The sequence below is a fragment of the Paenibacillus herberti genome (assembly GCF_002233675.1).
In the GTDB taxonomy this organism is placed as follows: Bacteria; Bacillota; Bacilli; order Paenibacillales; family Paenibacillaceae; genus Paenibacillus_O; species Paenibacillus_O herberti.
On sequence record NZ_NMUQ01000002.1, the window covers coordinates 1,327,135 to 1,382,971 of the forward strand.

General features: G+C 52.3%; 62 protein-coding genes and 3 riboswitches (1 of these 65 cut by a window edge). Of the genes, 36 read left to right on the forward strand and 26 right to left on the reverse strand.

The genetic code is table 11. From position 1 onward, the window contains the following. The 5 genes from CGZ75_RS18425 to CGZ75_RS18445 all read left to right on the forward strand — a co-directional run. A protein-coding gene (locus CGZ75_RS18425; RefSeq protein WP_089525662.1) for a sensor histidine kinase crosses the window boundary here: on the forward strand, positions 1–590 show its 3' portion. The gene continues 838 nt to the left of window position 1, outside the view; the window shows 590 of its 1,428 coding nt (coding positions 839–1,428); the start codon falls outside the window, past its left edge; it ends in the stop codon at positions 588–590. Positions 591–662: 72 nt separating this feature from the next. Further along, positions 663–1,607, forward strand: a complete 945-nt coding sequence (locus tag CGZ75_RS18430) for an ABC transporter ATP-binding protein (RefSeq protein ID WP_245850914.1) — start codon at positions 663–665, stop codon at positions 1,605–1,607. Then, a complete protein-coding gene (locus CGZ75_RS18435) occupies positions 1,607–2,323 on the forward strand; it encodes an ABC transporter permease (protein WP_089525664.1) in 717 nt (238 codons plus the stop codon). Before CGZ75_RS18430 ends, CGZ75_RS18435 begins: the two co-directional genes overlap by 1 nt. Position 2,324: 1 nt before the next feature. After that, the gene (locus tag CGZ75_RS18440) at positions 2,325–3,059 is read left to right on the forward strand and encodes an ABC transporter permease (RefSeq protein WP_245850915.1); all 735 of its coding nucleotides are present in this window, start codon (positions 2,325–2,327) and stop codon (positions 3,057–3,059) included. A gap of 227 nt (positions 3,060–3,286) precedes the next feature. Continuing rightward, a complete protein-coding gene (locus tag CGZ75_RS18445) occupies positions 3,287–3,901 on the forward strand; it encodes a hypothetical protein (protein WP_089525666.1) in 615 nt (204 codons plus the stop codon). Positions 3,902–3,919: 18 nt separating this feature from the next. Here CGZ75_RS18445 and CGZ75_RS24710 read toward each other — a convergent pair whose 3' ends face one another. Beyond that, on the reverse strand, positions 3,920–4,114 hold the full coding sequence (locus CGZ75_RS24710) for a hypothetical protein (protein ID WP_141136812.1): 195 nt from the start codon (positions 4,112–4,114) through the stop codon (positions 3,920–3,922). A 213-nt stretch (positions 4,115–4,327) separates the two neighbouring features. Here CGZ75_RS24710 and CGZ75_RS18450 point away from each other — a divergent pair, with 213 nt between their 5' ends. After that, a complete protein-coding gene (locus CGZ75_RS18450) occupies positions 4,328–5,257 on the forward strand; it encodes an aromatic acid exporter family protein (RefSeq protein ID WP_089525667.1) in 930 nt (309 codons plus the stop codon). A 121-nt stretch (positions 5,258–5,378) separates the two neighbouring features. Here the strand turns inward: CGZ75_RS18450 and CGZ75_RS18455 are convergent, their stop codons facing one another. Then, entirely contained in the window at positions 5,379–6,275 is an 897-nt protein-coding gene (locus CGZ75_RS18455) for a LysR family transcriptional regulator (protein ID WP_089525668.1), read from the reverse strand. Between the two features lie 168 nt (positions 6,276–6,443). Between CGZ75_RS18455 and CGZ75_RS18460 the strand changes: the two genes are divergently transcribed. From CGZ75_RS18460 to hflX, 7 genes are all read left to right on the forward strand, one after another. Beyond that, positions 6,444–7,538: a branched-chain amino acid aminotransferase gene (locus CGZ75_RS18460; protein ID WP_245850916.1), complete on the forward strand. Its 1,095-nt coding sequence runs from the start codon at positions 6,444–6,446 to the stop codon at positions 7,536–7,538. Positions 7,539–7,743: 205 nt separating this feature from the next. Continuing rightward, on the forward strand, positions 7,744–8,646 hold the full coding sequence (locus tag CGZ75_RS18465; RefSeq protein ID WP_089525670.1) for a cupin domain-containing protein: 903 nt from the start codon (positions 7,744–7,746) through the stop codon (positions 8,644–8,646). Between the two features lie 228 nt (positions 8,647–8,874). Continuing rightward, positions 8,875–9,405, forward strand: coding sequence for a hypothetical protein (locus tag CGZ75_RS26030; RefSeq protein ID WP_089525671.1), 531 nt, complete (start codon positions 8,875–8,877; stop codon positions 9,403–9,405). A gap of 386 nt (positions 9,406–9,791) precedes the next feature. Beyond that, positions 9,792–10,283 (forward strand): RNA polymerase sigma factor, encoded by a 492-nt coding sequence (locus CGZ75_RS18475; protein ID WP_245850917.1) that lies wholly within the window; start codon positions 9,792–9,794, stop codon positions 10,281–10,283. A 175-nt stretch (positions 10,284–10,458) separates the two neighbouring features. Next, positions 10,459–10,959: a hypothetical protein gene (locus CGZ75_RS18480; protein ID WP_089525672.1), complete on the forward strand. Its 501-nt coding sequence runs from the start codon at positions 10,459–10,461 to the stop codon at positions 10,957–10,959. A gap of 54 nt (positions 10,960–11,013) precedes the next feature. Continuing rightward, complete coding sequence (locus tag CGZ75_RS18485) at positions 11,014–11,238, forward strand: hypothetical protein (RefSeq protein WP_089525673.1); 225 nt, start codon at positions 11,014–11,016, stop codon at positions 11,236–11,238. Between the two features lie 530 nt (positions 11,239–11,768). After that, entirely contained in the window at positions 11,769–13,046 is a 1,278-nt protein-coding gene (gene hflX / locus CGZ75_RS18490; RefSeq protein WP_089525674.1) for a GTPase HflX, read from the forward strand. 50 nt (positions 13,047–13,096) lie between these two features. Here the strand turns inward: hflX and CGZ75_RS18495 are convergent, their stop codons facing one another. Then, positions 13,097–13,411: a DMT family transporter gene (locus tag CGZ75_RS18495; RefSeq protein WP_089525675.1), complete on the reverse strand. Its 315-nt coding sequence runs from the start codon at positions 13,409–13,411 to the stop codon at positions 13,097–13,099. A 1-nt stretch (position 13,412) separates the two neighbouring features. After that, a complete protein-coding gene (locus tag CGZ75_RS18500) occupies positions 13,413–13,757 on the reverse strand; it encodes a DMT family transporter (protein ID WP_089525676.1) in 345 nt (114 codons plus the stop codon). Between the two features lie 133 nt (positions 13,758–13,890). After that, a riboswitch (guanidine-I (ykkC/yxkD leader) is annotated at positions 13,891–14,001 on the reverse strand. A gap of 335 nt (positions 14,002–14,336) precedes the next feature. Between CGZ75_RS18500 and CGZ75_RS18510 the strand changes: the two genes are divergently transcribed. Then, positions 14,337–14,867 (forward strand): hypothetical protein, encoded by a 531-nt coding sequence (locus CGZ75_RS18510; RefSeq protein WP_141136813.1) that lies wholly within the window; start codon positions 14,337–14,339, stop codon positions 14,865–14,867. 90 nt (positions 14,868–14,957) lie between these two features. On the opposite strand, the gene CGZ75_RS18515 is transcribed toward CGZ75_RS18510, so the two are convergent. Both CGZ75_RS18515 and clpP read right to left on the reverse strand, forming a co-directional pair. Next, on the reverse strand, positions 14,958–15,161 hold the full coding sequence (locus tag CGZ75_RS18515; RefSeq protein ID WP_089525679.1) for a hypothetical protein: 204 nt from the start codon (positions 15,159–15,161) through the stop codon (positions 14,958–14,960). 217 nt (positions 15,162–15,378) lie between these two features. Next, entirely contained in the window at positions 15,379–15,954 is a 576-nt protein-coding gene (clpP, locus tag CGZ75_RS18520) for an ATP-dependent Clp endopeptidase proteolytic subunit ClpP (protein ID WP_089525680.1), read from the reverse strand. A gap of 190 nt (positions 15,955–16,144) precedes the next feature. Between clpP and CGZ75_RS18525 the strand changes: the two genes are divergently transcribed. Both CGZ75_RS18525 and CGZ75_RS18530 read left to right on the forward strand, forming a co-directional pair. Further along, a complete protein-coding gene (locus CGZ75_RS18525; protein ID WP_089525681.1) occupies positions 16,145–17,005 on the forward strand; it encodes an RNA polymerase sigma factor in 861 nt (286 codons plus the stop codon). Positions 17,006–17,101: 96 nt separating this feature from the next. Beyond that, positions 17,102–17,689, forward strand: coding sequence for a hypothetical protein (locus CGZ75_RS18530; protein WP_089525682.1), 588 nt, complete (start codon positions 17,102–17,104; stop codon positions 17,687–17,689). Here CGZ75_RS18530 and CGZ75_RS18535 read toward each other — a convergent pair. After that, on the reverse strand, positions 17,678–18,457 hold the full coding sequence (locus CGZ75_RS18535) for an SDR family oxidoreductase (protein WP_089525683.1): 780 nt from the start codon (positions 18,455–18,457) through the stop codon (positions 17,678–17,680). The two genes, CGZ75_RS18530 and CGZ75_RS18535, sit on opposite strands and share 12 nt — an antisense overlap. Before the next feature lie 381 nt (positions 18,458–18,838). Next, positions 18,839–18,938, forward strand: a riboswitch (glycine riboswitch). Then, a riboswitch (glycine riboswitch) is annotated at positions 18,939–19,043 on the forward strand. A gap of 121 nt (positions 19,044–19,164) precedes the next feature. Between CGZ75_RS18535 and sdaAB the strand changes: the two genes are divergently transcribed. Beyond that, complete coding sequence (gene sdaAB / locus CGZ75_RS18540; protein WP_089525684.1) at positions 19,165–19,881, forward strand: L-serine ammonia-lyase, iron-sulfur-dependent subunit beta; 717 nt, start codon at positions 19,165–19,167, stop codon at positions 19,879–19,881. Continuing rightward, positions 19,850–20,731 carry an L-serine ammonia-lyase, iron-sulfur-dependent, subunit alpha gene (gene sdaAA, locus CGZ75_RS18545; RefSeq protein ID WP_089525685.1) on the forward strand — a complete coding sequence of 294 codons (882 nt, stop codon included), beginning with the start codon at positions 19,850–19,852 and terminating at the stop codon, positions 20,729–20,731. The genes sdaAB and sdaAA overlap by 32 nt, the downstream gene beginning before the upstream one ends. Before the next feature lie 116 nt (positions 20,732–20,847). On the opposite strand, the gene CGZ75_RS18550 is transcribed toward sdaAA, so the two are convergent. Beyond that, positions 20,848–21,363, reverse strand: coding sequence for a hypothetical protein (locus CGZ75_RS18550; protein ID WP_089525686.1), 516 nt, complete (start codon positions 21,361–21,363; stop codon positions 20,848–20,850). A gap of 202 nt (positions 21,364–21,565) precedes the next feature. Here CGZ75_RS18550 and CGZ75_RS18555 point away from each other — a divergent pair, with 202 nt between their 5' ends. Then, positions 21,566–23,368 carry an ABC transporter ATP-binding protein gene (locus CGZ75_RS18555; RefSeq protein ID WP_089525687.1) on the forward strand — a complete coding sequence of 601 codons (1,803 nt, stop codon included), beginning with the start codon at positions 21,566–21,568 and terminating at the stop codon, positions 23,366–23,368. 70 nt (positions 23,369–23,438) lie between these two features. Here CGZ75_RS18555 and CGZ75_RS18560 read toward each other — a convergent pair whose 3' ends face one another. Both CGZ75_RS18560 and CGZ75_RS18565 read right to left on the reverse strand, forming a co-directional pair. Then, positions 23,439–23,657 (reverse strand): hypothetical protein, encoded by a 219-nt coding sequence (locus CGZ75_RS18560; protein WP_089525688.1) that lies wholly within the window; start codon positions 23,655–23,657, stop codon positions 23,439–23,441. A gap of 63 nt (positions 23,658–23,720) precedes the next feature. Next, positions 23,721–24,209, reverse strand: coding sequence for a hypothetical protein (locus CGZ75_RS18565; RefSeq protein WP_089525689.1), 489 nt, complete (start codon positions 24,207–24,209; stop codon positions 23,721–23,723). A gap of 184 nt (positions 24,210–24,393) precedes the next feature. On the opposite strand from CGZ75_RS18565, the gene CGZ75_RS25420 reads away from it, so the two are divergent. Next, on the forward strand, positions 24,394–24,570 hold the full coding sequence (locus tag CGZ75_RS25420) for a hypothetical protein (RefSeq protein WP_176444911.1): 177 nt from the start codon (positions 24,394–24,396) through the stop codon (positions 24,568–24,570). Positions 24,571–24,698: 128 nt separating this feature from the next. Here the strand turns inward: CGZ75_RS25420 and CGZ75_RS18570 are convergent, their stop codons facing one another. From CGZ75_RS18570 to CGZ75_RS18610, 9 genes are all read right to left on the reverse strand, one after another. Beyond that, positions 24,699–25,142, reverse strand: coding sequence for a hypothetical protein (locus CGZ75_RS18570; RefSeq protein ID WP_089525690.1), 444 nt, complete (start codon positions 25,140–25,142; stop codon positions 24,699–24,701). Between the two features lie 38 nt (positions 25,143–25,180). Next, the gene (locus tag CGZ75_RS18575) at positions 25,181–25,624 is read right to left on the reverse strand and encodes a hypothetical protein (protein ID WP_089525691.1); all 444 of its coding nucleotides are present in this window, start codon (positions 25,622–25,624) and stop codon (positions 25,181–25,183) included. Positions 25,625–25,683: 59 nt separating this feature from the next. Further along, entirely contained in the window at positions 25,684–26,130 is a 447-nt protein-coding gene (locus CGZ75_RS18580; protein WP_089525692.1) for a hypothetical protein, read from the reverse strand. A gap of 147 nt (positions 26,131–26,277) precedes the next feature. Continuing rightward, entirely contained in the window at positions 26,278–27,363 is a 1,086-nt protein-coding gene (locus tag CGZ75_RS18585) for a cation diffusion facilitator family transporter (protein ID WP_089525693.1), read from the reverse strand. Positions 27,364–27,567: 204 nt separating this feature from the next. Next, entirely contained in the window at positions 27,568–28,488 is a 921-nt protein-coding gene (locus tag CGZ75_RS18590) for a 1,4-dihydroxy-6-naphtoate synthase (protein WP_089525694.1), read from the reverse strand. After that, positions 28,485–29,210, reverse strand: coding sequence for a futalosine hydrolase (locus tag CGZ75_RS18595; RefSeq protein ID WP_245850918.1), 726 nt, complete (start codon positions 29,208–29,210; stop codon positions 28,485–28,487). Before CGZ75_RS18595 ends, CGZ75_RS18590 begins: the two co-directional genes overlap by 4 nt. 257 nt (positions 29,211–29,467) lie before the next feature. Beyond that, entirely contained in the window at positions 29,468–30,373 is a 906-nt protein-coding gene (locus CGZ75_RS18600) for a DUF4097 family beta strand repeat-containing protein (RefSeq protein ID WP_089525696.1), read from the reverse strand. Then, positions 30,373–30,930 carry an HAAS signaling domain-containing protein gene (locus CGZ75_RS18605; RefSeq protein ID WP_089525697.1) on the reverse strand — a complete coding sequence of 186 codons (558 nt, stop codon included), beginning with the start codon at positions 30,928–30,930 and terminating at the stop codon, positions 30,373–30,375. The genes CGZ75_RS18600 and CGZ75_RS18605 overlap by 1 nt, the downstream gene beginning before the upstream one ends. Then, complete coding sequence (locus CGZ75_RS18610; RefSeq protein ID WP_089525698.1) at positions 30,927–31,247, reverse strand: PadR family transcriptional regulator; 321 nt, start codon at positions 31,245–31,247, stop codon at positions 30,927–30,929. The genes CGZ75_RS18605 and CGZ75_RS18610 overlap by 4 nt, the downstream gene beginning before the upstream one ends. A 468-nt stretch (positions 31,248–31,715) precedes the next feature. Here CGZ75_RS18610 and CGZ75_RS18615 point away from each other — a divergent pair, with 468 nt between their 5' ends. From CGZ75_RS18615 to CGZ75_RS18660, 10 genes are all read left to right on the forward strand, one after another. Further along, positions 31,716–33,062 carry a sugar ABC transporter substrate-binding protein gene (locus CGZ75_RS18615; RefSeq protein WP_176444926.1) on the forward strand — a complete coding sequence of 449 codons (1,347 nt, stop codon included), beginning with the start codon at positions 31,716–31,718 and terminating at the stop codon, positions 33,060–33,062. A 137-nt stretch (positions 33,063–33,199) separates the two neighbouring features. Next, the gene (locus CGZ75_RS18620) at positions 33,200–34,093 is read left to right on the forward strand and encodes a carbohydrate ABC transporter permease (RefSeq protein ID WP_089525699.1); all 894 of its coding nucleotides are present in this window, start codon (positions 33,200–33,202) and stop codon (positions 34,091–34,093) included. Between the two features lie 20 nt (positions 34,094–34,113). Continuing rightward, positions 34,114–34,938, forward strand: coding sequence for a carbohydrate ABC transporter permease (locus CGZ75_RS18625; protein ID WP_089525700.1), 825 nt, complete (start codon positions 34,114–34,116; stop codon positions 34,936–34,938). A 118-nt stretch (positions 34,939–35,056) separates the two neighbouring features. After that, on the forward strand, positions 35,057–37,129 hold the full coding sequence (locus CGZ75_RS18630) for a sensor histidine kinase (protein WP_089525701.1): 2,073 nt from the start codon (positions 35,057–35,059) through the stop codon (positions 37,127–37,129). 24 nt (positions 37,130–37,153) lie between these two features. Next, a complete protein-coding gene (locus tag CGZ75_RS18635; protein WP_089525702.1) occupies positions 37,154–38,374 on the forward strand; it encodes a response regulator transcription factor in 1,221 nt (406 codons plus the stop codon). Between the two features lie 582 nt (positions 38,375–38,956). Beyond that, positions 38,957–40,672, forward strand: coding sequence for a peptide ABC transporter substrate-binding protein (locus tag CGZ75_RS18640; RefSeq protein ID WP_245850919.1), 1,716 nt, complete (start codon positions 38,957–38,959; stop codon positions 40,670–40,672). 134 nt (positions 40,673–40,806) lie between these two features. Continuing rightward, entirely contained in the window at positions 40,807–41,733 is a 927-nt protein-coding gene (locus CGZ75_RS18645) for an ABC transporter permease (RefSeq protein ID WP_089525703.1), read from the forward strand. 6 nt (positions 41,734–41,739) lie between these two features. Further along, complete coding sequence (locus tag CGZ75_RS18650) at positions 41,740–42,681, forward strand: ABC transporter permease (RefSeq protein WP_089525704.1); 942 nt, start codon at positions 41,740–41,742, stop codon at positions 42,679–42,681. 189 nt (positions 42,682–42,870) lie between these two features. After that, the gene (locus CGZ75_RS18655; RefSeq protein WP_089525705.1) at positions 42,871–43,848 is read left to right on the forward strand and encodes an ABC transporter ATP-binding protein; all 978 of its coding nucleotides are present in this window, start codon (positions 42,871–42,873) and stop codon (positions 43,846–43,848) included. A gap of 12 nt (positions 43,849–43,860) precedes the next feature. After that, positions 43,861–44,832, forward strand: coding sequence for an ABC transporter ATP-binding protein (locus CGZ75_RS18660; RefSeq protein ID WP_089525706.1), 972 nt, complete (start codon positions 43,861–43,863; stop codon positions 44,830–44,832). Positions 44,833–44,957: 125 nt separating this feature from the next. Here the strand turns inward: CGZ75_RS18660 and CGZ75_RS18665 are convergent, their stop codons facing one another. From CGZ75_RS18665 to CGZ75_RS24730, 4 genes are all read right to left on the reverse strand, one after another. Then, positions 44,958–45,158 (reverse strand): hypothetical protein, encoded by a 201-nt coding sequence (locus tag CGZ75_RS18665; RefSeq protein WP_089525707.1) that lies wholly within the window; start codon positions 45,156–45,158, stop codon positions 44,958–44,960. A 213-nt stretch (positions 45,159–45,371) separates the two neighbouring features. Beyond that, entirely contained in the window at positions 45,372–45,641 is a 270-nt protein-coding gene (locus tag CGZ75_RS24725; RefSeq protein WP_141136817.1) for a hypothetical protein, read from the reverse strand. A 10-nt stretch (positions 45,642–45,651) separates the two neighbouring features. Further along, a complete protein-coding gene (locus tag CGZ75_RS26270) occupies positions 45,652–45,774 on the reverse strand; it encodes a hypothetical protein (RefSeq protein WP_281255122.1) in 123 nt (40 codons plus the stop codon). A 10-nt stretch (positions 45,775–45,784) separates the two neighbouring features. After that, entirely contained in the window at positions 45,785–46,060 is a 276-nt protein-coding gene (locus CGZ75_RS24730) for a hypothetical protein (RefSeq protein ID WP_141136818.1), read from the reverse strand. Positions 46,061–46,790: 730 nt separating this feature from the next. Between CGZ75_RS24730 and CGZ75_RS18670 the strand changes: the two genes are divergently transcribed. Together CGZ75_RS18670 and CGZ75_RS18675 are read left to right on the forward strand one after the other, a co-directional pair. After that, on the forward strand, positions 46,791–47,816 hold the full coding sequence (locus tag CGZ75_RS18670) for an acetylxylan esterase (RefSeq protein ID WP_245850920.1): 1,026 nt from the start codon (positions 46,791–46,793) through the stop codon (positions 47,814–47,816). A 273-nt stretch (positions 47,817–48,089) separates the two neighbouring features. Next, positions 48,090–49,085, forward strand: coding sequence for a Gfo/Idh/MocA family protein (locus CGZ75_RS18675; RefSeq protein WP_089525708.1), 996 nt, complete (start codon positions 48,090–48,092; stop codon positions 49,083–49,085). A 114-nt stretch (positions 49,086–49,199) separates the two neighbouring features. Here the strand turns inward: CGZ75_RS18675 and CGZ75_RS18680 are convergent, their stop codons facing one another. Together CGZ75_RS18680 and CGZ75_RS18685 are read right to left on the reverse strand one after the other, a co-directional pair. After that, positions 49,200–49,925 (reverse strand): PspA/IM30 family protein, encoded by a 726-nt coding sequence (locus CGZ75_RS18680; protein ID WP_089525709.1) that lies wholly within the window; start codon positions 49,923–49,925, stop codon positions 49,200–49,202. 77 nt (positions 49,926–50,002) lie between these two features. After that, on the reverse strand, positions 50,003–50,227 hold the full coding sequence (locus CGZ75_RS18685) for a PspC domain-containing protein (RefSeq protein WP_089525710.1): 225 nt from the start codon (positions 50,225–50,227) through the stop codon (positions 50,003–50,005). A 327-nt stretch (positions 50,228–50,554) separates the two neighbouring features. On the opposite strand from CGZ75_RS18685, the gene CGZ75_RS18690 reads away from it, so the two are divergent. Further along, positions 50,555–50,749, forward strand: coding sequence for a hypothetical protein (locus CGZ75_RS18690; protein ID WP_089525711.1), 195 nt, complete (start codon positions 50,555–50,557; stop codon positions 50,747–50,749). Positions 50,750–50,850: 101 nt separating this feature from the next. Here the strand turns inward: CGZ75_RS18690 and CGZ75_RS18695 are convergent, their stop codons facing one another. Then, positions 50,851–53,397: an ATP-dependent helicase gene (locus tag CGZ75_RS18695; RefSeq protein WP_089525712.1), complete on the reverse strand. Its 2,547-nt coding sequence runs from the start codon at positions 53,395–53,397 to the stop codon at positions 50,851–50,853. A gap of 204 nt (positions 53,398–53,601) precedes the next feature. Here CGZ75_RS18695 and CGZ75_RS18700 point away from each other — a divergent pair, with 204 nt between their 5' ends. From CGZ75_RS18700 to CGZ75_RS18710, 3 genes are all read left to right on the forward strand, one after another. After that, positions 53,602–54,060 (forward strand): MarR family winged helix-turn-helix transcriptional regulator, encoded by a 459-nt coding sequence (locus CGZ75_RS18700; protein WP_089525713.1) that lies wholly within the window; start codon positions 53,602–53,604, stop codon positions 54,058–54,060. Between the two features lie 40 nt (positions 54,061–54,100). After that, positions 54,101–54,787: a nitroreductase family protein gene (locus CGZ75_RS18705; protein ID WP_089525714.1), complete on the forward strand. Its 687-nt coding sequence runs from the start codon at positions 54,101–54,103 to the stop codon at positions 54,785–54,787. Positions 54,788–55,097: 310 nt separating this feature from the next. Continuing rightward, complete coding sequence (locus tag CGZ75_RS18710; RefSeq protein WP_245850921.1) at positions 55,098–55,718, forward strand: hypothetical protein; 621 nt, start codon at positions 55,098–55,100, stop codon at positions 55,716–55,718. Positions 55,719–55,837 lie beyond the last annotated feature (119 nt).

A 55,837-nucleotide genomic window follows, 5' to 3' on the forward strand; every position in this document is an offset into this window, starting at 1 on the left:
TTACGCTGGGGCGAGAGGCTTTGAGCGCACAGGGCAAGGAGTCCTTGCAGCTCATGACCGGCAAGCTTGACTATACATCCGAGCTGATGGAAAATCTTTTTTCTTACAATCTGCTCGTCGCTGGCAAATACCCTTACCGTCCCCAACGCACCGATGTGACTAGGTTATTGCGTACCCAGTTGGCTGCTTGGTATCCCGTGCTTGAGCAGGCTGAGATAGAGCTTGACTCGGATTTGCCGGAGGAGTCTATTTGGTGGCAAGCTGATCCGCAGTGGCTGGAGCGAGTGGTAGACAATTTGCTGCAAAATGTACTGCGCCATGCCGCATCCGGCTGTTATGTCGCTGTTCGTTTGTTGACGGAAAACGGCGGAACGTTAGTGGTTGAGGACCGTGGCCCCGGCATGGATGCGGAATCCACCTTCAAAGGCACGGGCCTAGGCCTCGCCATTGTCGATCTTATGCTTGTTGAGCAGGACCTCTGCAAGCAGGTCCGATCCGGACCGGATGGCACGATCATTACGATCTGGCCGGACCCCGAACGAGCCAAGTCGAATTGCCAGTCGACTGATGAGCTTTCCACCGATTTTTAAACGTTATTTAACCTTCGTCCTGACCGGCTTTTAACCTTTACTCGCTACGATAGAGGAAGAGGTGAGGAGAGGATGAATCATATGGGGAACAACAACTTAGGCCAAGGCAAGTGGCTGTTGGAAACGAATGGCCTGACTAAAAAGCTTGGTGGAAAAGCTGTTGTAAACGGGGTTGATCTGCAGCTTGGTGAAGGAGATATATACGGTTTTTTAGGGCCGAACGGCGCGGGTAAAACGACGACAATTCGCATGCTGCTAGGGTTGGCGCGTCCGACGCGAGGAACGGTTAAGGTGTTCGGCCAGAATTTGGCGGAGCATCGTCTGAACATTTTGCGCCAAGTGGGCTCACTGGTAGAATACCCTTCCTATTATGGCCATCTGACGGGCCGGGAGAACCTGGAGATCATCCGCCGTCTTCTCGATGTACCGAAGGAACGAATTGCGGAGGTGCTGAGCATTGTCCGGTTGGAAAAGGACGCGAATCGCGCAGCGAGGGGCTACTCGCTCGGCATGAAACAGCGGCTTGGCATCGCGGCAGCTCTGCTGGGACATCCGCGCCTGCTCATCCTTGATGAGCCGACCAATGGGCTAGACCCCGCTGGCATCCAAGAGATTCGCGAGCTGATCAAAAGCCTACCCACTGAGCGCGGCGTGACGATTATGCTATCGAGCCATCTACTGTCGGAGGTAGAGCAGATGGCGACTCGTGTTGGCATCATTACGGCGGGCAAGCTTGTGTATCAGGATAGTATCGAACGCCTCAAACAGCGCACCGCAGGACGCATTCGGTTGAACGTGAGTGAGCCTGAAGCCGCCTGGAAGCGGCTGTTGGAGCAGGGTTATGAGGCGCAGCGGGATGAGCGAGGTGTCACGATTTCGGGCGAGAATGACCGCGAAGTCGCGGCGATTGTCACAGAGCTTGTGCGTGAGCGGCATCTAGTTTACCGCGTTGAGGAGGAGAGCTCCTCCCTGGAAAGTGTGTTCCTGGAAATGACCGGCACGGGAGGGAGCCTCTAATGTTCTCTCGTATTCTGTTAGCGGAGCTGCTGAAAATTCGCCGTAAATGGATCGTCGCGCTAGCCATCATCGGGCCGCTAGGTGTTGTGCTGCTGCAAGCCGTCAATTATGGGCTTCGCTATGATTATTTGATGGATCAGTATGCTGGCGATCCTTGGGAAGGTCTGCTGGGACAAGTATTCTGGCTGAAAATGCCCGCGCTGTTCATCGGGCTGGCGCTTGTCGCTTCAATGTCAGCAGGTGTAGAGCATTCGGCGGGAGGCTGGAAGCAACTGCTCGCACTGCCGGTGACACGGTTGCAAGTCTTCGCAGGCAAGGTGGCGGTGACGCTTCTGCTGCTTCTTTTCTCCTGTACGCTGCTGCTTGTTTTCACCTTCATTTTTGGACTTGTACTGGGGCTGGAGGTTTCCTCAACACCTTGGGCGGAGCTGTTTAAGCAATCGTATTTAGCGTATTTGGCGCTGTTGCCTTTCATCGCTCTGCAGAGCTGGTTGTCGCTCACTATGAGTAATCAGGCGGTGCCGATGACGGTTGGTATTCTCGGTATGGTGCTGAGCTTGATCAGCATTGCTTTGCCCGACTGGACGCCCTGGGCTTGGGCGTATCAGGTGGTGGAGCCCGGAATGGGCTTAACCATAGCCGGAGCGGGTACGGCAACGGGTCTTCTGGTGATTTTGATCGGTTATGCCCATTTTGCCCGGAAGGATGCCAGCTGATATGAACAAGCTACTCCCTACGGAATGGATCAAGCTGCGGCGCTCCATCATCTGGCTGCTGCTGCCGATCAGCCCACTTTTGGCTGCTCTTAGCGGCTGGAGCCCATTGGATATAGGAAAAGAGCCGCTCCAGGCATGGCAGGAAGCGCTGGCCGTCGGTGCGACGGTGCATGGCTTGTTTTTCCTGCCGCTGTTGACCGGAATTTGTGCCGCCCTGATCTGTCGCTATGAACATGCCGCAGGTGGTTGGAAGCAGCTGGCGGCGCTGCCGGTGCGGCGCTCCTCGGTGTACCTCGCTAAGATGACGGTCCTTGCGGCGTTGTTAGCGTTGTTGCAACTGCTTTATGGAGCGGCAATGCTCGTTGGAGGAATGTTAAAAGGAGCACCGATCGACGCTATACCTTGGGAAATGATTGGTATGCTTGTAGGGTACGGCTGGCTTGCTTCTCTTCCGCTCGCGGCGCTTCAGCTGTGGGTGTCGACAGCTTGGCAGAGTTTTGCCGCTCCGCTTGCGGTAAACGTCGTGTTTACGCTGCCGAATATGCTAGTGACCAACTCGGAGGATATTGCTCCTTGGTATCCATGGGCTCAGCCGCTGCTCGCCATGATGCCGCAGGACCGCTACGACGTAGGTGCATTCACTGTCTCGGTTGAAACGCTATTTATTGTGGTCGCGGGCAGCTTTGTCGTTTTCCTCGGGGCTGGCTGGACTAGCTTCCTGCGGCGTGCCGTGTAACATTATATTGGGAACCAGCCGAGCAGGCATGACTGCTCGGCTGGTTTTTTTGCGGCTGCGCCATGATATGCCCCTGGTGATGTGCCCCCAAAGACAAGGCAATCGGACAATTGCTCCTGAGTAACAAGGAATAATTTGTATATTTTATAAAAAATAGAGAAACTTTCTTCTTTGATAGGAGTATGATTTTTAAGAGAGTTGATCGGAGAATGGGGAGAGTGATTCTATTGAAATCGGGATTAAAGAAGTTCATAGTAGTCATCTTTATCGTCAATCTTTTGGCTGTAACTACCGTGAATGCTGCCCCCGCACTGCGTCAGATCGGCGTGTGGATCAATAATGTGGAAGTGAATTCACCTAAGGATGGAAATTCCACACTTTTGCTGGATAACAACTTATATTTCTCATCCCAGTTTGTTAAAGATGCGTTTAACAGCATTATATTATGGGACAAGAATAAGCAGGATGCGAAAATAATTAAGCCTAATGTCCACATGTTAACGACGGACGGAAAGAATGTTTTTGGAGCTGTTTACAACGATGAAAAAATCAAGTTCCGTGTGTTTGCACAGGTCGACAGCCTTGAAGCTGAGCTGGCAGCTTTCAAGTTTATTCTCATCAATCCCGATGGGAAGGAGACGTTAATTGAAGAACGACGCAAAGGCGATAAATACTTCCCTGAACAAGGGAAAAATAATTTCTGGATTAATAGCGAAGAGATTACTTATGAATTTGACGATGAAGGTGACTATAAAATTGTTTTTTTCATACAGCTTGAAGAAGAAACGGGCATGCATATTGTTTCAGAGAAGGTCATTTACTCTACCGCCAAGTCTTCCTGAGATAGCAAGTAGTCAAAGTTACTTGAGCGCGCTATGAAGCGGCCCCGACGAGCAAAGGAAGTAGTCGAAGTTACTTGAGCGCGCCGGAAGGGTCCCCAACGGGCGAAGCAAGTAGTCAAAGTTACTTGAACGCGCCGGAAGCGGCCCCAACGAGCCAAGCAAGTAGTCCCAGTTACTTGAACGCGCCGTAAGCGGCCCCGACGAGCAAAGCAAGTAGTCAAAGTTACTTGAAACGCTCGATTGCGGCCTCGACGGTCAAAGCAAGTAGTCAAAGTTACTTGAGCGCACCGAAAACGGCCCCAATGAGCCAAGCAAGTAGTCAAAGTTACTTGAGCGCGCCGTAAGCGGCCCCGACGGGTAGATTAGTCAGGCAAAGCCTTGAATGATATAATTCGGGTCAAAGCCAGAGATAACAAGGAGTTAGTTATGAGGATTGGATTCCGAACTTTAAAAACCGCGATCGGTGTCAGCCTATCCGTGCTGATTGCTGGGCAGCTGGGGCTGCTGAACTTTGCCTCGGCGGGCATCCTCACTCTGCTCTGCATTCAAAAAACGAGGCGCCAGTCGTTCAACGCCATTTGGGAAAGACTGCTGGCCTGTCTCGTAGCGATCGCAGTATCAGGCCTGCTGTTTGAGCTGGTCGGCTACCATGCGCTGCTGTTCGTGCTGATTTTCCTTATCCTGATTCCGCTTTGCGTCAAGCTACGCTGTACCGGCGGCATCGCCAGCAGCTCGGTCATAATGATGCATATATATGTCCAAAAAGGATTGACGCTTTCTTTTATCGGTAATGAGCTGATGATCATTTTGATTGGACTCGGCATGTCGCTCGTTGTCAATCTGTACATGCCTGGCGTTGAACGCCAGATTCAGGAGCTGAGGCGGCGGATCGAGACCCGGATCGAGAACATCCTGCGGGAACTTGCCGTTTATTTGAAGGATGGGACTAGTCTATGGGACGGGCGTGAACTGCTGGAGCTGACGGCACTGTTGGAGCAGGCTCGGGCGCTTGGCATTCAGACGACGGAGAATGATTTTAGCGGGCGGAGAAGCGTGTTTTATACGTATTATGAGACGCGGCGCAAACAGGTCGACATTTTGAAAACGATGATGCCGCTCGTCTCGCAGGTAGATGCAAGAGTGGAGCAGGGACAGCGGATCGGAGAGTTTCTGGATGATCTGGCGGATCACTGGAACACGATTCCCGGCGGACGCGACTATCATGAGCGGCTGCGCGCGATCCGTGAGTACCATAGGGAGCTGCCATTGCCAGAAACGCGCGAAGAATTTGAAACGAGGGCCAGCCTGTATGCCATGGCCAACGAATTGGAACGGTTCATCCTGACCTTGGCGTAAGACTGGGTGGCAGGGTGGCCGTTTTTTAAATGAGCTGTACGTTTAAAATTAGATCCTATCGCGCGAGCAGAGAGGTGCAGTTGCATCCCAATACTTGCCGTAAATGCTGGCCGAAAATGGCTCACAAACGCCTCGCCAACAAAGTGGCGATGAATCGCTGGGCGCTCTTGGACAGGTAGCGGTCCCGCCGCCAAACGATGCCGACCTCGGAGTGGAAGCTTTCGCCTTCCAACTCACGGGACTCCATATCTGACATCTGGAACGAGTTCAGAACGGACCGTGGCAGCACGGTCGCCCCGATACCGGCGGAGACGAGTGAGAGGATGACGGCGACGCTCGAGCATTCGCAGAGAATGTGCGGTTCGCAATCCACGCGGCGGAACTCCTGGAGTACCTTTTCGTGCATGGCGGTTGTGCGTTCGGTTTTCAGTGTGAGAAAAGGATGCCGAGCCAGCTCGGTGAATGTAATAGGCCCTTCCCGCTCCGGCGCCCAGCCGATCGGCAGAATCGCTGCGAAGGGATCGGACGGCAGTACAGCCGTCTCGAAGGCGGATGGGCCCGAATCGAATTCGAACGGCAGCCGCGTGATGATCAGCTCGATGCCCCCACCGTCCAGCTCTTCTCCAAGTGAAAAATGATCCCCTTCATGCACCTTGAAGGTGACCTCAGGATAAAGGCTGTGAAACTGCCGGATCGGCTCCGGCAGCAGCGAGATGCAGGAGACGACGGCGCCAACAGACAGCACGCCGCGAATACCTTCGTCCAGCTCCCGCACCTGCTGGAGCGTATCCGAGAAGTCGCGCATGAGCCGCTCTGCCCGCTCCAAAAGGAGCTTGCCAGCGGCAGTCAGCCGCAAGCTGCGGCCCACGCGGTCGAATAGCACGACGCCGAGTTCTTCTTCAATCTGCTTCAGCTGGCGGCTGAGCGGAGGCTGCTCCATATGAAGCACGCGGGCTGCTCGCGTGATCTGCCCTTCGCGTGCAATGGTCACAAAATAATTGAGCTGCCGCATATCCATTTTTGGAAGTCTCCTTTTGGGCAAGAATGGGAATGGATTGGAGAAGGAAGAGTTTGTATCCATACCTTAAGGGTATGGAGAACTTGGTAAAACCTGTCCTTTAACTATAGCGAATGTGTTGGTATGATGACTAGTAAAAGAATGAACGATCGCCTGACGAGGCGTACGATGAGAGAGGAAGTAATGCAGATGGCTTACGAGTTTAAAATTGAGCGCACGGCTTCCCCAAAGGCGAAGGAATCGCTGCAGGGCTCGGTATTCGGCACCCGCTTCACGGATCATATGTTTATTTTGGATTACGATAAGGGCCAAGGCTGGCATGACGGGCGGATCGTACCGTACCAACCAATTATGTTGGACCCGGCTGCTAAAGTATTTCATTACGGCCAGACGATTTTCGAGGGACTCAAAGCTTATCTGACGGCCGATGGCCGTGTGCTTTTGTTCCGTCCGCGCAGCAATATTAAACGGATGAACCTGTCTAATATCCGCATGAGCATCCCGACGCTTGACGAGGAGCTTTTCCTTGAAGCGCTGCGCCAACTGCTCGTTGTGGAGCGCGACTGGGTGCCTTCGGAGGAAGGGACCTCGCTGTATGTGCGTCCTTTTGTCATCGCAACTCAGGCGACGCTCGGCGTATCTCCTTCCCATCAATACAAGTTCATGATCATCCTGTCGCCGGTGGGCGCTTACTATTCCGAAGGTGTGAATCCAGTCTCGATCTATGTGGAGTCGGGTTATGTACGTGCTGTTCCAGGTGGCGTAGGCGAAGCCAAGACGGCGGGCAACTACGCTGCGGGCTTGCAAGCACAGGAAGAAGCGACGGCTAAAGGTTACTCTCAGGTGCTGTGGCTGGACGGCGTAGAGCGCAAGTACATCGAGGAAGTCGGCAGTATGAACGTGTTTTTTGTAATCGGGGACAAAGTAGTTACACCGGTGCTTAACGGCAGCATTCTGCATGGCATTACGCGTGATTCCGTACTTCAGATGCTGAAGCATTGGGGTTATGAGGTCGAGGAGCGCCAGCTATCGATGCAAGAAGTGGCCGATGCGCACCGGAGCGGCGAGCTTAAGGAAGCGTTCGGTACGGGCACGGCCGCGGTCATTTCGCCAATCGGCGAGCTGTACTGGCAGGAAAAGGCGATGACGCTGAACGGCGGTCGCACCGGCGAGCTGTCGCAGCGGCTTTATGATGAGTTGACCGGCCTTCAGCGCGGCGAGAAAGAAGATCCATTCGGTTGGACGGTTGAGCTGAAAGGGTAAGGCGAGTTCATTTGCAAATCCCCCAAAATGGGGAGCGCTAAACAATAGAAAGAGATGAGCAATGAAGCGAGGCCAACCGGGCCTCGCTTTTTTACTATATGCAAATAGGACCAAGCCCTCAGCACTTTAATGCGTATCAGCGGCCGATGTGGCACATATCCTCATTCTATATGCAACTAGACCATCATGGGGAAGGATGGGGACAATGACGATATCCTATATGGACTACACCAATCCCAATCTTACGTTTACGTATGATATGAGAAACAACCTCGTCTCCAAGACCAATGACCAGAACTACTTTAATCTGCTCGGTTACAAGCAGTTGCCAACCCTGGGATCTGCATCGCTGTTGGACATCTTCATGAGTAAGGGCCATTTTGTGGAGCCACATTATCATCAAAATGCATCAGAGCTAGTCTACCTCGTCTCGGGAACGGTTACGGTATCGATGATCAATCCGTTTACGAGCAAGCTGATCAGTATCCCGATTACGCCGCAGCAGGTCGTCATCGTGCCTCAGGGCTGGTGGCACTTTGAGGAAGCGACATCGGACAACACGCATATGCTGGCGGTATTCGACGCTCCGACGCCGCAGGTTATTCTGGGTTCGGATATTTTGCGTCTCACACCCACGAATGTGATGGCTGAGACATACTGTCTGGATGAGGCTAAATACAAGGCAGCTATCTCGCCGATTACACAGACGGTTGGCATTGGGCCGCTGGATAACTGCCAGAAAAATCGCGAACTAGACGAATTCCGTTCAGCCGAACAGGAAGAAGCTCCTCCCGTCGGCATTTCTGCCTACGGGACCGCACCTCATTGGGCAGGAACGAGTGTTTCGGGGCAGCCGGCCTTCCTTTACAGCCAGGCGCCTTACCGCACGCAAGCTCCAAGCTATTATCCGCAACCTTATTTCCCACAGCCGACCTATGGGCAGATGCAGGGCTACACACAACCTTATGCCCAGCAGCCCACCGCGTACGCGCAGACGTACTTCCCGGCGTATGGCCAGCAGCCATATCCGCAGCAGAGTGCTGCACAGGCGGCCTATACCAGTCCATATCAGTACCAAGCGCAGCAAGCTCCGACGGGCTACCGCTAAACAAAGCTGAGAAACATAGAGCATCTAAGTTTGTATTTTTCAATAAAAGAAGGTACAGTTCCTCAAGCAAGTTGAGGAGGCTGTACCTTTTTTTGATTGAGTAGTTCTACTGGACAGATGCCAGAATCCATATAACTACTGTTCACATACTATATTGATATAAAGTTCAATAAGCTTCAGGAGAAAACGAAGAAAATAGAAATAAGCCTATCACGGGAGGAATGCAATTTGAACGACAAGTCGGAAATTGCAGCTATCAGCAACTATAAGAGTGGTCTTGGAGCTAGCGTAGGCGTCATTTTAGTTTTGTTTATTCTACTTGTTATCGTTTCACGTACCTTTAGCACGGACAGAACCGGTTCCACTAACGATCCTTCAAGTGGCATTAACACTGCCCCCAACGAATTCACGAAAAGATTCTATTTTTACAGTGATACTTTTCCACGTTCTCTTATTCAGACCTTTCGTAGTGGAAGAGTAATTGTCCCCAATTCAGCATACATTCTTGATCCAGGTGAACTGGATTATGTAGACGTGGTGAATGGGGACTACGCTGAATCAACTGCTATAATCCGTTATGATGCCTTCCCTCCCCCTCCGGGCGGCCAGTCAATAGGTCATGTAGATGCTACGCTGGTAAATAGAAGTGGGATAGGTCAACTTAGCTACTTCAAAATAAGAAGTGTGTCAGGGGTGCTCGGTGCATCGGAGAGGACTTACAATGGGGCGCCCATTTTAACTATCTCCTACGAATTCTAATGCGCGGCGCTTCAACTATTTCAACCTAATAATTATGGGGCTGGCCCAAAAGTCATCTTTAGATGATTTAGGAGCAGCCCCTTGGTTATTTAGGCTTCCAGTTCAATATAGGCTGATGGCGCTGCCTCATTTTCGAATCGAGGCGTAACGAATCTGAGAGACGCTATTGAGGAGATTTCGCGGTACTATCATCATTTCCCACTCAAATAACGCTTCTCAGTTCCGTTACATAATTTGTAGCCTGTTTTGAGGGGAAATAAGCTCTCTCAGGTTCGCTAGTATGTGCGTGGACAAGCAGAGGAGCTACCTGAGTGGCATTTCTAGTGTTGAAGCGAAGCGATAGGGACTTTCACAAAGACTTGGCTGAAGGCTACGACCGTGGAGCGGTGCTGGAGGATTTAATGAAACGGTTTGGAGCCGATGTGTGGAACTTCGCCTACTTCCTGACCCGGAGCAGCGATACCGCTGATGATTTGGCGCAAGAAGTGTTTTTAGCTGCATATCGATCGCTGTATAACTTTCGCGGTGGGGATGAATCACTGAAAAGCTGGCTTTTAAAAATAACGAGAAATAAAACCCTTCACCATTTGCAGAGCGCCTTTATGCGCAGGGTCAAGCTTCCAGGGCGTTTGCCCTTTATTGATGCTGCTCCAGCAGCGGAGCAGATTTATTTTGAGAAGCATGCCCGGAATTTGTTATGGGAAGCCGTACTTGATCTGCCTTTGAAATACAGGGAAGTTCTGATTCTTGATTATCATTATGGATTGAGTAATCAGGAAATTGCGCAGCTCTCCGGCATTGCAGAAGGAACGGTTAAGTCAAGAATTCATCGTGCCAAAAAAAAGCTTGCAGCACATTTGGGGAGGGATGAACGATGAAGGAAAGTAGTCTAAAGTCGCAGTTGAAAGAGCCGCCATCCTTTCAGCAGCGCGGTTTTCGTCCTGAGCTGATGCAGCAAATTAAGCTTCAGGCTTTGCAGGTTGAAGGGAGTGAGAAGCCTCCCAAAAAGCGGCTATCGATTTACAATGGATTTGCCGCATTAGCGGCAGCGCTATGTCTGTTTGTCCTTTCCTTTTGGTCGACCGGCTGGATTGGAGAACAGGAGAAGGAATCGCCGCCCCCGTCGTTGCGGAGCGCACGATATATGAACGCAATGGCAAGGTTATTCTGGAAGTTTACCCTCAGCCTGAACTGGTCGCAGGGCAGTACGCCGGGTTTATTTTCAGCTTCAAGGAGCCGTTATCTACGTTCAAGGACAAATCGCTTATCATTCAAGCCATCCATGCCAAGACCGGTGCGATAGAGAGTCTATCCGCCAAAGTCATTCACACCCCTAGCCCTGGCTATGAGGGTCTTGAGCGCTACAATCTGGGCATCGTCCTTCCTATCGGCGGCCCATGGAGGTTGGAAGTTACACTGGACGGCTCGTTTTATGCAGATGCCATCGTTCAGTTCCATGAACCGGATTGGACGGAGAGTGGGCGGTTCTTCTCGGGCTCCTATGAGTTGGTGGGGACGGAAAGCCGGACAGGAATCATTGATGTTCCGTTTTAGACTGGGAAACGGCAAAAGGTCATGTGGCATTTTTGGGAGGGATCTTTCTACAGTTTGAAAGATAGCTTCGAAATCAAGGCTATCAAGAAAGGCAGCAAGGAAATGGTGACTGTACTTTCCACGATTGACCAGGGAATAAAAAATCCGTTTGCTGGTCCCATTAATGGTGCTGACAAACATGTGAGTACTTCCGTCCGATTACCGGAACCGGGAATTTGGCGGCTGATGCCCTACGTAGACGGGAAGCTAATCGATTCGATTGTAATAAAGGTAACCTGATTCACACCTCATGGCATAGCCTGGGAGCAACGGGACCAGAATAGGGTAAAGATCGATTATAGGCGTTGCGCCCGGTTGCATGGCTGGAAGAGACTGTGTTACACTCGAACCAATTACTGCGGAACGATGCTATTTCTGCCATTCGGTAGATGGATCGTTCACGCTCGAACGGAGGGTTACGTGTGATTCATTACATCCGGATCCGCACGGTGCGTGGCTAATTGAATAGCGCCCATGTTCTGCCTTGTGCAGGGATCTCGAGATGTGGATGAATCCACGTTCATAGCCCAATTGCGCCTTCTTCCGCCTATATACGGACTGTCATTTGTCTGTCCGTGCCAGGGGAATTGAGGGCGGCTTTCCTCCACGCTATGGAGGGATTCGAGATGCGAAGCGGCGCGGCATTGCCGCCCGCCTTCATCCGGCTTCCCCTCGGAGTCTTCTTTGCTGCATAGGATGAACACGGGCGATGAGCGCCCGTGTTTTTTTGTTCCCATTTTACCCCAGAACCCCGAGAGGATGATCTATAGATGCAAGAACCCCGTGAAAAAGCAATACTCGTCGGCGTGCACGAGCAGAACAACCATCAATTCGCCTACTCCATGGAGGAGCTGTACAATCTAGCCGATGCCTGTAATATCGAAGTTGTCGCGGAGCTGACCCAGAAGGCGGAGCGCATCCACAAAAGCCATTACCTCGGTTCTGGCAAGCTGGAGGAGCTCACCCATCTGATGGAGGCACACGATAACCCGACTGTCATCTGCAATAACGAGCTGTCACCTTCGCAGATTCGCAATCTGGAGGCGACGTTGAAAACGAAGGTCATAGACCGTACAATCGTCATTCTGGACATCTTTGCCGAGCGCGCTCAGACAAAAGAAGCCCAGCTGCAAGTTGAGGTAGCGCGGCTGAACTATATGCTGCCAAGATTGGTAGGTCTGCGTGAGTCCTTGGGCCGCCAGGGCGGTGGCTCGGGCCTGAAAAACCGCGGCGCAGGGGAAACAAAGCTGGAGCTCGACCGCAGGCGGATCGAGGAACGCATCCACATGCTGGAGACGGAGCTTGAGAAGCTGGTCGCCCAGCGCCAAATTCAGCGCAAACGCCGTAAAAAGAACGAGATTCCAGTCATCTGTCTCGTCGGTTATACTAATGCCGGCAAGTCAACGCTGCTGAACTCGATTGTGGATACTTTCCATCCAGACTCCGGCAAAAATGTGCTGGCCAAGGATATGCTTTTTGCCACATTGGAAACATCAGTGCGCAGCATCGAGCTGCCGGACCGCAAGTCGTTCCTGCTGACCGACACGGTTGGCTTCGTAAGTGGCCTGCCGCATCATCTCATCAAGGCATTCCGCTCCACGTTGGAAGAGGTGTCGGAAGCAGATTTGCTCATTCATGTGGTTGATTCCTCCAATCCGGAGTTCAATCAGCAGATTCAAGTAACGGAGGAAACGCTCAAGTCGCTTGGAGCGGAAGGCATTGGGATGCTGTATGCCTTCAACAAGTCAGATCTAGCAGGGACTTCTTATCCTCGGGTCGAAAATGACCGGATCTACCTGTCGGCTTCCCGGCACGAAGGTGTGGAGGAGCTTATAGGTGCCATTCGCAAGCAGATTTTCCATGATTATGTGCAAGCCGAGATCGTCGTCCCGTATGAAAAAGGAGCCTGGGTATCTTATTTCAACGAGCATGCCCAGGTAATGGAAACCGAATACGAAGAAGGCGGCACCCGCATGAAGCTGGAATGCCGCGAAGCCGATCTTAACCGTTTCAACCAAGAGGTTGGAGCGGCGCAGACGGTGGAATAAGATAAAGGCCTTTCCCCGGATTATAACTCGGAGAAAGGCCTTTTTTAATCCTATTCGAGAACTTTAAGTCCAACTGCCGCTCCTAGCACAAGTGTAATACACAGGATACGCTTCGCGCTGCGGGACTCACCGTAGAACAGCATACCCATCAAAGCGCCTCCCGAAGCTCCGATGCCGGTCCATACTGCATAAGCAGTTCCCATCGGCAAATCACGCATTCCGAGGCTGAGCAGCAGGAAGCTGGATATGAAAGCAAACGCCATTAGCAAGTAGTTCGTGATGCTCCGGCGCTCATTAATCTTGTTTATCATCGTGACGCCGAACACCTCAAAAAGTCCGGCTCCAATAAGGTAGATCCAGGCCATGTCAGTTCCCCTCCTTCTTAGTCTGAGCGGGCTCATGACCAAGCAGTTTGAGCCCAATGACGCCGATAAGCAGCACGGCAATTAACACCAGCTTCATTGGGTCTACAGGATCGCCGAAGAAAATCATATCTGCTACTACGGTTCCTGCTGTACCTAACCCGACGAATACCGCATAAACGGTACCGACCGGCAAGTGGCGGGCTGCATCCAGCAGCACATAGAAGCTAACCAGAATGCCGATGGCAGTCAACACCCATTCTACTGGTGTGTCGGAATGTTTCAGTCCGATGACCCAGCCGACCTCGAACACTCCAGCGCCTAAAATTTTGAGCCAATGTTTATTCATACCGATAATACCCCTCTCTCCGACTGCAGCTTTTTAAGATCCGTTCCAGTGGTTGCCGTTCCAAGTATTCCCCATATCGCGGCTAAAATGCCCGCAAAAAAAGCCCGGAGACAAGTCGCTTGTAACAGCGGTCATCTCCCGGGCTTTTATCCCTCCGTGTAAACGCGGCCTGTCGGCCGTGCCGTTCCCTCTCGGACCAGACCGGCGAAAAATATCGCGCCGCGGAACCCTAGGCAACTTGAGCGTATGATCTTTAGCTGCAAGACTTTTGAATATCAGGCTATTATAGCAACCTCGAATGCGGGAAACAAGGGGTGTGGCAACATTTTTTTGCGGATTTGTAAGGGAAAATTAGCTTTTCGTGGGCACGAGGAGGAAGATGAGAGGACTGGAACTTTTTTGCAGTTAGAAGCGTCTGCATGGAAAAAGGGTAAGAAGTAGAAGGGGAGTCTACATACAAAGCGAAAAGCCTGAGGAATGGAGAGCGATCCATAACCTGCCAGACGAAGGAATGCAGAGCTCGGCAGCAGGGGAGCGGGAAACAGTAAATCGGGAACGAAACACGAAAGGAGTAGGACAATGATGGATGCTGAACATTCAGGCAAGCTTTTGGACAGGGATGAAACCGGAAAAGCAAGCCGATTGGAGCCAGGGAAAAGGGGAGGCAATCGTGCCGTGAATGGAGCAGCTGTTATAAAGTACGTGATTCTTTGTGTTGTTTACATCATTATTTTTATGGGCGCGCTGCTTATGGTGGAGTTGATCGAAGGCCGAAAAATCACGACCACAGAGTATATGGGCCTGACGAATATGGGAGGGGGATATGTCATACTGGCATTTTTCTTTACCGTTATCCTCTATGTTCTCGCTGTTTTACCGCTCACGCTGGTAGTTAACCGGTGGTTGCGGCATCCGCTTTTGCAGGGGGTGCTGTTCACCGGATTGGCGATTTGGGCGGGTCAGTTCCAGTACCGGAGCTACGAGTTTTTCATTGAGGGGTATGGAGTGCAGCCTTGGACGTCATGGTGGGTGTTCGGAACAGCTGGTATCTTGTATACAGCGGCGAATGTGTGGCTGACGCGGCTGGCAGATCGGCAGAGAGATGTATGACACGGGGGGGACGATTGACGATAGTCGTGGATAAAAAAACAGAGACAAGGGATCTGTGTCTCATCCCCTTGTCTCTGTTCTTAGGAGAGCTTAAGCAAAGCCGACCTTAGCCTTTTCCCGTTCTTTCAGATTGAGGCTGATGGCGCGAATGGATGTGACCGGGATATACAGTTCCTGATAGGCCGTCGTGTATTTAACATACTGCTTGTCAGCCTCCTCCAGCACACCGTCATCGGCTAACGTTCCGTCGATAAAATGAATCATAACCTTCTGTCCCTTAAGCTTCTCCAGCATTAGGCTCACCTCTTCTGAGTTAATGGGGGCTTCCCCCTTATTGTAGCCGAATGGAACATCCGCGGTCGCGCTAAGTTTGTATGCGATCAATACTCATGAATGGAACATTCGTGCTTGCGCTAAGTTTGTATGCGATCAATGCTCATGAATGGAACATTCGTGCTTGCGCTAAGTTTGTATGCGATCAATGCTCATGAATGGAACATTCGTGCTTGCGCTAAGTTTGTATGCGATCAATTATTCCATACTCAATCGCTTCTTCGGCAGACAGGAAGTAGTCGCGATCCATGTCCCGCTCGATTTTCTCAAGAGGTTGGCCGGTCCGTTCGGCGGCGATGCGGTTGAGCGTCTCGCGTGTTTTCAGAATTCGTTTAGCGGAAATGGCAATATCGCTTGCCTGGCCCTGTGCGCCGCCATGAGGTTGGTGGATCATAATCTCGCTGTTCGGCAGCGCGCTGCGCTTACCTTTGGTCCCGGCTAACAGCAGAATCGCTCCGAAAGAGAAAGCTGCGCCGGTGCAGATGGTTTGGATGTCAGGCTTTACGAGCTGCATAGCGTCATAAATGGCCAAGCCGGCTGTTGTCGAACCGCCTGGACTGTTAATATACATATGAATATCCTTTTCGGCATCATCCGCTGCCAGAAACAGAAGCTGCGCGATGACGGTGTTTGCCACCGAATCATCGATTGCTGAGCCGACCATGATGATTCGTTCCTTCAGCAGCCTGGAATAAATGTCATAGGAGCGCTCACCTTTATTAGTTTGCTCGACGACAAAGGGCACATGGTTCATTTTTGTTCCTCCTTCAGGAATTCGCTTGTGGCGGAGCCGGTTGACTTGTTGCCCCTGGTAAACGATCTGGCGGAAGGGAAGGATACGGGCTGGGGAAGAGGAATATTTTTCGTCGGTTGGCGTATCCTTTAGCGCTCTTCAAACGTTTACCTGGTACCGACTGTATGTATACGAAAGGAGCTGCCGCTGCATGGATACGGCAACGAAGCTGGAGGAAGAGCGCGGAGCACTTCGCCGATATTGTCTGGCGCTGGCAGGGTCCCCTAGCGATGCAGAGGATCTGGAGCAATCCGCATGGGCTAGAGCGCTCGGCTACCCAGGTTGGGACGGTCACGCTAACAAGCAGGCGCTGCTATTGCGCATTGCTCGTAATATTTGGACGGATCAGCAGCGTAGAAAGGCACGGCACCAGCGTTTGCTGCCGGAGCTGTTTCCAGATCAGGCGGCAGCATATATGCCCCAGCAGCATATGGATAGCTGGGAGCTGGAGACGATGCTCCACTCCCTTGAGCGGCGGATGACGCCGCTGCAGCTGGCAGTATGGCTGCTCCGGGAAATGCACGGCAGCAGCATTGCGGAGACAGCGGAGCGCCTCGGCATGACCGAGGGAGCTGTCAAAGCCGCCATGCACCGATCGCGCCGTGCGCTGGCTGCGGTGCGGTGCGATTTGCAGGCTGGTGGCCTGCGCGAGCCTGCGGACGAGGCGCTTCTCATCCGTGTGCGCGGCCTGGCCGCAGCTTTGCGCACTGGCGATGCCGCGGCCATTGCGGCGCTGGCAGAGCAGGATGCGCTGGAGCCAGCAGTGGCGGCGGCCAGCCTGGCCGGGCGCGTGCAAGCCAGCGCCGATGCGGTGCCGGATGCAGGCGCGGTAGACAGCCCGCGGGCATACGCGAATTATGATGCGGCAGCCTGGTCTTCAAGTTATGCCCCTGTTTCAGGGGCTGGTTATACAGCAGCTGCGGGGGCTGCTTTCCAGAGCGCTTCCAGCGGCTATGCCAGCGGAACTATGAGCGGTTGGAATGGTTTCGGCGGCTTACGGGCCGTCGGCTAAAGCGAATGAGAGATGCAAAGAGCCCTCCAAACAGGATGTTTGCCTGTTTGGAGGGTTCTTTTTAACTGTGATTTGAAGTGCCGTCGCAGACGGCACTTGAAAGCCGCCGAAGCGGCTCCAGCACAAGAAGCAAGTAGCCGAAGTTACTTGAGAAGCGGAAAAGTGGCTCTGGATGCCGAAGCAAGTAGCCGAAGTTACTTGAAAAGCGGAAAAGTGGCTCTGGATGCCGAAGCAAGTAGCCGAAGTTACTTGAGAAGCGGAAAACTGGCTCTGGATGCCGAAGCAAGTAGTCAAAGTTACTTGAAAAGCAGAAAACTGGCTCGTGATGCCGAAGCAAGTAGTCGAAGCTACTTGAGCGTGCTAGAAGCGGCTCCGACGAGCAAAGCAAGTAGTCGAAGCTACTTGAGCACTCTAGAAGCGGCCCCGACGAGCAAAGCAAGTAGTCGAAGTTACTTGAGCGAGCCGGAAGCGGCCCCGACGAGCAAAGCAAGTAGTCGAAGCTACTTGAGCACGCTAGAAGCGGCTCCGACGAGCAAAGCAAGTAGTCGAAGTTACTTGAGCGAGCGGGAAGCGGCCCCGACGAGCAAAGCAAGTAGTCGAAGCTACTTGAGCACGCTAGAAGCGGCCCCGACGAGCAAAGCAAGTAGCAAAAGTTACTTGAATGCCGCCTCCCTAGCGCCCTAAAAATCCGCCTTCGGACAAAATCACCTGGCCGGTAATCCATTGGGATTCATCGCTTGCGAGGAAAGTGATGGCTTTGGCCGCATCATCGGGGCGACCGATCCTCCCCATCGGGAACATCGGCAGAAACTGAGTCCCCATTTCTTCCGTGATCCAGCCGGAATCCGTTGGTCCGGGATCGATGCCGTTTACGGTAATCTGCAAGGGCGCCAAGCCGGCAGCCAGCGGTTCAATAAGGCCGACCAGCGTTCGCTTAGTCGCCAGATAGGCTAGATTTTCTGCATCGGGACCCTTAGATACGAGAAAAAGGATACGCCCCGGCGTCCCAGCCGCTTGGCTCGTCTCGAATCGCTTAGCGAACTCGGTGCTGAGCAGAATGGGGCCGCGATTGTTAATAATATAATGGCGGTCGAGCGATTCCTGGGTAAGATCCCGGAAGTTCGTCGGCGCACAGTAGCAGGCATTGTGGATGAGAATAGTTGGCGCTCCAATGGTCCCTTGTGCCTGATCGAGAATTCGAGAAGGGGTCGCAGGGTCCAAAAAATCGGCCTCCATATGCGCGGCCTTAACGCCAGAGGCAGTCAATTCCGCGCACAGCTGCTCGGGCCAGTCATCCTGCCGGCCGTTCCCCTCCTGACCGTCGAATGGACGCCAATGGGTAAAGAATATAGCTGCGCCAAAGCTTGCCAGCGAGCGGCAAATGGCTGTTCCGATCCCCGTTTCACGGCTTACGCCGGTGACAATGACTCGTTTATTTTTCAATGAATGCATGGATTCCGCCTCCGATCTTGGATGGGAGGGTACGCAGACTTCAAGCGCTTGGAGAGGTAGGATTGCATGAGCGGACAGCGGTTGGAATGCCGCGGCCAGCCCAGCAAGTACGGTTGTCTGCATTACCCTGTATGGCATGAAAAAGGCGCGCCGAATTCGCAGCGGCATAACCGCAGCTTACAGCGTCCCTATTCCGTTAACGATCGCCTTTTACAGTGTGCTCCACATCGTACGGTTAGCTCCTTTTGACCATCTCCGCCCCAACCGTACTACGGCTAGAAAATAATTGTCAAGGAAAGCGATTACAGAAAATGCTGTTACCCTGACTTCTGCCTGTTGATGAACAGTGGCTGACTGCATATAATGATATATGCACAGCGGATGATGGCAGCGGGAGAGATTGCCTGTACGATTAGGGCAACGCCGAAGGAGCAAACCCGATCAGGGGGAATCTCTCAGGCAAAAGGACCTTTGTCGGACGCAGCTCTGGAGAGAATTCCGCGCTTAATGCGCAGGAATCACCCAAGGGGAAACTTCCGGCTACGCCGGGGGACAACTCTCAGGTACAAAGGACAGAGCGGTGGAATACGGGGAAACAGGGGCAGAGGAGCCCTAGTTTTGTCGCATTCTTCCGCTCTGTCTTTTTATTTTTCAAGGACAGAATAGAGACAGGGCGGTTCTTGCCAATATAAAGGAGGATGGCGCCCATGCGCTTCAAGGATGTGTTTTCGATAATCGGGCCTTCTATGATCGGTCCCTCCAGCTCCCACACCGCTGGCGCAGCGCGCATCGGACTGGCTGCAAGGCGGCTGCTCGGCGTTATGCCGGAGGTGGCGCGTGTGAGCTTTTATGGCTCTTTTGCCGCTACTTATCAGGGACATGGCACAGATACGGCAATTGCCGGAGGACTGCTTGGCTTTCATACAGATGACCCGAATCTGCCGGATGCCATCGAGCTGGCCGAAGAAGCTGGCATGGATCTGACGTTCCGGGAAGGAAAAGGGCTGTTCCCACATCCCAACACGGTCCGTTTGGAGCTTGAGGGGGCCGGAGGACGGCGGCTGTCCCTGCTTGGCACTTCCATCGGCGGCGGCAATGTGGAGATTGTCGAGGTGAACGGATTTTCGGTTAAATTCGGATGTTCCTGTCCGGCACTATTGGTGCGCCATCGCGACCAACCCGGTGTCATTGCGGCGTTGACCGCCGCGCTCCAGGGGGCCGGTCTCAATATTGGCGGCCTATCGCTGAGCCGCATGGAGCGGCAAGGCGAGGCGCTTGCAGTTGTGGAGCTGGATGGCGAAGCCCAGCAGGAGTTGCTCCATCTGATTCGGCAGCTGCCTAACGTACTCGGAACGGACTATGTGAACATAAACGGAGAAGAGGAGGAGCCGCATGAACTTTCGGACGTTGAAGGAGCTGAGTGAACGCTGCAAGGAGAGCGGGCTGACGATCGGTCGGCTGATGCTGCAGCAGCAGGCGAGGGAATCTGGCCGCGATGAGTCGGTAGAGTTCGCCAGCATGAAAGAGTACTACGGCATTATGAAAGAAGCCGTGCATAACGGGCTGACGCGTGATACGACGTCACGCAGCGGACTGACCGGACTAGACGCGCAGCGCGTCGCCGCCTACAACGAGAACTCGCAGCCGAGCCTCGGCGGCGAGACAGGACGCGCCATGGCCTATGCGCTGGCCGTGTCGGAGGTCAACGCCTCTATGGGGCGCATCGTCGCGACGCCGACGGCAGGCTCATGCGGCATCATTCCCGGCGTGTTCGTAAGTTCCCAGGAGCGGTTCGATTGGGACGACGACCGGATGGTAGAAGGGTTGTTCGCAGCCGGTGCGATTGGTTATGTCATCGCCAATAATTCCTTTGTCTCCGGTGCCGAGGGGGGCTGCCAGGCAGAGGTCGGTTCTGCGATTGGCATGGCGGCGGGCGCACTTGTCGAGCTGCGCGGCGGTACGCCGGAGCAGGCAGTGCATGCGGTTGGACTAGCGCTCAAAAACACGCTTGGCCTTATTTGCGACCCGGTGGGCGGTTTGGTGGAAATTCCGTGTATCGTGCGCAACGGTTTTGGCGCGGTCACTGCACTTGCCGCAGCTGATATGGCGCTGGCTGGCGTGCGGAGCGTTATCCCTTCCGATGAGGTTGTGCAGGTAATGCTGGAGGTGGGCGCGGCTATGCCTGAGAAACACCGCGAGACTGCTGGAGGTGGGCTGGCCCAGACACCAACGGGTAAAAAGCTGATGGAAGGCCTGCGCAAAAAGAAGCGATAGCTGACCAACTCGGCAAAAGCGGCTGCAGGTTTGGCTTTCGGTTCTTCGGACAACAACAAATAAGAGGCTCCCACGGGGGCCTCTTATTTGTTGTTGTTTCGTTAATCAAATCAAAGTTATTGATTATTAAATGTCAGAGTGCGGCCGCTGGTCCGGTAGTTGATCGGGGAGATCGGGGGCCTCGTGATTTCTACTCTCTCAAACTGAGCTCTTGGAGGGAAAGCACCTCCTGGATAATAATACATGGTTACCCTTATTAAACCTGCTTGATCAGGATCTATTCCAAATCTAGGATCATAAGCGTAGAAATAAGAATCAACCCTGGTGCTTTTACTGCTGGTTTTTACATACACAGTGGTACTGCCTCCATTAGGTTGAAGGGTGAAGTCTGAAGGGTACTGAGCCCAGTCTCCTCCGAAACGATACATGAAGAATCCCAAAGAAGTATTGTTAACGATGGTGAAATCAACGGAACCTGCTTCAAATACGGGGGCTTCTGCAGGCAGAGTGGATACCGGGGAAAAGGTAGAAACGACGATGACGAGAAGGATAAAAAGAACAAGCACGATACTTGTTTTTGAACTATTGCCAAAGCCGCTGATTTCGCTTTTTGCGATGGGGAAGTAAGGCATGACGGGAGCCTCCTATTATTTCCAACTAATAGTATATAGAGGTAGAATATGAGGGAAATAGAGGGAGGGTCACGGCGCATACCGGGGTTCGTATTAAAACTCATTGACAGATGTCATGGCCATCTTCTATAGTGCCGATGAATGATACAGAATGACGGTATAGTTAGGCTAACCTATTCATCGCTAAGGAGCGGATTTAATCATGGCAAATCGGACCGCAGAGGTCCAACTGCGGGGCAGCTCTTTTGAACAGACTTTCCAGCAAGCTGTTAAACCTGGGAACCGGACGGCATTCCAGTACCTCCTGTCGTTGTACAAAGGCAATTTTATGAATCTCTTCATCTCCATTGTGTTCATGAACATCAAAAATCTTCCCGTCTATTTGCTGCCGATCGTCACAGCCAACATCATCAACATTGTGGCGAAGCCGGCGGGACATAACATAAGCCAACTGTGGATCAACTTCGCGGTGCTTATCGTAGTCGTGTTGCAAAATATCCCGACGCACGCCGCATACGTCAGCTATCTCAGTCGGGCTATCCGTGCCGTCGAGGCAGGGCTGCGCGGCGCAATGGTGCGCAAGCTGCAACAGCTGTCCATCAACTCGCATCGGGAGCTGGCAGCCGGTCGGCTGCAGTCCAAGGTGCTGCGCGATGTCGAAGCGGTGGAGGGCATGTCCAAGCAGCTGATGCTGGCGTTTGTCCCTTCGATTTTCAGCGTGATCATCGCTTTTGGACTTACGCTGTACTCTAACTGGCTCGTGTCGCTGTTCTTCGTGCTGACGATTCCGGCGGCTATCGGAGTGATGCAAATTTTTAAAAAGCGCATCAAGCGAAGCAACAATGAATTCCGTAAGGAAATCGAGACGATGAGCAGCCACGTAGCGGAAATGGTGGAGATGATTCCAGTCACGAAGGCGCATGGTCTGGAGCAGGTGGAAATTGACCGGATCGACACGACGCTGAAGCGGCTGCAGGGCAAGGGCTACCGGTTGGACATAGTCGAAGCTTATTTTGGCGCATCAGGCTGGGTTACGTTTCAGGTTGTGCAGGTCATCTGCTTGCTGTTTACGGCGTATCTGGCGTTTACCGGCAGCATTCCAGTCGGCAACATTGTGTTGTACCAGGGCTACTTTGCGATGATTCTCGGTTCCGTCTCTACTCTGATGAATGTTTACCCCATCATCGCCAAAGGTTCAGAATCGATCTCCTCCATTACCGAAATTCTCCGCTCGACGGACATCGAGGATAATTCCGGCAAGCTGAAGCTGCCCAAGCTGAGCGGGGATTACCGCTTCGAGGACGTGCAGCTCAAGTTCCGGGACGGCGAGCAGCATGTGCTGGAGCAGGTTGATCTGGACGTAAAAGCGGGTGAATGCGTCGCATTCGTCGGAGAATCGGGAGCGGGCAAATCGACGATTCTTAATCTCGTCATCGGGTTCCTCAATCCAACCTCAGGACGTGTCAGCGTAGACGGTGTACCGCTTACGGAGCTGGATCTGTCGGAATACCGACGCCATCTGGCCGTTGTGCCGCAGACGAATATTCTGTTCTCCGGCTCCATCCGCGACAACATTACCTACGGGTTGCAAGGAATTAGCGACGAGCGGGTGATGGAAGTCGTCGAGATGGCTCATCTGACGGAAATGGTGGCAAGGCTGCCGAAGGGCATCGACACGATGGTCGGCGAGCATGGCGGCAAGCTGTCCGGCGGACAGCGGCAGCGGCTTGCAATCGCACGGGCGCTGGTACGCGACCCCAAAGTCATTTTGCTGGACGAGGCGACTTCTGCGCTTGATAACGCCTCGGAGCATCATGTGCAGCAGGCGATGCAGCAACTGATCAAGGGGCGCACGACGTTTATCGTCGCGCATCGCCTGTCGACGATCCGGCATGCGGACCGGATTGTCGTTATGAAGCAAGGCCGCATCGTAGAAGCGGGAACATTTGATGAGCTGATTGCCCGTAAAGGCGAGTTTTACAACCTAAAACAGCTGCAGATGTAACCGGGCCGTAGGTTTGAATAGAGTAAAAAAGAGGTCTTCACGGAGACCTCTTTTTTGCATATTTCAGACTTTAACTGCGTTTGCGAAGTTCGAAAAACTCACATTCCGAACGGGAATGATAAGCAAAGTCGGCGACATCCGACTGAAGAACAACCGTCTGTTCATCAAAACGGACGATCACGCCTCCAGACTCAATCATATGGTCGTCACGGAAAACGCGAACGGGAATACGGTCATCCAGCGCTTCCTGAAAGTCGGTGTCGGTGTGAAGCGGACGGGTATAGGCCATGGACTGGATCTCCTTTTGAGAAATAAAGTTGGATTTAAGTATAGCACGGCCCCGTTTTGTTCATCATTTATTCTTTAAAAATAGCGTTGTGCCTCCGGTTGAGAAGTAATAAAAAGGGGCGCCGTTGAGATCTAGTCTATTAAAATAGTTCGAACCGAAAGCTCCGTCCGTATACATAGGGATTGCAATATTATAAATAGGGGCTCTTGTAAAGTCCAAAACATAGTAATAAGCCGTGCAGGAGTTTAACCAAGGAAATTGTCTCTGTACATAAACATCACCTGAACCGCCGTTAGGATTAATCTCAAAAGGCTCAGGAAGACCAGCATATTTCCCGACAATTCTGTTCAGGACAAGCGGATAGCTCGTGCTGTTGATAATGGTGAATGTTACGGTTGAGAGCGGACCTACCTGCGGAGCATCGGATGCAGGCGAAGGCTGGGTAAAGATAGGAAGGATTATAACGAGGAGAATAAACAAGACAAGAATGATGCCTAAGTTGGAACTGTGGACGTTTCCTTTGGTTGCTGATTCTTTTGCCGATTTTTCCATATTCAATTTTCCTTTCGTTTGCAGGCTCATCCTGGAGTTGTTTATTAATAGGTTATGAGAACAGAGGTGATAGGGAACGGCATATACACAGACAATAAAATTTAACAGAAGGTAATTTTCCTAAAATAATGCAATAATGTAATATATAATAGCTCAAGAAGTTTCTTGAAATGGAGGACGTTAAATGGACACGGAGAAGGAAGTGCAAGAGCTTCGCCAGCGAGTGGAACAGCTGGAAGCGGCGGGGAGCCGCAAGGGACAAAATGGTGCGATGCGATTTATAATAGGGTTTATTATTGCTGTGGCCATCATGATGCTCTTATTGGTGGCAATTGGAATCGTACAGTTTATATCTGCTTAGCAGCTTTTGAAATGCGGATAATCGAGACGGCGAAATTGCCGCTTCCTTAACTAGAAATGGCAAAAGCCCGAATGCGCGGGAAATGCGCGGCTCGGGCTTGAAGTCTTTGGCTATAGTGGTTGGAGCGATCAGTCTGTGACGGCAACACCGGTCAAGCATTCTGGACCCGGTCGTCCCATATCTTCGGATTGCGAGGTTGCGTACATCGTATAGACCAGAACACCGGATTCAGGGGCTTGCACGTTGAAATCCGCGGCTTCGATGGCAATGCTTTTGGGGCCGACTTCAGCCGGTAGGAATTGGACAAATGTTGTGGAGACGAGAGGATCGGTTGGCTGATCTCCTCTGACAATGGTGATTTGCATGACAGGAGAGAAGGCATTTTCAGCAACAATAAATACGCCGATCTGTCCTTCAAGTTTGACTCGAATGACACCCTCTGTATCTGCTGCTACGTTGAGGCCGATTTGACCGACGAGCGTAGGATTCTGAAATAAAAAGGAGTCTACCGGGAACAAAGGTGTGGCAAGAGTTATGTTGGTCGAAGTTCTGGCATCGAGCAATTGGGTCATAGGGTTCTACCTCCTTTTCAATTAATTGGAATAGGCGTTCAGCCCGTGTATACAGAGGCGGTAAAAGTTTCCGGTCCCGTTCGTCCCACCTCTTCTGCTAATGATGTCGCGAACGCCGTGTAAATAAGCGTACCGGAGGTCGGGGCGGGGACATTGAAATCATTTCCGTTGACAAGGACAACTTGGTTCCCGGTCTGAGTGCTTGAATAGGTTTCAAATGCGGATGCTACGCGGAGATCGGTAGGAAGCGAGCCGCGTACGACAAAAAAGCGAATCGAGATATTGGTCGAATGTTCCGGGAGAAGCGTTACGCCGAGCACACCTCTATATTCAACTCGAATGACGCCCGGAGTGTTGGGCGGGACATTTAATCCGACGGTTCCAATTCGATAGACCTGGTTTGGAATAAAGGTGCTGATGGGACTGCCCTGTTCGGCGTTGGGGATATTATCCGATGTTCTTGTATCGATCATTTGGGCCATTAAGATCACCTCCATAAATAAGCAATTGTATTTTCCTTGTGTTGAATCTTTCCTGTCGATTAATCCATATATGCCGAGGCATTAAAGTTCTCGGGTCCGGGTCGTCCGAGCTCGACATTAACCGCAGTGGCAAAAATGGTGTAGGTCAGGGAGCCAGCTTGAGGGGGGGAGACATTAAAATCTGCCGCTGTAATCGTAATATCTTGAACTCCTGGAATCTCAGCTAAATACTGAACAAAGGTCGTGGAAACAAGCGGATCGGTAATGGATGTTCCCCGCACAACATCAAGTTGGACCAAAGGATCAAATTCCGAGTCCGGAAAAATGAACACTCCTGCTGTACCTTTAATCAATACGCGAATCTTACCGTTTGCATCGGAGGAGAGGACATTCAAGCCTACCTGTCCGAATAGAACGGGAGTGCCGATAGGAAAAGTGCTTAAAGGGAATCCCTCATTTGCCAGAGCTATATTCGTTGACGTTCTGAAATCTATCAATTGAGTCATGGCATTCACCTCCTTGCTGTAGTGTATTCCATTACTCCCGAAATGCTTGGACTACTGTCTGCAAAGTCTATCGTCTATAAAGGATAAAAAAAGCCCAAACCGCAACGATTCTGCGATTCGGGCTTTTGGTCATGATAGAGGGATAGCTTAGATGCCAAGCACGGCGTGATTCACTTTGGAAGTCTCAATTTGGATCGTGCAATGTTCAATTTCATAGTCATCTTTCATCAGGAGCAAGGCTTTCTGTAAAATAACCCCGCTGTCGGACTCATCTTCTACCAACAGGTGACAGGTCATGGAGTCGATGCCGGAAGTGATTGTCCAGATGTGAAGGTCATGCACATTGATGACACCGGGCAGCGATTGAAGATCATTGCGCACCGACTCCGGGTCGACGGAAGGAGGGGTTCCTTCCATGAGGATGTGAATGGTGCTTTTCATCATGCCCCAGGCGCTCTTGACGATAAGCAAAGACACAATTACGGAAATGATCGGGTCCGCACGATACCAGTCGAACAGGGACATCAGTATGCCTGCGATAATGGCGCCGACCGAGCCGAGCGCATCTCCGATAACATGGAGATAGGCGCTTTTCATATTAACATTGCCTTTGACGTCGCCTTTGCGCATTAAAAACCAAGCGCTGGCGATGTTGGCGAGCAAGCCGATTACGGCGATCACGATCATGGAGTTGCTGGCAACCGTCGGAGGATCCCAAAAGCGGTCCCAGGCTTCGACGGTGATAAAGATCGCGATTGCGATCAGCGTGACCCCGTTGAACAGGGCGGCTAATATTTCGAAGCGATGGAACCCGAACGTTCGTTTCAACGAGGCCGGCTTCGATGCGAACCAGATGGCGAGCAGGCTGAGCGCAAGCGCGCTTGAATCGCTGAGCATATGGCCGCTGTCCGACAGGAGGGCGAGACTGTTAGTCAACAAGCCTCCGAAAAATTGTAGCACCATGATGCCGGCGGTAATGATGAGCGCGATTAGCAGTCCGGAGCGATTACCGCTGCTGCCCCCCCCATGGCTATGGGAGTGGCCTCCATGCCCATGACTATGCCCATGATCATGGTTGTGAGTTTGCTTGCGCTTGCTTTGCGCACCTGCATTTGTATTGTTCCTGTCCGCTCCCTGGCCGGGATTTTTGTCATGCGTGTGGGCGTGCTCGGCTGGATTTTTGGAGTCATGCTCGTGATCATGTTGATGATCGGGTCTATCTTGATTGGACATACGATTTCCTCCTAAATTCCTATATAACAAAACATATGATCATCTGTTCATATATTAATGTATGCGTGGAATTGCTCTCTGTCAAGTATTATGTACATTTTGAAAGGGAAAATTCGGGTAAAGGACAGTTAAAATAAAAAGACGTCCCAGGCCTTGGAAAGGGCTGGGAACGTCTTAAAGGAATGGATGATCTGAAACTACCTGTTAAGCTCGGAGGAGAGACAGATCGAACTGCGGCACAAGACCTTCATTTGCAGCTCGGCCGAGAAGGGCTTCAACGGAATGGAACCCGTCCTCGCCAAGGGAGCGTGTAAATTTATTAACGTATAGCTGAATATGGGAGCGGGCGACTTCTTGAGACATCTCTTGGGCGTATTGCTGCACATAGGCAGCGGAAGCCTCGGGATGTGCCCACGCATAATCGACAGAGGCTTGCGTCCAGCGGGTCAGAGCTTGGACATCCATGCCGCGCCTAGCGATGATGGCGCCGAGAGGGATCGGAAGTCCGGTATCGGCTTCCCACCACGCGCCCATATCGGCCATCAGAGTCAGGCCGTAGTCCGGGTAGGTGAAGCGGGCTTCGTGGATGACGAGTCCGGCATCTACTTTGCCATCGCGTACGGCAGGCATGATTTCGTGAAAAGGCATGACCACAATATGCGGCAAGTCGCCGGGAATTTGCTGTGCTGCCCATAGGCGGAAGAGCATGTAGGCGGTGGATCGGTCGCTCGGTACAGCGACCGTCCGGCCGCTCAGCCAGGCCGGGTCCATGCCCGGCGCAGCAGCTCCGCTATGAGCATGGGCGGAACCGGCAGCAGGTCCGTCTGCGCTGTTGGCTGTTTCGCTTGAGCGTACAGCTCCACCGGCTGCCGTCAGCACCAGCGGTCCGCAGCCGCGTCCGAGTGCGCCGCCGCAAGGGATAAGCGCATAACGGTCCAGCACATAAGGGAGGGCGGCGTAGGATATTTTCATCACTTCGGGCCCTTCGCCTTTGGCGGCCCAGGCATTCGTGATGTCTATATCCGCATACGTGATGTCAAGCTCTGGCGCGCCTTCGATCAAGCCATGCGCCCACGCATGGAAAACGAATGTATCGTTTGGGCAGGGAGAATAAGCGATTTTCATCGGATATCAAGCACCTCCGGTAAAATCATTCCCGTCCGCTCCAGCGCTGCCAGGGCGTCGCCGATGCGCCATGCATCGCGGTCCCGCGGCCCGACCGCGTTAGATATGGCGCGAATCTCCATCGCCTCGATGCCTTGCATCGAGGCAGCGGTCGCTACGCCATAACCTTCCATCGCCTCAGCTGCCGCGCCGGGAACCCGGCGTAACAGCTCGGCGGCAGTCTCAGCGCTGCCCGTCACCGTGGACAGCGTCAGCACCGGCGCCGCGGTCGCTTCCAGGCCACCGGCCCGCAGCGCCGCAGCAAGTTCCTCGGCGCGCGCGCGGTCCACCGGCACGCGCCACGAGCCGAAGCCCAGCTCATCCACGCTGGCAAAGCCCTGCGCGGTTTCCGCTCCGAGATCGGCAGCTACGATCTCGCTCGCTACTACGACGGAGCCGATAGGCGCGGCTCCGGGGAAACCGCCGCCGATGCCTGCGCTGATGACATAGCGCAGCGACGGCCCGCCGGCAATGGCTAGCGCCGTGCTGGCCGCCGCAGATGCCGGGCCTACGCCGCCGGCAACGACGATGCAGCGGCCGACACGCCGCAGCGGACCTTCAACCTCACCGCATACCTCGTTCGGCAACGCTTTGAGCAGCCCGCGTACGATAGCGTCGCGCTCGGCCTCAATGGCCGTAATGATTAGAATATATTGAAATGGCAAATCCTTTTTTGATTTCACCAGACATCCCTCCACTGTTTCTAACGATACTCTTCCTACGGGCTTCATTCAAGATTAATGATGCCGATTATCACTTCGCTGTACTCAATGCTGCACAGATGGGGATCGAATTGTGATCGGTGAACATAGTTTTACTATTCATTTTAAGACCGGCCAAGAAATACCGGCCGCCCTAAACAAATAAGGGGCTGTCCCGTAAGTCACCTAACGATGACTTACGGGACAGCCCCTAGATCCTTACATATGCAGCCCGAGGTTCACTTAGATTTCAGCGAAATATTCCCCGAGGCCGTGCTAAGGTTGACCGGAACCTCTCCGGCGCCGAACTTGATCGTCTGCTCTCCGCCGTCCGTTTCTTCCTTGCCGCTCCAATCATTGCGGAAATTACCGGACAATATCGAATACTGCACCGTTGCGGATGTCGGGGCTTTGTCTGTCAGCACGCTTATGTTGCCGCTTAAAGTGGAGGCTGAGAATGGTTGGGTTAGCTCCTGAAGCTCCGCCTTGATGTTGCCGCTTGCTGTTTCAAGAGCCATGCTGCCTTCGACTTGGGATAGTTCAATATTGCCGCTGCTAAGCTGCGCCTTTAGATCGCCTGTACGACTATTGTCGATTTCAATACTGCCGGACCCACTTTCAATATTGGCTTGCTCTGTTATGATGCGGCTGAGTTCAATATCTCCCGATCCAATTTGGATTTTTAGATCGCTGGTCTGAGTGGAGTCCATCTCGATGTCGCCGCTGCCGATATCAACCGAGATGGAGTCGAATTGGCGCTGGGGCAGCTCGATTTTCAAGCTAACCTCTAGAATGTTAATGCCGAATGAAAACCCGCTATCCTCTATGCCTTTAAAGGTAACGACGCCGTCGCTGCGGGTCAGCTTCAGTTGGATGTCGTCGCTGAATTTTTTGCTGGCGCGCCCCGTAAGCGAGGCGATAATGCGGTCCGGGTTGCTGCCTTTGACGATCTCGATATCCATGCTCCCGGAGTCGAGCTTAAGACCAGTGATTTCGGCCGAATCCACTTCTTCCTTTTGATTGATCGTCACCGTACCGAAGTTAAGGAATTCTGAACGGTCCGAGTTGCCGAAAATATATCCGGCTCCTGCAACGCCAACTACCAAGAGGATGATTCCAAGCAGAACTAAATTTCGCATTCCCATCAGACTTTCCTTCCTTTCAACATCCTAGTGTTGGCTTGCAGATATTTAAGCGTAAGTCGGAGGAAGCCGCGTGTAAGCTTGTAGGCAGTTGCGCCGAGCAGCAGTCCAAGTCCGACCGTAATCATGGCGGCAAAAATGGCAAATTGGAATTCGAACGCATCGCCGAAATATCCCTCATAGAGGATGGGGAAGGCTGCAAGAACGAGCGCTACCGACACCGCCCACAGTGCGAACAACAAGCCCATTAAGGCGATGTAAGGGCCAAGCACGAACACCAGATTGAAAAAGCCGAGGCCAACCGCGGCGAACACCGCTCTCGATACGGAACGGAGGCTGCCGCCGGAGCTCTGAGCTTCGGCTACCCGGTGGCCGAGCAGCATCTCTTTGGCGATGAACCGCGGATCTCCCAGCTCTGCTGCGGCCTCTTCCTCGGATTGGCCATGCTCCGCTGCAAGCCGGAAATGCTCCTCGTAATCAAACATCCAATCCCTGCGGATCCGCTCCGGAACCGGGGAGAGATGAGTCCATAGCTCTTTCAAATACCGTTCCTTCGTCATCGCTCGACACCTTCCTTAATCAATTCGTCTACGGCTACCGAGAACATCCGCCATTCACTGATAAGCGCCATGAGATGCGAATGTCCCTGTGGGGTGAGCCGGTAGTATTTGCGCGGTGGACCTTCCGGGGATTCTTGTAGATAGGTCGTGAAAAATCCTTCCTGCGTCAGTCTATTCAGCAACGGATATACGCTGCCGACAGCAACCTCAAACTTGTTGGACATCGCGATGGCCAGCTCGTAGCCATAACGATCTTCCCACACGGTCAGAGCCAGCACGCATAAATCCAGAACGCCTTTTTTGAATTGAACATTCATTGGCATAGCTCCTATCTATTGCAAGGTATTCGATAATGTATGATAGCAGACAATGATGAATACCATTCGATGTCCATAATATACCATCAAGCTATTCTATATTGCAATATAGCGGAGCGGAAATATGTAAATGTAAGTATTCAAAAAGGTCGCCATTCAGCACCGAGAAGGTTGTGAGAACCAGAAGAAGGAGGTTGGCAAACCTACATGAGCACCGGACTTCGAAGGTGAACACAAGATTCGATGTCGAGTTCGCTTCCTGCTTTACTTCGTGATCAATGGGGGGCTTTTTGAACAACCTCTAAATGCCTAACATCTTAAAAAATCAAACCTCACCCCTGAAGTTCATGCATTGTTGAAAACGCTTTATCGGGGCATAATCGGGATATAACTTGGCAGGGGGGACTTGAACAGGTGGAAAAGCAAATCAGAAAGTCCGAAAAGAACGAATCCGCTAACCGTCGTCCATTGAAAAAAACGGCCCTTATCCTAACAGCTGGTGTATTGGCAGTTGGCCTCGCGGCTTGCGGCAGCAGCAACAGTAACGGCGGCAACGAGTCGGCCAACAACTCCAGTGCTACTAATACGGGCGGCACATCCGGCGGCGACAGCGGCAAAAAAGTAACGATTACATTCCAGAACATTTATCCCGACGCGACTTCTCCGGCCAACAAGATGATGAAGGAGCTTGTCGCGCAATATGAAAAAGAAAATCCAAACATCAAAATCGAGCTTGATTCGCTTAATACCGACCAGCAGAAGCTGAAGCTCAAAACGCAGGCTGCTTCCAAGGAAGTGCCCGACATTACGATCGTTAATCCGGCTGCACAAATGAAACCGTTCGTCGACGCGGGTCTGCTCGCTCCGCTTAATGACATGCTGGATCAGAACGGCCTGAAGGACACCTTCCAAAAAGGTCTGCTCGACTACTACAGCTTCAACAACAACGTCTACGCCTTGCCGGACGGTAACAACATCGAGGTTGTTTATTACAACAAGGATCTGTTCGCGCAAGCGGGCATCACGGATGTGCCGAAAACCTTCGACGAGATGTTAGAGGATGTCAAAGCGCTCAAGGCGAAGGGCATCACACCGATTGCCATCGGTGAGAAAGACACATGGACGGGTTCGTTCTTGTTCATGAATATCTTGCTCCGCACGAATGGTGGACCAGGCTTCCTGCAAGACGTGCTTGACGGCAAAAAGGACTTTAATGATCCAGCGTTCACGGAAGCGACCGACGCGTTCCAAGAGCTGGTGCAGGCCGGCGCGTTCCCTGAGGGCGCAACGTCCATCGACGCTAATGCAGGCGGCAACATTTTCAAAACGGGCAAAGCGGCTATGTTCATCATCGGCTCGTGGGAAACCGGCAATATCGATGCATCTAGCGTAGCGGGCAAAGTTGGGGCGTTCTCGTTCCCGACCGTCAACGGAAAAGGCGATGTGAATCAGTTCATGCTCGCTCCTGGCTCCGGCTTCGCGGTTAGCGCGAACAGCAAACATCTGCAAGAAACGAAGGATTTCCTGAACTTCTTCATGACGAACTATCCGAAAAAGCAGTTCGAGCTGAAAAACGCAGTTGGCAGCGGCCAAATCATCGAAGGCGACTTCAAAGCGGCTGGTTACTCGGATCTGGCCATCAACATTTTGGATATGTTCAAACAAGTTACCGGCGGCGATCTTGCGTTTGATAACACGATGAAACCAGCCGTCGCTCAGGCTCATCTGAGCAGTATCCAAAACCTGTTTGTTCAAAAGGTTGAATCCAAACAAGCAGCTAAGGAACATCAGGACGCTTTTGCAGCGAACAAATAAAATCGGCCCACGCGGCAAGGACATGATCTCCTGACAGAGGGGCTGTCCTTGCCATTCGGCTCAGAACGGCTCAGAAGTCATAAGGGAATCGCGCTCGCGCGTTTCGGATCGCTTCTGTCGGAGGGAGTAGAGAAATCATGAATGTGCTCAAAGTGCGCTGGTGGACGATCGGGATTTTCGTGCTGCCGTGTTTGCTGCTCTATATTATGATGGTATTCGTGCCAATCGTCGTATCGGGATATAACAGCCTAATGCTCTGGGACGGCATCGGCCCGAACAAAACGTTTATCGGCTTGGAAAACTACAGGAACATCTTGTTCAATGATCCATACTTCTGGCCTGCTGTTAAGCGCACATTGATGTACGCCGTTTTCTCCATGCTGGAAATTCCGGTCACGCTGCTGTTCGCGATTCTAATCAACCGTTACGTGCGTCGCGGCAATACGTTAGTATCAATCTACTTCATGCCGGTCATTCTCTCGGTCGTCATCATTGGCCAGCTATGGAAAACGATCTACAATCCGCTCGATATGGGCGGTATGATTAATGGAATTCTAAACTCCATTGGCATGGAAGAGCATATGACGGCTTGGTTGAGCTCGCCTAAGTTTGCCATGTACAGTCTGTATATTGTGTCGCTTTGGCAATACTTCGGTTACCATCTGTTGATTCAGTACACTGGTGTCCAGAATATCCCGACTGACATTTACGAGGCGGCCAAAATCGACGGCGCGGATGGTTTTAAGGCAGACCGCTACATTACGCTGCCGCTCATCGTACCGGTGTTCAAAATTTCCATCGTGCTGGCGTTTATCGGGTCTCTGCAAGCGTTCGATCTTATTATGGTCATGACCGGAGGCGGTCCTGCGCATGCAACCGATGTTATCTCAACGCTCATGTACAACTCCACTTTCCAGGAATACAAGTACGGATACGGCAGTGCGCTGGCGATGACGCTCGTCATCATCTGTCTCGTATTTACCGTGCTGATCAATAGCGTTTTCAAGCGTGTCGAGAATAAGGTAAGCTGAGGAAAGGAGAGCATACATCTATGGAATCCATCAAAAAAGGAGTCGTGTATCTTCTCCTGGCGGTTCTTGTCGTCACCCAGCTGTACCCGCTGCTCTGGCTAATTCTTTACTCCTTCAAGACGAATGAGGAGATTTTAAGCGGCAGCTTTTTCGCCCTTCCGCAGAATCCGCGATTCGCCAATTATACGGAGGCATACGAGGCTGGGAATTACCTGCAGTATCTTTTCAATAGTGTATTCGTAACCGTAATTACAATGGTTGTCGTCATTATCTTGGCTTCAATGACCGCCTATGCGATTTCTCGCTTTCGCTGGAAGTTGGCTCCCGTCGCCTTGCTCGTTTTTCTGCTCGGCCTGATGATTCCGATGCAGGCGACGCTGCTGCCGCTGATGACCATGTTTAGCAAAATTGACATCCTCAACACCCGATGGTCGCTCATCCTGCCCTACATCGCTTTCCAAACGCCGGTGGCAATATTTATAATGAGCGGATTTATGAAGGGCATTCCGCATGAGATCGAGGAGTCAGCTTTCATGGACGGCGCGAGCGTGTACCGAATCTTCCGCAGCATTATTATGCCGATCTCGGTGCCGCCGATTATGACCGTGTGCATCTTGACGTTCATTAATATTTGGAATGAATACATCTTGGCGGCGACGTTCATTTCCTCTGAAAGGTTCAAGACGTTGCCGTTCGGCGTCAATAGCTTTGTCAGCCAATATGCCGTCAACTATGGCAATATCGGGGCTTTCCTCGTCATGGGCGCCATCCCGGTTATTCTTATCTACTTCATCCTCTCTGAGCGGATTACGAAGGGCATGGTAGCTGGCGCTGTCAAAGGATAATTTAATCGGTCTTGCATACTCGGCTTGACCAGCCCGGCATCATTCACCCCGCCTTCCGCGCGCCGCGCATGGAAGGCGGGGCTTTGCCGTCAATTCTAGTATGAGGTGGTGATGATCCATGCGGCGGGGCAGCAAGACACTACAGCAAAGACTGTTCATCGTGCTGCTCTTTTCCATGACCGGCATCGTGATCGTCGTCAGCCTGCTTTTTTACAATCGTGCGACCGAGCAGTTGCAGCGTAAGATATCTGATCTATCAAGCAAAAACGTCTCCCAGACGATTGGTTTATTCGATTTGCTCGACAAAGGTTTTGACAGCCTGTCCAAGTCGATCAGCAATAACTTCGATCTCGTGCGAATGCTGCAGGATCGCTCGGCAGAGCCTCGTGAGCAATTCGCGAACGAGCGCTCCATTACGAATATTATTGGAGCGAACTTTTTCTCGCGAGATGATTTGATCGGAATTCATATCATGACGGATGACGGCAACATTTATAATTATGGAAATTATATCAACGAAGTCATGCCGGGCTACCGCTCCACGGACTGGTATCGATCGATTCTGAGCGGCGGCGGCAAAATTGTCTGGCTCGGCATCTATCCATCCTCGATCATCGATTCCAATGAAACCCGTCCGGTGCTGGCATTCGGCCGCCAGCTGTTTGATCTTGATGAGCATCGACCGATTGGCGTCGTGCTCTATGAGACGAGTCCCGCGCCAATCCTCGCGGCGCTAGACAATCTGAAGATGAGCCCGAACAGCGAAGTATATCTCGTTGATGCCGACGGTGATCTGGTGAGTGCAACCGACGGAGCGAAAGAGCTGCCGCGTCTTGGGGACGGGAAGCGTCCAACTGTTACAGGTGAGTCACTAGTCGCGGAGCGGGATAATCAGCTGGTCGTGTCCTCGCGGCTGCCTTTTGCTGAATGGACGGCCATTACCGTGACCCCGGACCGCGACCTTAACGTCGAGCTGGTGGAGATGCAGCGTTACTTAATTATTGTTGGTGTTGCCCTCGTATTGCTGTCGATCATCACGGCGACAGTGTTCTCCAAAACAATCTCCTCGCCCCTCAAGCGAATGATCCGCGAGATGAAACGGGTGGAGCTCGGTAACTTTCAGAGCCAGGTTGACGCTGGCAGCTATCGAGAGATGGATGCGCTCGCCTCATCTTTTAACCGTATGGTCAGGCAGATCGGCCATTTAATCGAGCGGATGAAACAGAGCGCGGCCAGTGAGAAAAATGCTGAGCTGCAGGCGCTGCAATCGCAGGTTAATCCGCATTTCCTTTACAACACGCTGGACATGATTTATTGGATGCTGGATGAGCGCGAAGAGGATGATCTCGGCGAGGTTGTGTTGGCGCTATCCCGAATGTTCCGTTACAGCAGCCACTGGGAGCAGGGTGTACCCGTGACGCTTGGCGAGGAACTGGAGCAGATTCGCGATTATTTAACGATCATCACGATCCGGCTGGAAGGCCGCTTAGTGGTCGAGATCGATATTCCGCAAGAGCTGTATGGTGTTCCGATTCCGAAAATGACGCTGCAGCCGGTCATCGAGAATGCCGTCAAGCACGGCCTGGAGCCGCTGTCGGGGGACGGAAAGTTGACGCTTACGGCAGAGGTCAGGGACGGTCGGCTACTGCTCACGGTACGCGACAATGGCGTCGGCATGACCGAGGAGACGCTGGAGCGGCTGCAAGCCTCATTCAGCTTGGCGCCGACGGCTCTTGTGGGGACGGGGCTGACGGAGCAAGGGGAAGCGCGGGGAGTAAGGCAAGAAGGAGAGCGAGATAGCTCTGCCGCGCAGGGTGTTGTCGGTCCGGGTAAAATAGGAAACATCTCTGCCGAGCAGAGTGTTGTCGGTCCAGGCAAGACGGGGGGCGGCTCTACCGTTGAGGGGCTCGTCGATTCGGATAAATTGCGGGGCAGCTTTTCCGAGGGGAGTATGCTCGATCAAAGCAAGATGCGGGACAGCTCATTTGTGATGGGCAAATCAGGGCGTGGGACGGCGCAAGGCGGCATCGGCTTGGTGAATGTGCATCGCAGACTCCTCCATACGTTCGGTCAGGGTTACGGACTGCAAGCAGAAAGCCGCATCGGGGAAGGCACAGTAATTCGTCTGACGCTGCCCCTACCTCCGCAGGTGATTCGTCCCGGGAGTGCGGAGAGCGAAGATACGAATTAACGGAGTGAAGGAGGCGGCTCATTCATGAATATTCTCATAACAGATGATGAGAGCATCATCCGAACTGGGGTGCGGCGCACACTTGAACAGGCTTATCCGGAAAGCTCCATCCATCTGGCGGCTTCTGCGGATGAAGCGGCTCGCATTCTATCTCAGCATTCGGTGGATATCGTGCTGACCGATATTCTGATGCCTGGCATAGACGGCCTAGAGTTCATGCGCCTCTCCCGTCATAAATACCCCCACATCAAATGGATCGTCATCTCGGCTCATTCTGAGTTCTCCTATGCCCAGAAGGCGGTACAGCTCGGCGCCAGGGACTATTTGCTCAAGCCGATCGGCAAAAAGCGGCTGCTGGAGCTGATCCGCCAGTTGGCAGGCGAGCTCGCCGAGGAACGGAGTGCGCTCAAAGAGGGGGAGCTGCTGCGCGGCAGCCTGGGCTATTTGCGCGAAGCGATGTTCCAACGGCTGGCATCCGGTCACGATATTGGCCAGCTCGACATAGGCGCTCTGCTGGAGCGCTATTCCGGGTTCCATCTCATCATGGTCCGCCTGGAGTCGGGTACGCGAGATGCCGGGCTGGAGCATTTTGTCGTTGATAATGTGTTCAGTGAGTTGTTGAAGCGCAGCGGGGACGGGTTCGTCATAAGCTACGATCGGAATACGCTTATCGGTGTAGCCGTACTGGGATCGGAGGATACTCTGTCCGGACTGATGGCTAATTTGAGAGGTTATCTCGGGCGGTATTTGAAAATTCCGTTCCAGCTCGCTCATAGCGGCGTGATCGGGGAGATTCGTGAAGTACCGGAGATGGTGCAAAAGCTATATCGCTCCATGGCCAATCCGGCAGAGGAGAAGCCGTGCATGCCTACGATGCGTGTAAAGGGCGGAAGCGACAACAAGGCCATTGAGGTAGCCCTGCAGTATATCAGCGCCCATTACAAGGAGGAATCGCTGTCGCTGGAGCGGATTGCGTCGGTCGTGTTTCTTAATCCGGTTTATTTCAGCCAGTTGTTCAAGCAGAAGACGGGCCAGGGCTTCAAGGATTATCTGATCGGCTTGAGGTTGGAAGAGGCGCGACAGCTGCTGCGTGATTCCGATCTCAAGTTAGCGGATATAGCGGAGCGCATCGGATACCATGACATGCGGCATTTCACCCAAGTGTTCCGTAAAAGGTTCCATATGACGCCGACCGAATATCGTCAGGATAAGAAGAACACGGTTCCAGGCATTCTTAATACCTGACATGAGAAGTAATCTATAATAAGCTTTCTGCTCCGCATATGGAGTAGGAAGCTTATTTGGCCGTGGGTCCTCCAGCCTGTACAGCAGTCCAGTATTCCCGCAGATCCATGTCTTCACGCCGATACATAAAAAGTGGGATGCAGGTAAAAATACATAGGGTCGGATAGGACTGAATGGATCAATCCCCCATATTTTTTCCAATTAACAGGATAGAAATATGGTTTATATTCTCTTGGGCCTAGATTTCAAATGAAATGATTATTGAATATAGTACATAATTATGCATGACATGATCCTATCTTTTTAGCGAGAGAGGCGTGAGAGGGTGAGGTTAGAGAAGAGAATGTCTTTAAATATGCAGGTTTAATCCTTTACTAAACAATTGCGTTAATCTAATAAAGCGTCAATGTATTAATGAGAAGCAATGCATAATTATCAGTTTATTTAATTAATTTCAACAATGATATGGCGATGATAAATTTATTTTCCAAAAGAAAATAATGCAAGTTGTTATTCATCTTATGTAATAGTATAATTCATATTATGCAATTCAACCATTAATGTAAGGGGCGTGTAAGGTTAGTGTACAAAAAGACAGGTATGACACTGGCAGCACTTATGGTCGCAGGCAGCGTACTGGCTGCATGTGGTAACAGCAATAATGGTAACGCCGTCAATTCGAGCAACAACGGCAGTGGTGGCGAGAACACAGCTACTAATACAGCTGGCAACACAGGCGGCGAGACTACAGCCCCATCCGGTGATCAAGTGTTCCGCATGAACATCACTTCCGAGCCTCCTACTCTTGACCCATCGCTGATGCAGGACAACGTATCCGGCACAATCGCTGACGGTATCTTTGAGGGCCTGACCAAGACCGACAAAACGGGTGAAACCGTACCAGGTATGGCCGAGAGCTGGACCGTTTCCGAAGATTCTAAAACTTACACGTTCAAAATTCGCAAGGATTCCAAATGGTCGACCGGCAACCCGGTAACGGCACATGACTTTGAATACTCTTGGAAACGTACGTTGGATCCAAAAGCAGCAACTCCAGCACCTTATGCTTACCAACTGCATTACATTGAAGGCGCAAAAGAGTACAACACGGGCAAAGGCAGCATCGACAAAGTAGGCGTCAAGGCTCTCGACGATTACACGCTCGAAGTAAAGCTGAAAAACCCAACGTCATACTTCCTTAGCCTGGTAAACTTCTATACCTACTACCCAGTTGATAAAGTAGCGGTAGAAAAAGATCCTAAATGGGCTGCCGAAGCGGCGTCATTCTCCAGCAACGGGCCGTTCAAGCTATCCGCTTGGCAGCACAGCGCTTCCGTTGAGATTGTTAAAAATGAGAACTACTACGGTACTGCCGATGTGAAGCTGGACAAAGTTAAATTCGAGATGATGGGTGATTCCAACACCGAGTTAAGCAGCTACACCACCGGTGCTCTTGATTGGGCGGGTAAACCAACTGGTACGATCCCTGCGCCGCAAGTAGACAAGTTCCGTAAAGATAAAAATCCAGAACTGCAAATCGAGAACACAGCAAGCACGTATTTCTATATTTTCAACCAAAGCAAAAAACCTTTCAACAACGTAAAAGTACGTAAAGCTCTGTCGATCTCCATCGATCGCAAGCTGCTCGTTGACAAAGTTGTACTTGGCGGACAAACGCCTGCATTCGGCTTTGTACCTCCAACAATTAAAGGTCAAGAGAAGAGCTTCCGCGAAGAGACTCAACAAACTTACTTCGAGGAAAACGTAGAAGAAGCGAAGAAGCTGCTGGCTGAAGGCCTTAAAGAAGAAGGCATGAGCGCTTTCCCGGCTACAACGCTGATCTACAACACTTCCGATTCGCATGCTAAAATTGCAACTGCCGTAACGGAAATGTGGAAAACAAACCTGGGCATCGATGTTAAAACCGAAGTTCAGGAATGGAAAGTGTTCCTGCAAAACCGTACGAGCCTGAACTATGATATTTCCCGTGCTGGCTGGGGAGCGGACTACAACGATGCTATGACATTCCTTGACCTGTACATCACGGGCAGCGGCAACAATGACCTCGGTTACAAAAACCCTGCTTACGATAAGCTCATTGAGGATGCTTATGTAACAGCTGATCAAGCTGAGCGCTCCAAGCTGCTAGCTCAAGCCGAGAAAATGCTGATGGACGAATCGGTAGTTATGCCAGTTTACTACGACACGGCTGCCTCTCTCGTTAAGCCTTATGTGAAAGACACATTCATCACTTATAACGGCAACATTAACTACAACTACGCTTACATCGCGAAATAAGCCATACCGTTGAGCAACTGACAGAGAGAAGAAGGGACTGCGGCTGGAGCCGTCGTTCGGCGCCAGTCGCCGGACCGTCTCCGGTTATCCCTTCTTTCTTTGCGGTTGGGCAAGGTAGCGAAAGAGGTGCTGGAATGATTCGTTTCATTGGCCGGAGATTCCTTAATATTCTCCTGTCCCTGTTTGTCTTGGCGACGCTGACCTTCTTCTTGATGAAGGCAGTCCCGGGCAACCCTTTCCTGGACGAAAAAACGCCAAAAGCGGCCAGAGATGCTTTGATGGCTTTTTATGGACTCGATAAAGCGCTTTGGAAGCAATATCTGATCTATCTTGGCAATTTGCTCCAAGGGGATCTTGGAATTTCGTATAAAACCCCTGGACAAACCGTAACGCAAATTATTTCGCAGTCGTTCTTGTACTCACTCAAACTGGGCGCTGTTGCTATCGTCGTATCGGTTATCGTCGGTGTTTCACTTGGCATGGTTTCTGCCATGTACAACCGCAAGTTGATCGATAAAATTGCGGTCGTAATCTCCATCCTGGGTATCTCTATTCCCAACTTTGTTGTCGCTTCTGTTACGCAGTTTTACATTGGCGCCGAGTTGAGATGGTTGCCGGTAGCCGGCTTGGACGGACCGCTTAGTTATATCCTGCCGACATTTGCGCTTTCGGCGCTTCCGATCGCCTTTATCGCGCGGCTGACTCGCTCCTCTATGCTTGAGGTGCTGACAGCGGATTATATCCGCACCGCCAAAGCAAAAGGCCTCTCGCCAATTCGAATTACCCTTCGTCATGGCCTGCGAAACGCTATTCTGCCGGTCGTAACCTACCTTGGACCGATGACCGCAAACATCATTACTGGTTCCGTCGTAGTCGAGAAAATTTACAACGTTCCGGGATTAGGCCAGTTCTTTACGAACAGCGTTACTAACAGGGACTACCCGCTGATCATGGGCATTACTCTGTTTTATGCCGTTATTCTAATGTTTGCCCGCTTCCTCGCTGATATCGGCTACGCAATGGTGGATCCGCGGATGAAGAAGAGCACCAAGGGAGGCTGATCACTTATGGACAATGTGAATGAAAAACGCCGGCCCCTTCCGGATCCAAGGAAGTTTGTGCCGCTGAAGAAGCGCGATTTCGCGCAACAACAAATGGCGCCAAGTTACACGACATGGAAGCTGGCGACCATGAAGCTCACCGCCAATAAGTTTGCCATGGGTGCAGGCATCGTGCTTGCTCTTATGATTATTATGGCGGTTATTTACCCGCTCTTTACGCCTCATAATTTTAGGGGTCAATCGTTGCTGAACACCTTCACTGCTCCTGGAGGCTCGTACTATTTTGGTACGGATGATCTCGGCCGCGACTTGTTCTCCCGCAGCTGGAAAGGCGCGCAAATCTCGCTCACCGTAGGTATCCTAGCTGCAATCGCCGACGTTATTCTCGGTATTATAATCGGCGGCATTATGGGCTTTTTCGGTGGCAAGGTCGATGAAGTGCTGAATAAGATTACCGAAATTTTGTATTCCATTCCTTACCTGCTGATCGTTATCCTGCTTGGCGTTGTACTTGGACAAGGCATGTTTACGCTGATTATTGCTCTTGTTGCTACCGGCTGGATCAACATGGCCTGGATCGTGCGCGGGCAGATTATGCAGCTGAAAAACCAAGAGTATGTTCTGGCAGCTCAAGCTATGGGCTCCGGCGGCTTCCGCATCCTGTTCAAACATTTGATTCCGAATACGATGGGTCCAATCATCGTTACGATGACGCTTACTGTACCTAGCGCGATTTTTGCTGAAGCTTTCCTAAGCTTCTTGGGTCTCGGCGTACAATCACCTGCCGCATCATGGGGCGTAATGATCAATGACTCGCTTGCTAGCTGGCAGTTATATCCTTGGACACTGCTGTTCCCTGCGGGAATGCTCTGTGTCGCCATGCTTGCCTTCAACATCTTTGGTGACGGCCTGCGCGATGCATTCGATCCTAAAACGCGGGTGGAATAATCCTGCAATTTAACTACGAACGTTCTGCCGCCCGCTGCTTGCCGGGGGCAGGTAGCGGAGGCATTTGAAATATCCTTGCGGCTAACATTGCGGTAAGTATTATGCAATAATCCCGCAGCTGTCCTGCTCGGAACAACCCGTCCAGCGATGCTGCTGCATCAACCGATAGATAAGGAAGGTGAAACCACGATGGAACCGATTCTTAAGGTCGAGGACCTGCGCGTCTCGTTCCGTGTCCGCGGCGGAGAAGTACAGGCCGTACGCGGTGTCTCCTTTGACATGAACAAAGGTGAGGCGCTGGCGATTGTCGGCGAATCCGGCTCGGGCAAGAGCGTGACGGCCCAGTCGATCATGCGCCTCATCCCGACGCCTCCGGGCACATACAAGGCTGGCTCGATTGTTTTCGAGGGAAGTGATCTGCTCAAAAAAACCGAGAAACAGATGGAGTCCGTTCGCGGGCGTGATATCGGCATGATTTTCCAGGACCCGATGACCTCGCTCAACCCGACGATGACGATCGGCGACCAGATTACTGAAGTGCTTATGCGCCATCAGAACATGAACAAGGAAAAAGCTAATAAACGCGCCGTAGAGATGCTGAAGCTGGTTGGCATTCCGAATCCGGAAGCTCGTGTTAAGCAGTACCCGTTCGAGTTCTCCGGCGGTATGCGTCAGCGTGCGATGATCGCCATCGCACTCAGCTGCGATCCGACACTGCTGATTGCCGATGAGCCGACAACGGCGCTCGACGTAACGATTCAGGCACAGATTCTTGAAGTCATGAAGGACATGCAAGAGAAGCTGGGCACGTCGATCATTCTTATTACGCATGATCTTGGCATCGTAGCCGACATGTGTGATAAAGTCATCGTCATGTATGCAGGCCAAGTGGTGGAGCGCGGCAACAAGTATGAAATCTTCAAATCGCCGCAGCATCCATACACGCAAGGACTGCTCAAGTCGCTGCCTCGTTTGGACCAAAAGAAGGACGAGCCGTTGATCCCAATCGACGGTACACCTCCCGACATGGCTAATCCGCCTCACGGATGCCCATTCGCAGCGCGTTGCCCTCACGCCATGGAAGTATGCGTTGAGGAAGATCCGTTCATGTTCACGCACAGCGACACCCATGAATCTAAGTGCTGGCTTCACGCCATGCCGGAGTAAGGAGGAGAACCGATGGCAAACCAATCGAATGCGATGCTCGAGGTGGACAACCTCAGCAAGTTTTTTGACGTCGGCAAAGGCAAGACACTTAAAGCTGTTAACGGCCTGAGCCTGTCCATCCGCAAGGGCGAAACGCTCGGCGTCGTCGGCGAATCCGGCTGCGGCAAGTCGACGGCCGGACGCACGATCATGCGCTTGTATGAGCCCACCTCCGGGAAGGCGCTCTATAACGGCCAGAACATTTATGATCTTAAGGGAGCTAATCTCAAGGCATTCCGCCGCGAGATGCAGATGGTGTTCCAGGATCCTTACGCTTCGCTGAATCCGCGCTGGACGGTTGAGAATATTATCGCCGAGCCGCTGGACATTCACGGCCTCGTTGCTAGCTCGAAGGAGCGCAAAGTTGCTGTGGAGCGCCTGCTCGACAAGGTAGGTCTCAACCCTTCCCATCTGACACGCTACCCGCATGAATTCTCTGGCGGCCAACGTCAGCGGATCGGTATCGCGCGCGCGCTTGCAGTAAATCCGAAGTTCATCGTAGCCGATGAGCCGATCTCGGCGCTTGACGTTTCCATCCAGGCCCAGGTCGTCAACTTGCTGCAAAACCTGCAGCGCACGGAAAGCCTGACGTACCTGTTCATCGCGCATGACTTGGCGATGGTTAAGCATATCAGTGACCGCATCGCCGTCATGTATCTCGGCAAGCTGGTCGAGATCGCGGACAGCGACGATCTGTACGCTGATCCTCGCCATCCGTATACCCAGGCGCTGCTCTCGTCCATTCCTGTACCGGACCCGGACGTAGAGGCAACCAAGGAGCGCATCGTACTGCGCGGCGATCTGCCGAGCCCGATCAGCCCTCCAAGCGGCTGCCCGTTCCGCACCCGCTGCCCGGCTGCGACCGAGCGCTGCGCGGCCGAGGTACCTGAGCTTCGCCAGGTTGGGGCGAACAAAGCCCACTGGGCTGCTTGCCATTATGCTTAATTGATTCGAGTGATTTAAAGCCTCTGTTATCCCTGTGGGATGAGGAGAAGCATAGCCTTTGCCATCCTCCGGGATGGCGGAGGCTTTTTTCTATTTTGGGCCTTTCGGTATGCGCGACATGGCGCTCAGAAGCGGACCCAAATGGTGAAGCGTGCCATCCCCTTGGGTAGCATGGTCCGTCGCATACCAGGCTGCGACAATTGAGCAAGCAGTGGCTGGGGCGATGCGGCTGCGCCGGGAAGGCGAGCTCCGCCACCTTCTGTGGCAATCCGTTCGTGATGTCTTCGGAGCTCCATTTCGAATCGGAAAAGGTTTTCTGCCATCATTGCTTGTTACCTCCCTTAATCTCAATATTAATTCATGTGCTGATGATCTAACGCCAACTATAGATGAGGACGCTGACAACAGGGTGTCAGGAATACAAATACAGCTTCTAACTCAGATGGAGTAACAATCCAGTTAGCGAAAACCGCCAGGTGGTGGAGGCATGTCCGCAATAAAAAAGAACGGACAATAACTAACCGTCTACGCATCGATATTTAATGTCCAACTGGACAGTTGCTTAGAGTCCGTAATGCCGTGGTAACGCGCCAGATGTCTCGGCTAGTGAACCTTCTTCCGACGCTGGGGGGTAAGAGCCCCGATGAGCCAATCAAGTAGTCGAAGCTACTTGCTTGGGCCGAAAGCGGCCCCGATGAGCCAATGAAGTAGTCGAAGCTACTTGCTTGGGCCGAAAACGGCCCCGATGAGCCAATCAAGTAGTCGAAGTTACTTGATTGGGCCGAAAGCGGCCCGGATGAGCCAATCAAGTAGTCGAAGCTACTTGATTGGGCCGATCAAGTAGTCGAAGCTACTTGCTTGGGCCGAAAACGGCCCCGATGAGCCAATCAAGTAGTCGAAGTTACTTGATTGGGCCGAAAGCGGCCCGGATGAGCCAATCAAGTAGTCGAAGCTACTTGATTGGGCCGATCAAGTAGTCGAAGCTACTTGCTTGGGCCGAAAACGGCCCCGATGAGCCAATCAAGTAGTCGAAGTTACTTGATTGGGCCGAAAGCGGCCCGGATGAGCCAATCAAGTAGTCGAAGCTACTTGATTGGGCCGAAAGCGGCCCGAATGAGCCGATCAAGTAGTCGAAGCTACTTGCTTGGACCGAAAGCGGCCTCGATGAGCCAAGCAAGTAGTCGAAGTTACTTGCTTGGACCGAAAGCGGCCTCGATGAGCCAATCAAGTAGTCGAAGCTACTTGCTTGGGCCGAAAGTTCTTAAGCCCCTTAATTGAATTGGAGAGTACCGTGGAAAATCAGGTTTACTACTAGTAAGAGATGAGTGGGCTATGAGGCAGAGAAATCAGGTGTTTGAAGGAGTTCCCAACTAGGTGGCGCAGCAAGCCCTGGCAGGAATAAAGAGCGGCGACCGTTGCAGCTTTTTGGGTAGTTTTTTCCACTAAATAACGTCTCTCAGTTCCGTTAGCTTTGGGCCGACCCTTCGATTGGGAAGGTTGGGGTCGTCAAGATCAATGGATTGGGTAAAGAAATAGGAGTAACTCTACTGGCGTTGACGAGATAAGCCGCCGCGGTTACTTTAGCCTGTAAGAGATAGCTCGTGAGCGAGGGGAAAAGTCTGAGTCGGTAGGTTGAATGGTGTGAGCGAGCGGAAGCGTCTGAGTCGGTAGGCTGAATGGCGAGAGTGAGCCGAAGAGTCTGAGTTGGTAAGCCCGAGGTAGTGAGCGTTAGCGAGCGGAGGAGTCTGGGTAGATTAGTCGAATGAATGGCGTGAGCGAGTTAAGTCTGAGTAGATTAGTTGAACTGTCGTGAGCGAGCCGAAGAGTCTGGGTCGGTGAGTCGATGGGCGTGAGCAAAATGAAGAGTATGAGTCGATTAGCCGAGGGAAAGCGAGCGAGCCGAAGAGCTTGAGCAAGCCGATGGGTTAAAGCCCTTTGAGCGAAGAGGAGGACATGGAATGAATGCATTCGCAAGTATTGCGGGCAATACGGAGATGAACTATCTCGAGCGAAGGAAGATGGAATTGCAGCTCTACATGCCGCCGCTGACGATTGAAAAGGAGAAGGCGGAGAGCTTTTGGCTGCCGAGGCTGAAGCAGACCTGGGAAAAGCCGCTCTATGACGAGCGGGAAGTCGTGGAGGAAGAGCTTTTTCCAGGTGCGGATGTATACCGGATCTCTTACGAAGGCTTTGATGATACGCCGGTTAAAGGCTGGTTCATGGTGCCCCGAGAGGCTGCCAAAGAGAGTCGTCAGGTTCCATGCATCATTGTGTACCCCGGTTATACCGAAGGAGCTGGATATCCAGAGCAGCATGCTCAGTGGCTACTGTTGGGCTATGCGGTACTGGCCGTGGATGTGCGGGGACAGGGAGGGGATACGGGGAACCGACTTCTTTCGGCCCATGGACAGTCCAAGGGTTGGATTTCGCAAAATTTACTGGAGAATCCGGAACGCTCGTATTATATGGCGATGTTCATCGATAGTTTGAAAGCGCTACAAGCGGCTGGGCGTCAGCCGGAAGTAGACAACAGTCGGCTAATTCCTTGTGGCGGTAGTCAAGGCGGCGGTTTGGCGCTGGCCGTGGCGTCATTGTGCGGTCTGGCTGGGTATGAGGAAATCGGCCTGGCGGCAGTGCTGGCGGACATTCCGAATCTATGCCATATCGACCAGGCAGTATTCAGCTCTACCGGATCGTTAACAGAGGTGGGACAACTGGCCAGTCGTCATCCCGAACAGCTGCCGCAGCTGCTGGAGCATTTGGCTTGTTTTGATAACATGAACTTAGCTTGTCGCATCACCGCTCCTGTGCTGGTCAGCGTTGGTTGGAAGGACACCGTCTGTCCGCCGGAGACGGTGTACGCAGCTTTCAACCGCATCCATGCCCGAAAAGAGATTCGAGACTACCCGTTTCTCGGCCATGAAGTGAGCGGGGCGCATAATCGAGAGAAGCTGCGCTTCGCGTTGGAACATGCGGGGAGATAGGCTGGATCGCTCCTCAACCATGTTTAGTCGAAGGAACGGTTGGACAGATGGCTGGAGGTTGCTGTCCTCGAGATGCCGTTCACCAGACGCACAGGAGCGGAGTAGGCAAGAGCGGTCAGCGACGCTGGTTACAGTTCTAATAATGGTTTCCAAAAAGGACATGTGTCCTTTTTTTCTTTTCGATGCGGATATAAGCTAGTGGGAGGACATACTTAGCTGTAATCGCACCCCTGCGTATAAGGCAATCTTCAGTAGAATGGAGCAGGAACATTGATGAAATCTACCCTTAATTTTATCGGAGCCGGTTTTCATGCCTCGACAAACATACTTCCTTCCGCCGTCGAAGCGGGAGCGAACATCGGAGCCGTTGCTACCCGCAGTCTGGAACGGTCGGAGGCGGCTCTCCAGCGGTTCGGAAGCAGAGGGACCCCTTACGACGATTATAAAAAAATGCTGAAGGAAGAGAATTGCGACGGCGTTGTTGTCATCGCTCAACCGGAAGATCAGTTTAATTTGGCGATGGAATGTGTCCAGGCTGGGAAAAACGTATTTGTAGACAAACCTTTGGGATGGAACGCGGAAGAAGCAGCCCGAATTGCCGATGCGGCCGAGCAGGCCGGCGTTGTGCTGATGGTTGGATTTATGAAGCGTTTTGCGCCGAGCTATATGAAAATAAAAGAGCTTATTACGGAGAAGACACTGGGAGCACCCCGTTCCTTCCAACTTGTTTTTGCGGTGGACACAACGCCTTTTTGCCGGAATGAAGAAGAGTTCCTCAAGCTTGCCGCCATTCATATGGTTGATTTGGTGCGGGAGCTGTTCGGCGAAGTCTCACAAGTTGCAGGATTCAGCCATAACGATCATCAGCGCGTAGCACAAACTCTCTCTCTGCAATTCGAAAGTGGAGTGGTTGGAAGCGTTTATTTTGCGGGGATGGATGCTTGGTCCAGCGAAAATGAAAGCTTGCTCGTCACATTTGAAAATGGGTATGCAAAAGTGGAAAACGTCGAAAAAGTTACCATTCATCGGTCCTTACAGCCGGGAGCGGCTGCTTGGAAGTCGCTGGCTGAAGAGACTGTCGTGCTGAGTCCCTCAATCTCGACGATGTCCGGAGGCGCCAAGGATTTGTATGTGCGCGGTTTCGTTGGCGAAATGGAGCATTTTATGAAATGCTGCGCTGAGAGGACTGAGCCGTCGCCGAGCGGGCGCGATAATATCGCGACGATGGCGCTTTGTGATCGAATTCTGGATGCGCTAAAAGGTAAGTGACAAAGCGAAGTTGTGCTGTGGAACTGCTGTGCCCATGGCGCAGCATTGTGCTGGAAGGAAAAAAGGGAGACATAAGGCTGCTTAGCCTTATGTCTCCCTTTTGATTTGGACCGTTTATTCGCCTTTCATTTTGCGGCGCAGCTCAGCAAGCTGCTCATCGATGACGGAGGTACGATTGCTGTCAGCAGAGGAAGCGGCATTGCTGCTAGTGTAAGAGCTGCTTGAACCGTAGGCCGAACCAGCAGAGCCGGAGCCCGCTGAGGAGCCTTTGTAGTCGCGTGATAGGCCGAGTTGAGCTTCCCACTGCAGAACTTTTTCCTCGATACGGTCAAATCCGCGGGAAGCACGACCTGGCTCGAAGCCGTGAGTGAAGCTTGGAGCGGTGCGCTCGGCCGCTGCTTCGGCTTTTTTGATGCGCTCGGCGAGATCGTCGCGTTTCTGAATGAGGCGCTGCAGCTCTTCTTTGGAACTTGCCAGACGGAGATCTAGCTCAACAACAGAACGGCTCGCGTTGTCGTAGAGACGGCTGTATTCTTGCTCCTGCTCGGAGTAGCGAAACTTGTTCTCCAACGCTTGACGGGCTTCAGCCTCACGGCCTTCTTTGAGAGCTTCCTCGGCCTTGGACTGGTTATGCTGCGCCAGCTGAGAAACTTCCTCCAAACGCTGACTGTAGGAACGGGAAGCTGCTTGCTGACGGTGCAGCTCACTTTGCATAACATCGATTTCTTCTTCCATATTGCGGATATATTGGTTCATCATCAACGTCGGGTTTTCCATCTTGCTCAGCATCTCGTTAGCAGTTGCCTTAGTCAAGTTCATAATACGGTCGAATACACTCATGTTCGACACTCCTTTAGTTAGATGGATTGTTCGTGCAATTGAGACAGTCCGGATGGGCCAGTTAATTATGAATCAGCTTAGTTGTAAAAAGGTTCACGAGGCGGAGGGCCATTCCATTCGGGTTCATTTGGCAGTACGATGCTGGCAACAGCGTAGAGCAACAGGGCAGTCCCGAAGCTGAAAACGCCAGCTGCAATGAATCCGATGCGGATAAGTCCAGGGTCAATGCCGAAACGACGGCCAATTCCCCCGCACAGTCCCGCAAGTTTGCGGTCGGTACGGGAACGGTACAAGGTTCTCATGGCAACAACATTCTCCTCTTTTGCGGCATCGCCGGTTGCCCGACTGTGCTGCTTAATGTCTTTATTGTACATTGTGCTTGAGAGCGGCGACACGGACTGACGAATGTATTTAAACCTGGACCCGGGACCGGGTTTAACTCGGGCGGAGGTTGTGTGCGTCTTTGGTGAGACAAGGGGAATTGGGGTAAGGGGACCAGGAAGCGGATTTCCAGTATGAACCAGGCGGCTGTAGATCGAAATTGATGTATGAAAAAACAGCGTATGAAAAGGTGGATGTCGTCACATGCTAACTTCGCTCCACATCATATCGAAAGAGGTGCCCACCCAATGAACAAAAACAAAGCGTCTAAAGCAGAAGTTCAATCCACACAGCTGAACCAGTTCCAAACAAATCAGGACACGGAGTTTTCCAATGAGCTGGCTTCCGATGCTCAGGCTGCTTTCAGCAATGAGAACAACAACGTGAGCAAAAACATGAACAAGAATATGAAAAACAACATGAACAACCAACAAAATAAATAAAAAGCCTCCGGAATATTCCGGAAGGCTTGGAGCGGTCTGCCCATATGGGCAGACCTGCTTATTTTTTGTACATAGGGGAAAACAGCTGGAGGGGAGGCTGTTTAACGGCTTTTGTGAGATGGTCGTGAGGGTGATTGACCACCTCGCCGAGGTTGGATGGTCGGGCGGCTGATGAGCCCGGCAGAGCTGGCCGCGGCCCCGCTTGTGCGGGCCGCGGGCGAAGCGGCTGTGCCCGCGGGGGAAGTGGCTGTGCCCGCGGCGCGAGGCTGCGGAGCGCCGCCAGGGGGCGTGGCGCCCGGCGGCTTGCCGGGCGCGGGCTTGGCAGCGCTCGACGCGGCCCCGCTTATGCGGGCCGCAGGCGGAGCTGCTGCGCTGGCGGAGCTTGGCGCGCCGCCAGCTTCCGGCGAAGCCGGGCGGAACGCGTCGAGCAGAAAGCGCGACACGTCGATTTTGCGGCCGCGCCATAGGCTCGGCGAGCTAATGAGCAGTTCTTCACGCGCCCGTGTAACGGCGACGTAGGCCAGGCGGCGCTCCTCTTCGAGCGCCGCTTCCCTGCGGGCGGCGGGGTCTACCGCCGCACCGGCTCCGACGCTGTAGTCGGCGAGCTTGTCCGCCTCCAGCGCGAGGCTGTGGGGCAGGATGCCTTCGGAGGCACCGATCAGCGCCACGGCGGGGAACTCCAGCCCCTTGGACTTGTGGATCGTCATCAACTTGACGGCATCCCGGGCTGCATCAGGCGGCAGCGCACGCATCTCGGCGTGGCGCTGGGCCATTTTGACGACGAAGGCGAGGAAGGACGGTATATCCGCGAATCGCGATGCAGAGGACTCCAACTCGTCGAGCGCCTCTCGCAATGTCTCCTTAAAAACAGTGTCGCTTCCCTCGCTGTAGCTGCTGCCAGCAAAGCCACGGCCTGCTGCGCCATAACTTGCTCCAGCGCCTGAGCGCCAGCCAGCAGCAGCTCCAGCTGCTCCCGATCTAGCGCCAAATCCGCCCGTACCGCTTCCTTGTCTGCCGCTCGAGCTTTTGCTTCCAGATTCCTCTGCGTCCAGCCAAGCATCATAAAAATCCTTGCGCATGCGCCGAATCGCTTCGGCCGGCTTTAGCTCCTTGAGCCCTTTAATGAAGGTGATCCTCGCCTGAATCGCCTCGCGCTGAAAATCCTTCAGCCCTTCCATGGTCAGCAGATGGATGAGCGGGCCTTTTTTGGGACGAGGATCGTCTTTGGCGCGAATATGAGCCATGCCTTTGGCACGGTTCACATACATCGAGGGCAGAACGCCCTCCATCGCAGCGAAGTCGCGCCGCTTAACGGACAAGCGCATATAATCAACCAGCGGCTTGACCGCCGACTGATCATAGAACAGATCCCCATTATCCTGCAGATGAAAAGGAATCTCCGAAAGCACCAACTGCTCGAACATCGCCCGGCTATTGCTGGAGGTGCGGTATAAAATGGCATAATCGCCCCAACTCCGGGCGCCTTCTTCAACCCGTTCGCGGATATGCGCCGTTACCGTCGCAGCTTCCTGATCCGTGGAAAAAGGGCGGATATAAAGCGGCACCTGCCGGCTTTTGGACACCGCTTTGAGCGTTTTGGGATAGCGGGCTTTGTTATGCCGAATGATCTCGTTGCCAAGCCCCACAATGCTGGCGGTTGACCGATAGTTCGTGTCCAGCGTAACCATCTTCGCCCCTGGAAAAGCTTCGCGAAACCCTAATATATACTCGCTCCGCGCTCCGTTGAACCCATAAATCGTCTGGTCGTCGTCGCCGACGGCCATCAGATTGGCCTGCTTTCCCGCCATCAGGCGGATCAGCTCATACTGCAACAGGCTCGTGTCCTGAAACTCGTCGATCATAAGGTAGCGAAAACGTCCCTGCAGCGATTGCAGCAGCCCCGGCCGTTCCTGTAGCAGCCGATACGACCAGAGCAGGATGTCGTCAAAGTCCATTCGCCCTTCGCGTTCTTTCCACTCTTCGAAACGCAGCAGCAGCCGCTTGAGCTCCCGATCGGCCTGAGACTGCTCTGGGAGCTCTTTCAGCGGGCGCATGCTCAGCTTCGCTTCGGACAGAGCTGCAAGCGCCGTTTCCGGCTCAAGCCGATCGCTCAAGGCCAGCTCGCGGAGCATGCCTTTCAGCACGATCATCGCCACTGGTCCGTTGCCGAGAATTTCCTGCCGATAACCCTGACTTCTTAACAGCTGCAGGAAAAAAGAATGGAAGGTACGTGCCGTAACCTGCTTGGTCGCTCCACGCGGCAAGCCTGGCAGGGAAGCGATCCGCTCTTTCATCTCGCCGGCGGCTTTCACCGAGAAGGTGACGAGCAGAACCGAGCGCGGGTCGATGCCGCGCACACCAATTAAATAACCTGTGCGTGCGGTAAGCACGCTTGTTTTGCCTGAGCCGGCTCCGGCAAGTGTGAGCAGCGGACCGTCGCCATGACGAACCGCCTCGATCTGCGGACCGTTCAGAAACAGCCCGCTGCCCTCCAGCGCGCGGAAAAAGCCGCTGTCCCGGTCAGCGTCAGGCACAAGGCGGCTGCTTCCCTCGCCGGAGGCAAGATTAGCAAAGGGAAGATTTCGTCCGACTGCACCGAACGGTTTTTTGAAAGGAAGCGGTAGGTTAGCATTTATAGTCGTGCTCATAATAGCATGTGTTCTCCTGTGGTCGTTACGCTCTTCATGAGCGAATACCTGTTCGTTGTCATCCTAGAATCATAACGGATAATAAGGGTACCCTGCAATCGGGAATGCTTTATAAGTTGATGCGAGGGTTGCAATTCAGTTCATTCGATTATATAATTGACCCATCAACCATTGATACATCAATGATAAGGGGGAGACAAAATAATGTCATCCTGCCAGACGAAAGACCTGCTGTATATGTTGATTCATCTCAACAAACAGCTTGCTTGTAGATTTGAGGCTGATGTAGGTCTTAGTCCGAACCGACTGGAGCTGCTTTGTCGATTGAGCCGGGAAGAAGAGATCAGTCAGTCCGAGCTTCAAAAGGCGGTATCCATCGATCCCGCCGCGGTTACTCGCCATGTGCAGCAGATGGAAGCGGAGGGCATACTGGTCCGCACCCGCTCGAATGAGGACAATCGAATCGCGCTTGTTCGTTTGACTGAGAAAGGCAAGGCCTGGATCGACAACCGCTCGCGGGAGAAGGACCAGTTCATGGAAAAGCTTCAGGAACAATTGAGTGCGGAGGATCGGCAGGAGCTGATTCGTTTGCTTTCGGCGCTTGGTCGCTCTATGGAATCAGTGGGCAGCGGTCGCAAGGCCGATGAGCCAGTCCAAAAATAAAAAAACAAGCCATTGAGCTTGTTAGAGGAGAGAATATTCAATGACTACATCCAATACTGTTTCGGCTACAACTGCATCTGAGAACCAGGATCTGAACTCCGGGCGTTCTAACGATTACCGCGCGATTGTTGCTGGACGTCGTTCCGTTCGTGAATACGACCCTACCGTCAAAATCAGCCGTGAGGAGATGACGGAGCTGCTTGAGGAAGCGACCCTCGCACCATCTTCGGTGAACCTGCAGCCTTGGCGTTTTCTCGTCATCGAGAGTGAAGAGGCGAAGGCGAAGCTGGCGGGAATCGCTTGGAGCAACCAGACGCAAGTGTTGACTTCCTCGGCTGTCATTGCCGTATTCGCGGATTTGAAAGCTTTTGATAATGCCGATGAAATCATGTCCAGCGCTGTGGAAAAGGGTTACTTGCCGCAAGAGGTCAAGGAATCTCTGATGGCTAATTATACAAATTTGTTCAGCACCGTACCTGAGGACATGTTCAGAAACATGGTGCTTTTGGACACGGGTCTGGTGTCCATGCAGATTATGCTGAGCGCGCGCGCTCGCGGCTACGATACGAATCCAATCGGCGGATATGACAAATCCCGCATCGTTGAAATGTTCGGCATGGAGGAAGGCCGCTATGTGCCGTCCATGCTGATTTCGGTAGGCAAAGCCGCCAAAGAGGCGCGCCTGACGACCCGTCTGCCAGTTGACCGTGTAGCGGAGTGGAAATAATCCGCAAGCGAGATGCTTGAGAAGAATTTTAAACACCTCCTTGATGAGTATCATTGTCCGACACATAAAAACGTCTGTAGATTCTATACAGGCGTTTTTTGTTGTTATAGATTGTACTTCACTTACTCCTTACGAGTACAAATGTTCTCTATCACATCGTCTTTAATCTATAGTTGAGTTGCTGTGAGTAAGGGTAGATATGCTCAAATACCAAGGAGAATTCTTACATTTTTTAGTGACTTTACTTAAAAATGCAGGGATTATTATATGAGTTTCGAAAACTTATAACTATCTAAGGAGGGATGTAATAGTGGCTGACAAATTTTTAGAGATTGATGTAGAACGAATAAACATAGTAGATAAACAAGGGAAGTTGAAAATGTCTTTATTTGAAAGTGAACACATGCCTGACCCATTTCTGGATGGTAAATCCTTTCCAGACGTTAGGCAAGGCACCCCAGCTTCGGGGATAATGTTTTATAATCAAGAAGGGGATGAATGTGGTGGACTGATTTTTGGAAGCGAAAAAGATGATAATGGGGATTATGAATCTTCACTCTCATTAACCTTTGACCAGTATAAGCAAGACCAAATTCTACAAATGAGCACTTATGAGAAAAACGGAATAAGAAATTATGGATTTTCTATTTATGATAGGCCTAATATTCCGCTTTCGGAAACAATTGAGAAATATCAAGAGTTGCAAAAGCAAGAAGAAAGCGTTGAAAAGCAGAAAGCAATATCTGAAACATTTGAAGGTCACAATCAGCGTGCGTTTTTTGGGAAAAGTCAAAATGGCGAGGTTGCTGTGTGTCTGATGGACAGCAAAGGGAAAGACCGCATTCGTATGGTCATTGATGTAAACGATGTACCTCGGATGGAATTTTTGAACGAAAAAGGCGAGGTTGTTTATAAGCTTCCTCCTGAATGACAGTTTCGATAATGAAAACGAAGGATTCATTACGGGTTCAAGTGCATTGAATAGTTAAACTTACGGATACGATAGTTAAATTAACCGCCTTTTTTAAGAGGGCGGTTTTCTTTTGGGTA

Excerpts from the sequence above, each read along its gene's own strand:
- CGZ75_RS18430 (WP_245850914.1), top strand. The coding sequence starts at position 663 with ATGAATCATATGGGGAACAACAACTTAGGCCAAGGCAAGTGGCTGTTG.
- CGZ75_RS18435 (WP_089525664.1), top strand. The coding sequence starts at position 1,607 with ATGTTCTCTCGTATTCTGTTAGCGGAGCTGCTGAAAATTCGCCGTAAA.
- CGZ75_RS18440 (WP_245850915.1), top strand. The coding sequence starts at position 2,325 with ATGAACAAGCTACTCCCTACGGAATGGATCAAGCTGCGGCGCTCCATC.
- CGZ75_RS18450 (WP_089525667.1), top strand. The coding sequence starts at position 4,328 with ATGAGGATTGGATTCCGAACTTTAAAAACCGCGATCGGTGTCAGCCTA.
- CGZ75_RS18455 (WP_089525668.1), bottom strand. The coding sequence starts at position 6,275 with ATGGATATGCGGCAGCTCAATTATTTTGTGACCATTGCACGCGAAGGG.
- CGZ75_RS18460 (WP_245850916.1), top strand. The coding sequence starts at position 6,444 with ATGAGAGAGGAAGTAATGCAGATGGCTTACGAGTTTAAAATTGAGCGC.
- CGZ75_RS18465 (WP_089525670.1), top strand. The coding sequence starts at position 7,744 with ATGACGATATCCTATATGGACTACACCAATCCCAATCTTACGTTTACG.
- CGZ75_RS18480 (WP_089525672.1), top strand. The coding sequence starts at position 10,459 with ATGTCTGTTTGTCCTTTCCTTTTGGTCGACCGGCTGGATTGGAGAACA.
- hflX (WP_089525674.1), top strand. The coding sequence starts at position 11,769 with ATGCAAGAACCCCGTGAAAAAGCAATACTCGTCGGCGTGCACGAGCAG.
- CGZ75_RS18495 (WP_089525675.1), bottom strand. The coding sequence starts at position 13,411 with ATGGCCTGGATCTACCTTATTGGAGCCGGACTTTTTGAGGTGTTCGGC.
- CGZ75_RS18500 (WP_089525676.1), bottom strand. The coding sequence starts at position 13,757 with ATGAATAAACATTGGCTCAAAATTTTAGGCGCTGGAGTGTTCGAGGTC.
- CGZ75_RS18510 (WP_141136813.1), top strand. The coding sequence starts at position 14,337 with ATGATGGATGCTGAACATTCAGGCAAGCTTTTGGACAGGGATGAAACC.
- CGZ75_RS18515 (WP_089525679.1), bottom strand. The coding sequence starts at position 15,161 with ATGCTGGAGAAGCTTAAGGGACAGAAGGTTATGATTCATTTTATCGAC.
- clpP (WP_089525680.1), bottom strand. The coding sequence starts at position 15,954 with ATGAACCATGTGCCCTTTGTCGTCGAGCAAACTAATAAAGGTGAGCGC.
- CGZ75_RS18525 (WP_089525681.1), top strand. The coding sequence starts at position 16,145 with ATGGATACGGCAACGAAGCTGGAGGAAGAGCGCGGAGCACTTCGCCGA.
- CGZ75_RS18535 (WP_089525683.1), bottom strand. The coding sequence starts at position 18,457 with ATGCATTCATTGAAAAATAAACGAGTCATTGTCACCGGCGTAAGCCGT.
- sdaAB (WP_089525684.1), top strand. The coding sequence starts at position 19,165 with ATGCGCTTCAAGGATGTGTTTTCGATAATCGGGCCTTCTATGATCGGT.
- sdaAA (WP_089525685.1), top strand. The coding sequence starts at position 19,850 with ATGAACTTTCGGACGTTGAAGGAGCTGAGTGAACGCTGCAAGGAGAGC.
- CGZ75_RS18550 (WP_089525686.1), bottom strand. The coding sequence starts at position 21,363 with ATGCCTTACTTCCCCATCGCAAAAAGCGAAATCAGCGGCTTTGGCAAT.
- CGZ75_RS18555 (WP_089525687.1), top strand. The coding sequence starts at position 21,566 with ATGGCAAATCGGACCGCAGAGGTCCAACTGCGGGGCAGCTCTTTTGAA.
- CGZ75_RS18560 (WP_089525688.1), bottom strand. The coding sequence starts at position 23,657 with ATGGCCTATACCCGTCCGCTTCACACCGACACCGACTTTCAGGAAGCG.
- CGZ75_RS18565 (WP_089525689.1), bottom strand. The coding sequence starts at position 24,209 with ATGGAAAAATCGGCAAAAGAATCAGCAACCAAAGGAAACGTCCACAGT.
- CGZ75_RS25420 (WP_176444911.1), top strand. The coding sequence starts at position 24,394 with ATGGACACGGAGAAGGAAGTGCAAGAGCTTCGCCAGCGAGTGGAACAG.
- CGZ75_RS18570 (WP_089525690.1), bottom strand. The coding sequence starts at position 25,142 with ATGACCCAATTGCTCGATGCCAGAACTTCGACCAACATAACTCTTGCC.
- CGZ75_RS18575 (WP_089525691.1), bottom strand. The coding sequence starts at position 25,624 with ATGGCCCAAATGATCGATACAAGAACATCGGATAATATCCCCAACGCC.
- CGZ75_RS18580 (WP_089525692.1), bottom strand. The coding sequence starts at position 26,130 with ATGACTCAATTGATAGATTTCAGAACGTCAACGAATATAGCTCTGGCA.
- CGZ75_RS18585 (WP_089525693.1), bottom strand. The coding sequence starts at position 27,363 with ATGTCCAATCAAGATAGACCCGATCATCAACATGATCACGAGCATGAC.
- CGZ75_RS18590 (WP_089525694.1), bottom strand. The coding sequence starts at position 28,488 with ATGAAAATCGCTTATTCTCCCTGCCCAAACGATACATTCGTTTTCCAT.
- CGZ75_RS18600 (WP_089525696.1), bottom strand. The coding sequence starts at position 30,373 with ATGGGAATGCGAAATTTAGTTCTGCTTGGAATCATCCTCTTGGTAGTT.
- CGZ75_RS18605 (WP_089525697.1), bottom strand. The coding sequence starts at position 30,930 with ATGACGAAGGAACGGTATTTGAAAGAGCTATGGACTCATCTCTCCCCG.
- CGZ75_RS18610 (WP_089525698.1), bottom strand. The coding sequence starts at position 31,247 with ATGAATGTTCAATTCAAAAAAGGCGTTCTGGATTTATGCGTGCTGGCT.
- CGZ75_RS18620 (WP_089525699.1), top strand. The coding sequence starts at position 33,200 with ATGAATGTGCTCAAAGTGCGCTGGTGGACGATCGGGATTTTCGTGCTG.
- CGZ75_RS18625 (WP_089525700.1), top strand. The coding sequence starts at position 34,114 with ATGGAATCCATCAAAAAAGGAGTCGTGTATCTTCTCCTGGCGGTTCTT.
- CGZ75_RS18630 (WP_089525701.1), top strand. The coding sequence starts at position 35,057 with ATGCGGCGGGGCAGCAAGACACTACAGCAAAGACTGTTCATCGTGCTG.
- CGZ75_RS18635 (WP_089525702.1), top strand. The coding sequence starts at position 37,154 with ATGAATATTCTCATAACAGATGATGAGAGCATCATCCGAACTGGGGTG.
- CGZ75_RS18645 (WP_089525703.1), top strand. The coding sequence starts at position 40,807 with ATGATTCGTTTCATTGGCCGGAGATTCCTTAATATTCTCCTGTCCCTG.
- CGZ75_RS18650 (WP_089525704.1), top strand. The coding sequence starts at position 41,740 with ATGGACAATGTGAATGAAAAACGCCGGCCCCTTCCGGATCCAAGGAAG.
- CGZ75_RS18655 (WP_089525705.1), top strand. The coding sequence starts at position 42,871 with ATGGAACCGATTCTTAAGGTCGAGGACCTGCGCGTCTCGTTCCGTGTC.
- CGZ75_RS18660 (WP_089525706.1), top strand. The coding sequence starts at position 43,861 with ATGGCAAACCAATCGAATGCGATGCTCGAGGTGGACAACCTCAGCAAG.
- CGZ75_RS18665 (WP_089525707.1), bottom strand. The coding sequence starts at position 45,158 with ATGATGGCAGAAAACCTTTTCCGATTCGAAATGGAGCTCCGAAGACAT.
- CGZ75_RS18670 (WP_245850920.1), top strand. The coding sequence starts at position 46,791 with ATGAATGCATTCGCAAGTATTGCGGGCAATACGGAGATGAACTATCTC.
- CGZ75_RS18675 (WP_089525708.1), top strand. The coding sequence starts at position 48,090 with ATGAAATCTACCCTTAATTTTATCGGAGCCGGTTTTCATGCCTCGACA.
- CGZ75_RS18680 (WP_089525709.1), bottom strand. The coding sequence starts at position 49,925 with ATGAGTGTATTCGACCGTATTATGAACTTGACTAAGGCAACTGCTAAC.
- CGZ75_RS18685 (WP_089525710.1), bottom strand. The coding sequence starts at position 50,227 with ATGAGAACCTTGTACCGTTCCCGTACCGACCGCAAACTTGCGGGACTG.
- CGZ75_RS18690 (WP_089525711.1), top strand. The coding sequence starts at position 50,555 with ATGAACAAAAACAAAGCGTCTAAAGCAGAAGTTCAATCCACACAGCTG.
- CGZ75_RS18695 (WP_089525712.1), bottom strand. The coding sequence starts at position 53,397 with ATGAGCACGACTATAAATGCTAACCTACCGCTTCCTTTCAAAAAACCG.
- CGZ75_RS18700 (WP_089525713.1), top strand. The coding sequence starts at position 53,602 with ATGTCATCCTGCCAGACGAAAGACCTGCTGTATATGTTGATTCATCTC.
- CGZ75_RS18705 (WP_089525714.1), top strand. The coding sequence starts at position 54,101 with ATGACTACATCCAATACTGTTTCGGCTACAACTGCATCTGAGAACCAG.